53 protein-coding genes (2 of these 53 running past the window's edge) are annotated in these 55,476 nt (G+C 70.1%); 29 read left to right on the top strand and 24 right to left on the bottom strand.

Annotated elements, in window-relative coordinates:
- Together ACQHIV_RS02920 and ACQHIV_RS02925 are read right to left on the bottom strand one after the other, a co-directional pair.
- On the bottom strand, positions 1-610 hold the 5' portion of the coding sequence (locus ACQHIV_RS02920) for a nucleoside hydrolase (protein ID WP_427891371.1). Its footprint begins 344 nt before the window's first position; only the first 610 of its 954 coding nucleotides appear in the window; the start codon lies at positions 608-610; its stop codon lies off the left edge, out of view.
- Complete coding sequence (locus ACQHIV_RS02925) at positions 607-921, bottom strand: metal-sensitive transcriptional regulator (RefSeq protein WP_427891373.1); 315 nt, start codon at positions 919-921, stop codon at positions 607-609. Before ACQHIV_RS02925 ends, ACQHIV_RS02920 begins: the two co-directional genes overlap by 4 nt.
- A 111-nt stretch (positions 922-1,032) precedes the next feature.
- On the opposite strand from ACQHIV_RS02925, the gene ACQHIV_RS02930 reads away from it, so the two are divergent.
- The 4 genes from ACQHIV_RS02930 (at position 1,033) to ACQHIV_RS02945 (ending at position 6,186) form a co-directional block, all read left to right on the top strand.
- Positions 1,033-1,437 carry an MFS transporter gene (locus tag ACQHIV_RS02930; RefSeq protein WP_427891375.1) on the top strand — a complete coding sequence of 135 codons (405 nt, stop codon included), beginning with the start codon at positions 1,033-1,035 and terminating at the stop codon, positions 1,435-1,437.
- On the top strand, positions 1,434-2,447 hold the full coding sequence (locus ACQHIV_RS02935) for an MFS transporter (RefSeq protein ID WP_427891377.1): 1,014 nt from the start codon (positions 1,434-1,436) through the stop codon (positions 2,445-2,447). Before ACQHIV_RS02930 ends, ACQHIV_RS02935 begins: the two co-directional genes overlap by 4 nt.
- Before the next feature lie 250 nt (positions 2,448-2,697).
- The gene (gene nrdR / locus ACQHIV_RS02940) at positions 2,698-3,186 is read left to right on the top strand and encodes a transcriptional regulator NrdR (protein ID WP_209694268.1); all 489 of its coding nucleotides are present in this window, start codon (positions 2,698-2,700) and stop codon (positions 3,184-3,186) included.
- 93 nt (positions 3,187-3,279) lie between these two features.
- Positions 3,280-6,186 carry a vitamin B12-dependent ribonucleotide reductase gene (locus ACQHIV_RS02945; RefSeq protein ID WP_427891379.1) on the top strand — a complete coding sequence of 969 codons (2,907 nt, stop codon included), beginning with the start codon at positions 3,280-3,282 and terminating at the stop codon, positions 6,184-6,186.
- A gap of 61 nt (positions 6,187-6,247) precedes the next feature.
- Here the strand turns inward: ACQHIV_RS02945 and ACQHIV_RS02950 are convergent, their stop codons facing one another.
- Complete coding sequence (locus ACQHIV_RS02950; RefSeq protein ID WP_427891381.1) at positions 6,248-7,072, bottom strand: aldo/keto reductase; 825 nt, start codon at positions 7,070-7,072, stop codon at positions 6,248-6,250.
- Between the two features lie 190 nt (positions 7,073-7,262).
- On the opposite strand from ACQHIV_RS02950, the gene ACQHIV_RS02955 reads away from it, so the two are divergent.
- Complete coding sequence (locus tag ACQHIV_RS02955; protein ID WP_427891383.1) at positions 7,263-7,892, top strand: hypothetical protein; 630 nt, start codon at positions 7,263-7,265, stop codon at positions 7,890-7,892.
- Positions 7,893-7,973: 81 nt separating this feature from the next.
- Positions 7,974-9,038 carry a hypothetical protein gene (locus tag ACQHIV_RS02960; protein ID WP_427891385.1) on the top strand — a complete coding sequence of 355 codons (1,065 nt, stop codon included), beginning with the start codon at positions 7,974-7,976 and terminating at the stop codon, positions 9,036-9,038.
- Between the two features lie 56 nt (positions 9,039-9,094).
- Here the strand turns inward: ACQHIV_RS02960 and ACQHIV_RS02965 are convergent, their stop codons facing one another.
- Positions 9,095-9,388: a hypothetical protein gene (locus ACQHIV_RS02965; protein ID WP_427891387.1), complete on the bottom strand. Its 294-nt coding sequence runs from the start codon at positions 9,386-9,388 to the stop codon at positions 9,095-9,097.
- A 139-nt stretch (positions 9,389-9,527) separates the two neighbouring features.
- Here ACQHIV_RS02965 and ACQHIV_RS02970 point away from each other — a divergent pair, with 139 nt between their 5' ends.
- Complete coding sequence (locus ACQHIV_RS02970) at positions 9,528-9,866, top strand: helix-turn-helix domain-containing protein (RefSeq protein WP_427891389.1); 339 nt, start codon at positions 9,528-9,530, stop codon at positions 9,864-9,866.
- On the opposite strand, the gene ACQHIV_RS02975 is transcribed toward ACQHIV_RS02970, so the two are convergent.
- From ACQHIV_RS02975 to ACQHIV_RS02995, 5 genes are all read right to left on the bottom strand, one after another.
- On the bottom strand, positions 9,867-10,517 hold the full coding sequence (locus ACQHIV_RS02975) for a hypothetical protein (protein WP_427891391.1): 651 nt from the start codon (positions 10,515-10,517) through the stop codon (positions 9,867-9,869).
- 217 nt (positions 10,518-10,734) lie between these two features.
- Positions 10,735-13,845, bottom strand: a complete 3,111-nt coding sequence (locus ACQHIV_RS02980; RefSeq protein WP_427891393.1) for a chromosome segregation ATPase — start codon at positions 13,843-13,845, stop codon at positions 10,735-10,737.
- Entirely contained in the window at positions 13,842-14,498 is a 657-nt protein-coding gene (locus tag ACQHIV_RS02985) for a hypothetical protein (protein WP_325037819.1), read from the bottom strand. The genes ACQHIV_RS02980 and ACQHIV_RS02985 overlap by 4 nt, the downstream gene beginning before the upstream one ends.
- Entirely contained in the window at positions 14,491-15,045 is a 555-nt protein-coding gene (locus ACQHIV_RS02990) for a hypothetical protein (RefSeq protein WP_427891395.1), read from the bottom strand. The genes ACQHIV_RS02985 and ACQHIV_RS02990 overlap by 8 nt, the downstream gene beginning before the upstream one ends.
- The gene (locus ACQHIV_RS02995; protein ID WP_427891397.1) at positions 15,042-16,232 is read right to left on the bottom strand and encodes a hypothetical protein; all 1,191 of its coding nucleotides are present in this window, start codon (positions 16,230-16,232) and stop codon (positions 15,042-15,044) included. The genes ACQHIV_RS02990 and ACQHIV_RS02995 overlap by 4 nt, the downstream gene beginning before the upstream one ends.
- Before the next feature lie 244 nt (positions 16,233-16,476).
- On the opposite strand from ACQHIV_RS02995, the gene ACQHIV_RS03000 reads away from it, so the two are divergent.
- The 5 genes from ACQHIV_RS03000 to ACQHIV_RS03020 all read left to right on the top strand — a co-directional run bounded on the left by ACQHIV_RS03000 (position 16,477) and on the right by ACQHIV_RS03020 (position 19,749).
- Positions 16,477-16,626 carry a hypothetical protein gene (locus ACQHIV_RS03000; RefSeq protein WP_427891399.1) on the top strand — a complete coding sequence of 50 codons (150 nt, stop codon included), beginning with the start codon at positions 16,477-16,479 and terminating at the stop codon, positions 16,624-16,626.
- Positions 16,627-16,865: 239 nt separating this feature from the next.
- On the top strand, positions 16,866-17,660 hold the full coding sequence (locus ACQHIV_RS03005; protein WP_427891400.1) for a TrmH family RNA methyltransferase: 795 nt from the start codon (positions 16,866-16,868) through the stop codon (positions 17,658-17,660).
- Positions 17,661-17,705: 45 nt separating this feature from the next.
- Positions 17,706-18,692: a GDSL-type esterase/lipase family protein gene (locus ACQHIV_RS03010; RefSeq protein ID WP_427891402.1), complete on the top strand. Its 987-nt coding sequence runs from the start codon at positions 17,706-17,708 to the stop codon at positions 18,690-18,692.
- A gap of 81 nt (positions 18,693-18,773) precedes the next feature.
- Positions 18,774-19,406 carry a maleylpyruvate isomerase N-terminal domain-containing protein gene (locus ACQHIV_RS03015; RefSeq protein WP_427891404.1) on the top strand — a complete coding sequence of 211 codons (633 nt, stop codon included), beginning with the start codon at positions 18,774-18,776 and terminating at the stop codon, positions 19,404-19,406.
- A gap of 4 nt (positions 19,407-19,410) precedes the next feature.
- Positions 19,411-19,749 (top strand): iron chaperone, encoded by a 339-nt coding sequence (locus ACQHIV_RS03020; RefSeq protein WP_427891406.1) that lies wholly within the window; start codon positions 19,411-19,413, stop codon positions 19,747-19,749.
- Here ACQHIV_RS03020 and ACQHIV_RS03025 read toward each other — a convergent pair.
- From ACQHIV_RS03025 to ACQHIV_RS03035, 3 genes are read right to left on the bottom strand one after another with little or no spacing between them, the layout of a single operon-like run.
- On the bottom strand, positions 19,740-20,630 hold the full coding sequence (locus ACQHIV_RS03025; RefSeq protein ID WP_427891407.1) for a hypothetical protein: 891 nt from the start codon (positions 20,628-20,630) through the stop codon (positions 19,740-19,742). The genes ACQHIV_RS03020 and ACQHIV_RS03025 overlap by 10 nt on opposite strands.
- A 10-nt stretch (positions 20,631-20,640) precedes the next feature.
- Positions 20,641-22,095, bottom strand: a complete 1,455-nt coding sequence (locus ACQHIV_RS03030; protein WP_427891409.1) for an SWIM zinc finger family protein — start codon at positions 22,093-22,095, stop codon at positions 20,641-20,643.
- Entirely contained in the window at positions 22,088-24,880 is a 2,793-nt protein-coding gene (locus ACQHIV_RS03035; RefSeq protein ID WP_427891411.1) for a DEAD/DEAH box helicase, read from the bottom strand. The genes ACQHIV_RS03030 and ACQHIV_RS03035 overlap by 8 nt, the downstream gene beginning before the upstream one ends.
- 91 nt (positions 24,881-24,971) lie before the next feature.
- Between ACQHIV_RS03035 and ACQHIV_RS03040 the strand changes: the two genes are divergently transcribed.
- The gene (locus ACQHIV_RS03040; protein ID WP_427891412.1) at positions 24,972-25,940 is read left to right on the top strand and encodes a zinc-binding dehydrogenase; all 969 of its coding nucleotides are present in this window, start codon (positions 24,972-24,974) and stop codon (positions 25,938-25,940) included.
- On the opposite strand, the gene ACQHIV_RS03045 is transcribed toward ACQHIV_RS03040, so the two are convergent.
- A complete protein-coding gene (locus tag ACQHIV_RS03045; RefSeq protein WP_427891414.1) occupies positions 25,941-28,346 on the bottom strand; it encodes a helix-turn-helix domain-containing protein in 2,406 nt (801 codons plus the stop codon).
- Positions 28,321-29,637, bottom strand: a complete 1,317-nt coding sequence (locus ACQHIV_RS03050) for a diguanylate cyclase (RefSeq protein ID WP_427891416.1) — start codon at positions 29,635-29,637, stop codon at positions 28,321-28,323. The genes ACQHIV_RS03045 and ACQHIV_RS03050 overlap by 26 nt, the downstream gene beginning before the upstream one ends.
- 121 nt (positions 29,638-29,758) lie before the next feature.
- Between ACQHIV_RS03050 and ACQHIV_RS03055 the strand changes: the two genes are divergently transcribed.
- Positions 29,759-29,902 carry a hypothetical protein gene (locus tag ACQHIV_RS03055; protein WP_427891418.1) on the top strand — a complete coding sequence of 48 codons (144 nt, stop codon included), beginning with the start codon at positions 29,759-29,761 and terminating at the stop codon, positions 29,900-29,902.
- Between the two features lie 65 nt (positions 29,903-29,967).
- Here the strand turns inward: ACQHIV_RS03055 and ACQHIV_RS03060 are convergent, their stop codons facing one another.
- Positions 29,968-31,218, bottom strand: a complete 1,251-nt coding sequence (locus tag ACQHIV_RS03060; protein WP_427891420.1) for an MFS transporter — start codon at positions 31,216-31,218, stop codon at positions 29,968-29,970.
- A gap of 361 nt (positions 31,219-31,579) precedes the next feature.
- Here ACQHIV_RS03060 and ACQHIV_RS03065 point away from each other — a divergent pair, with 361 nt between their 5' ends.
- Together ACQHIV_RS03065 and ACQHIV_RS03070 are read left to right on the top strand one after the other, a co-directional pair.
- Positions 31,580-34,138, top strand: coding sequence for an MXAN_6230/SCO0854 family RING domain-containing protein (locus tag ACQHIV_RS03065; protein WP_427891421.1), 2,559 nt, complete (start codon positions 31,580-31,582; stop codon positions 34,136-34,138).
- Between the two features lie 136 nt (positions 34,139-34,274).
- Entirely contained in the window at positions 34,275-34,820 is a 546-nt protein-coding gene (locus ACQHIV_RS03070; protein WP_427891423.1) for a hypothetical protein, read from the top strand.
- A 111-nt stretch (positions 34,821-34,931) separates the two neighbouring features.
- Here the strand turns inward: ACQHIV_RS03070 and ACQHIV_RS03075 are convergent, their stop codons facing one another.
- Positions 34,932-35,690, bottom strand: a complete 759-nt coding sequence (locus ACQHIV_RS03075; RefSeq protein ID WP_427891425.1) for a FadR/GntR family transcriptional regulator — start codon at positions 35,688-35,690, stop codon at positions 34,932-34,934.
- 109 nt (positions 35,691-35,799) lie between these two features.
- Between ACQHIV_RS03075 and ACQHIV_RS03080 the strand changes: the two genes are divergently transcribed.
- The 10 genes from ACQHIV_RS03080 to ACQHIV_RS03125 all read left to right on the top strand — a co-directional run bounded on the left by ACQHIV_RS03080 (position 35,800) and on the right by ACQHIV_RS03125 (position 46,435).
- Entirely contained in the window at positions 35,800-37,311 is a 1,512-nt protein-coding gene (locus ACQHIV_RS03080) for an ABC transporter substrate-binding protein (RefSeq protein WP_427891427.1), read from the top strand.
- On the top strand, positions 37,308-38,252 hold the full coding sequence (locus ACQHIV_RS03085) for an ABC transporter permease (RefSeq protein WP_427891429.1): 945 nt from the start codon (positions 37,308-37,310) through the stop codon (positions 38,250-38,252). Before ACQHIV_RS03080 ends, ACQHIV_RS03085 begins: the two co-directional genes overlap by 4 nt.
- Positions 38,249-39,067, top strand: coding sequence for an ABC transporter permease (locus ACQHIV_RS03090; protein WP_427891431.1), 819 nt, complete (start codon positions 38,249-38,251; stop codon positions 39,065-39,067). Before ACQHIV_RS03085 ends, ACQHIV_RS03090 begins: the two co-directional genes overlap by 4 nt.
- Positions 39,064-40,017, top strand: coding sequence for an ABC transporter ATP-binding protein (locus ACQHIV_RS03095; protein ID WP_427891433.1), 954 nt, complete (start codon positions 39,064-39,066; stop codon positions 40,015-40,017). The genes ACQHIV_RS03090 and ACQHIV_RS03095 overlap by 4 nt, the downstream gene beginning before the upstream one ends.
- Positions 40,010-40,876, top strand: coding sequence for an ATP-binding cassette domain-containing protein (locus tag ACQHIV_RS03100; RefSeq protein ID WP_427891435.1), 867 nt, complete (start codon positions 40,010-40,012; stop codon positions 40,874-40,876). Before ACQHIV_RS03095 ends, ACQHIV_RS03100 begins: the two co-directional genes overlap by 8 nt.
- On the top strand, positions 40,873-42,306 hold the full coding sequence (locus ACQHIV_RS03105; RefSeq protein ID WP_427891437.1) for an aldehyde dehydrogenase family protein: 1,434 nt from the start codon (positions 40,873-40,875) through the stop codon (positions 42,304-42,306). Before ACQHIV_RS03100 ends, ACQHIV_RS03105 begins: the two co-directional genes overlap by 4 nt.
- A gap of 11 nt (positions 42,307-42,317) precedes the next feature.
- Complete coding sequence (locus ACQHIV_RS03110) at positions 42,318-43,079, top strand: SDR family NAD(P)-dependent oxidoreductase (protein ID WP_427891438.1); 762 nt, start codon at positions 42,318-42,320, stop codon at positions 43,077-43,079.
- Between the two features lie 8 nt (positions 43,080-43,087).
- A complete protein-coding gene (locus ACQHIV_RS03115; protein ID WP_427891440.1) occupies positions 43,088-44,449 on the top strand; it encodes an amidase in 1,362 nt (453 codons plus the stop codon).
- A gap of 66 nt (positions 44,450-44,515) precedes the next feature.
- The gene (gene nuoH / locus ACQHIV_RS03120; protein WP_427891442.1) at positions 44,516-45,715 is read left to right on the top strand and encodes an NADH-quinone oxidoreductase subunit NuoH; all 1,200 of its coding nucleotides are present in this window, start codon (positions 44,516-44,518) and stop codon (positions 45,713-45,715) included.
- An 18-nt stretch (positions 45,716-45,733) separates the two neighbouring features.
- On the top strand, positions 45,734-46,435 hold the full coding sequence (locus ACQHIV_RS03125; protein WP_427891444.1) for a TetR/AcrR family transcriptional regulator: 702 nt from the start codon (positions 45,734-45,736) through the stop codon (positions 46,433-46,435).
- Here ACQHIV_RS03125 and ACQHIV_RS03130 read toward each other — a convergent pair.
- The 4 genes from ACQHIV_RS03130 to ACQHIV_RS03145 form a co-directional block, all read right to left on the bottom strand.
- Positions 46,426-47,145, bottom strand: a complete 720-nt coding sequence (locus ACQHIV_RS03130) for a polysaccharide deacetylase family protein (protein WP_427891446.1) — start codon at positions 47,143-47,145, stop codon at positions 46,426-46,428. The genes ACQHIV_RS03125 and ACQHIV_RS03130 overlap by 10 nt on opposite strands.
- Complete coding sequence (locus ACQHIV_RS03135; protein WP_427891448.1) at positions 47,142-48,014, bottom strand: glycosyltransferase family 2 protein; 873 nt, start codon at positions 48,012-48,014, stop codon at positions 47,142-47,144. The genes ACQHIV_RS03130 and ACQHIV_RS03135 overlap by 4 nt, the downstream gene beginning before the upstream one ends.
- 65 nt (positions 48,015-48,079) lie before the next feature.
- Positions 48,080-48,625, bottom strand: a complete 546-nt coding sequence (locus ACQHIV_RS03140; RefSeq protein WP_427891449.1) for a DUF2461 family protein — start codon at positions 48,623-48,625, stop codon at positions 48,080-48,082.
- 110 nt (positions 48,626-48,735) lie between these two features.
- On the bottom strand, positions 48,736-49,410 hold the full coding sequence (locus ACQHIV_RS03145) for a hypothetical protein (protein ID WP_427891451.1): 675 nt from the start codon (positions 49,408-49,410) through the stop codon (positions 48,736-48,738).
- 229 nt (positions 49,411-49,639) lie between these two features.
- Here ACQHIV_RS03145 and ACQHIV_RS03150 point away from each other — a divergent pair, with 229 nt between their 5' ends.
- Entirely contained in the window at positions 49,640-50,536 is an 897-nt protein-coding gene (locus tag ACQHIV_RS03150) for a hypothetical protein (protein ID WP_427891453.1), read from the top strand.
- 9 nt (positions 50,537-50,545) lie between these two features.
- Here the strand turns inward: ACQHIV_RS03150 and ACQHIV_RS03155 are convergent, their stop codons facing one another.
- From ACQHIV_RS03155 to ACQHIV_RS03170, 4 genes are all read right to left on the bottom strand, one after another.
- Positions 50,546-51,061 (bottom strand): hypothetical protein, encoded by a 516-nt coding sequence (locus ACQHIV_RS03155; protein WP_427891455.1) that lies wholly within the window; start codon positions 51,059-51,061, stop codon positions 50,546-50,548.
- Positions 51,062-51,138: 77 nt separating this feature from the next.
- The gene (locus tag ACQHIV_RS03160; protein WP_427891457.1) at positions 51,139-51,954 is read right to left on the bottom strand and encodes an SAM-dependent methyltransferase; all 816 of its coding nucleotides are present in this window, start codon (positions 51,952-51,954) and stop codon (positions 51,139-51,141) included.
- A gap of 89 nt (positions 51,955-52,043) precedes the next feature.
- On the bottom strand, positions 52,044-53,372 hold the full coding sequence (locus ACQHIV_RS03165) for a 6-phospho-beta-glucosidase (protein ID WP_427891459.1): 1,329 nt from the start codon (positions 53,370-53,372) through the stop codon (positions 52,044-52,046).
- A complete protein-coding gene (locus tag ACQHIV_RS03170; protein WP_427891461.1) occupies positions 53,369-54,136 on the bottom strand; it encodes a DeoR/GlpR family DNA-binding transcription regulator in 768 nt (255 codons plus the stop codon). The genes ACQHIV_RS03165 and ACQHIV_RS03170 overlap by 4 nt, the downstream gene beginning before the upstream one ends.
- A gap of 104 nt (positions 54,137-54,240) precedes the next feature.
- On the opposite strand from ACQHIV_RS03170, the gene ACQHIV_RS03175 reads away from it, so the two are divergent.
- On the top strand, positions 54,241-55,359 hold the full coding sequence (locus ACQHIV_RS03175) for a carbohydrate kinase family protein (RefSeq protein ID WP_427891463.1): 1,119 nt from the start codon (positions 54,241-54,243) through the stop codon (positions 55,357-55,359).
- A gap of 15 nt (positions 55,360-55,374) precedes the next feature.
- A protein-coding gene (locus ACQHIV_RS03180; protein WP_427891464.1) for an extracellular solute-binding protein crosses the window boundary here: on the top strand, positions 55,375-55,476 show its 5' end (the start). 1,260 nt of this gene lie beyond the right edge of the window; the window shows 102 of its 1,362 coding nt (coding positions 1-102); its start codon is at positions 55,375-55,377; its stop codon lies beyond the right edge, outside the window.

The following is a 55,476-nucleotide window of genomic DNA, read 5'->3' on the forward strand; positions in this document are numbered from 1 at the left end:
CGTCGTAGAACACGTCCAGCCCGTACATGGTGACCGCGATCCCGAGGTCGTTCGCCGCCGTCAGCACGATCGCGGCGGCCTCCGGATCGCTCCAGACGTTGAACTCCGCGGACGCCGTCGCGTTCCCGATGCCGGCCGAGCCGCCCATGAAGACGATCTCCCGCAGCCCGGCCGCGGCCTCCGGGTACGTGCGCAGCAGCAGCGCGATGTTGGTCATCGGCGCGAGCGGGATCAGCGTGACGAGCTCACCCGTCGCCGCCGCGTCCCGCAGTACGTCGCGCAGCAGCTCGACCGCGTGCCGCGGATCGGTCGGCCGGGTCGACCGCGGCCAGTCGAGGTCCCCGAGCCCGTCCTCGCCGTGCACGTGCCGGGCCGGGCGCACCGGCTGGATCAGCGGTACGGCGGCACCGCGGGCGACCGGTACGTCCGGACGGCCCGCGGCGTCGAGCACCGTGAGCGTGTTGCGGACGACGTCGTCGATCCCGACGTTCCCGCCGGCGCAGGTGACCGCCTTCAGGTCGAGCTCGGGATGCCGGGCCGCGAGCAGCAGCGCGCACGCGTCGTCCAGGCCGGTGTCGACGTCCAGCACCACCGGCTTCCGGGTGGTCACGAACGCACCAGCCGGGCGATCGCGGCGGACGCCTCCTTGATCTTCGCGTCGGCCTCGGCGCCGCCGGCTGCCGCGGCGTCCACGACGCAGTGCGCCAGGTGGTCCTCGAGCAGGCCGAGCGCGACCGATTCGAGGGCCTTCGTCATCGCCGAGACCTGCGTGAGGATGTCGATGCAGTACTTCTCGTCCTCGACCATCCGCTGCAGTCCGCGGGCCTGCCCCTCGATCCGCTTCAGCCGCCGCAGGTACGCGTCCTTGTCGCCGATGTAACCGTGCTGCGCATGCTCAGCGGCCGGTTCTGCCACGCTCACCACATCCTCCCGGGTTCCCGCTGAACCCTACCGCCCACGGACCGGTCTTGTGTTTCCGTGGATACCCCCCTATGGTATCCGCCGATACCCCATACCGGTAAGGAGTTCGAAATGAGTGAGACCAAGGCGTCGCGGCGGTGGTGGGCGCTGGCCGTCATCGCCGCGGCGCAGTTCATGGTGATCATGGACACGTCGATCGTCGGCGTCGCGCTGCCGAAGATGCAGGGCGAGCTCGGCTTCGCGCCGGGCAACCTGTCGTGGGTGTTCAACGCGTATGTCGTCGCGTTCGGGGGACTGCTGTTGCTCGGCGGCCGGCTGTCCGACCTGCTCGGAGCGCGGCGCGTGTTCGCGGCGGGGTGGGGCGTACTGCTCGTCGGCTCGCTGGTCGCGGGCCTCGCCACCGGTGTCGGTTCCGAGCTCGCCGGCCGGGCGGTCCAGGGCGTCGGCGCCGCGCTGATCGCGCCGTCCGCGCTGACCCTGCTGATGATGCTCTTCGGGTCGAACCCGGGGAGTTGACGAAGGCGATCGCCCTGTACGGCGCGGCCGCGCCGGCCGGAGGCACCGCGGGCGTGTTCCTCGGCGGCGTGATCACCGAGTACCTGTCGTGGCCGTGGGTGTTCTACCTGAACATCCCGATCGCGCTCGTCGCGCTGGCCGCCACGCCGGCGCTGATGCCGCGGGCCGAGGCGCGGTCCGGATCGGTCGACCTGTTCGGTGCGCTGACCGTGACGATCGGGCTCGCCGCGGGCGTGTACGCGATCGTGCGTGCCCCCGAGGCGGGCGCGGCGTCGACGGTGCTGGTCGGCGCGCTGGCCGTCGTACTGCTGGTGGCGTTCGTGGCGGTGCAGGCCAAGCGGCGGGAGCCGTTGATGCGGCTTGGGATCCTCCGTACGCCGAACCTCGCGGCGGCCAACCTGGCGCAGTTCCTGCTCGGCGCCGCGTGGATCCCGATGTGGTTCTTCCTGAACCTGTACCTGCAGCAGGTCCTCGGCCTCGGCGCGTTCCCGAGCGGCTCGGCGCTGCTGCCGATGACCACGCTGACGATGCTGGGCATGATCGTCGTCGTGCCGCGGGTGATCGCCAAGGCCGGCCCGAAGCGGACGCTGGCAGGCGGTATGGCGGTCCTCACGGCAGGCCTCGCCGTACTGTCCCTGATCCGGCCGACCGGCTCGTTCTGGGTCGACGTACTGCCGGGATCGCTGCTCGCGGCGGGCGGGATGTCGCTGGCGTTCATCCCGAGCCTCGGAATCGCGCTGTCGTCGGCGCGGCCGGAGGAGGGCGGGCTCGCGTCGGGTCTGGTGAACACGAGCTACCAGATCGGCTCGGCGTTGGGGCTGGCCGCGATGACGGCGGTCGCGGCCGCGAACGGGGCCGACCTGCTGACCGACGTGGCCGCGTTGACGGACGGTTACTCGGCCGCCGTGGTCGGTGCCGCGGTGATCGCGGCGGCAGCCGCCGTACTGGCCGCGGTGACCTTGCGGACACCGGCTGTGAAGGTCCGCGAGGAGGTTCTGGAGAGGCCGTAGTTTGCGCCTCGGAAGGGTCAGTGTGGTGGCGCCACGCGGGAGTACACGGGGTCGCGCGAGTGTTGGAACAGAGGACACGCGCGGGCAATCGGGGCGTGCTTGCAAACTGTCGGAGCAGGGATCTAGGATCCCTAGATGTAGTGGTTACACGGGTGTAATTTTCCACAGGTAGTGGTTAGTTGCACACAGGTTCTACACAGGTTGTCCACATGCCATCCCCAGGATGGCCCACGGGAGGAAGTGATTCGTCGTGCACTGTCCGTATTGCCGGCACGCCGACTCCCGGGTGGTCGACAGCAGGGTGGCCGAGGACGGCGGAGCGATCCGCCGCCGGCGGCAGTGCCCGGTCTGCGAGAAGCGCTTCACCACCGTCGAGCAGATGCAGCTGACGGTCGTGAAGCGCTCCGGCGCGACCGAGCCGTTCAGTCGCGAGAAGGTCATCAACGGGGTCGGCAAGGCGTGCAAGGGCCGGCCGGTGAACGCCGACCAGCTCGCACGGCTCGGCCAGAAGGTCGAGGACGCGCTCAAGGGCGGCGGCTCGCCGGAGGTTCCCGCGCACGAGGTCGGACTCGCGATCCTCGGGCCGCTGCGGGAGCTGGACGAGGTCGCGTACCTGCGGTTCGCGAGCGTCTACCGGCAGTTCGAGTCGGCCGACGACTTCGAGACCGAGATCGCGCTGCTGCGGGCCGAGAAGGAGCCGCAAGGCACCGAGCCGCCACAGCCGGCTCAACAGACATAAACCGGGGGAACGGAAGTTCCAGGTAGTAACCCAGCAACACCAACGGGGCGGTCCCGACAGACCGCGGTAGCAGACACAGGGCGAGGAGCAACCATGACAGAGACGGTGACCGGCCACTCGGGGCCGACCAAGCGGTCGGCGGCCGGGTTCCGCGGGCGGAAGAACGCGCCCACGGGACTCACCATCGAGCGCGTCTTCAGCACCGAGGGCATCCACCCGTACGACGAGGTGACGTGGGAGCGTCGCGACGTCGTGCAGCAGAACTGGAAGACCGGTGAGACGGTCTTCGAGCAGCGCGGGGTGGAGTTCCCCGACTTCTGGAGCGTGAACGCCTCCACGATCGTCACCACGAAGTACTTCCGCGGCGCGGTCAGCCACGACAACCGCGAGTGGAGCCTCAAGCAGCTCCTCGACCGGGTCGTGAAGACCTACCGCAAGGCCGGCGAGGACCACGGCTACTTCACCTCGCCGCAGGACGCGGAGGTGTTCGAGCAGGAGATCACCTGGCTGCTGCTGCACCAGTACTTCAGCTTCAACTCGCCGGTCTGGTTCAACGTCGGCACGTCCTCGCCGCAGCAGGTGTCGGCCTGCTTCATCCTCGCCGTGGACGACTCGATGGAGTCGATCCTGAACTGGTACAAGGAAGAGGGCCTGATCTTCAAGGGCGGCTCCGGCGCCGGCCTGAACCTGTCCCGGATCCGCTCCTCGAAGGAACTGCTCCAGTCCTCCGGCGGCACCGCGTCCGGCCCGGTCAGCTTCATGCGCGGCGCGGACGCGTCGGCCGGCACGATCAAGTCCGGCGGCGCCACCCGGCGGGCCGCGAAGATGGTCGTGCTGGACGTCGACCACCCCGACATCGAGGAGTTCGTCGACACCAAGATGCGCGAGGAGGAGAAGATCCGGGTCCTGCGGGACGCGGGCTTCGACATGGACCTCGGCGGTCGCGACATCACCTCGGTGCAGTACCAGAACGCGAACAACTCGGTGCGGGTCTCCGACGAGTTCATGCGCGCGGTCGAGGAGAAGGGCGAGTTCGGGCTGCGGGCGCGGATGGACAACTCGATCATCGAGACCGTCGACGCCCGTGAGCTGTTCGACAAGATCTCCCACGCGGCGTGGGCCTGCGCCGACCCGGGCCTGCAGTACGACGACACGATCAACGACTGGCACACCACCCCGGAGACGGGCCGGATCACCGCGTCCAACCCGTGCTCGGAGTACATGCACCTGGACAACTCGTCCTGCAACCTGGCCTCGCTGAACCTGATGAAGTTCCTCCGCGACGACGACCTCTTCGACTCGCAGAAGTTCGTCCAGGCGGTCGAGCTGATCATCACCGCGATGGACATCTCGATCTGCTTCGCGGACTTCCCGACCGAGGCGATCGGCGTCACCACCCGCGCGTACCGGCAGCTCGGCATCGGGTACGCGAACCTCGGCGCGCTGCTGATGGCGACCGGGCACGCGTACGACTCCGACGGTGGTCGCGCACTGGCGGGCGCTATCACCTCGCTGATGACCGGTACGTCGTACAAGCGGTCCGCGGAGCTGGCCGGCATCGTCGGCGCGTACGACGGCTTCGAGCGGAACAAGGACGCGCACACCCGGGTGATGCGCAAGCACGCCGCGGCGAACGACGCGATCCGCACCATCCACGAGATCGACAAGGACGTCCAGCAGCACGCCACCGCGGCGTGGGACGGCGTACTGAAGATCGGCGCCAAGAACGGCTGGCGGAACGCGCAGGCCTCGGTGCTCGCGCCGACCGGCACCATCGGCTTCATGATGGACTGCGACACCACCGGCATCGAGCCGGACTTCTCGCTGGTCAAGTTCAAGAAGCTGGTCGGCGGCGGCTCGATGCAGATCGTCAACACCACGGTCCCGCGGGCGCTGCGCCAGTACGGCTACACCGAGGAGACGATCGAGGCGATCGTCGAGTACATCTCGGAGAACGGCCACGTCGTCGACGCCCCCGGCCTGAAGCCGGAGCACTACGAGATCTTCGACACCGCGATGGGTGAGCGGGCCATCAAGCCGATGGGCCACGTCCGGATGATGGCGGCCGCGCAGCCGTTCCTGTCCGGCGCGATCTCGAAGACCGTGAACCTGCCGGAGACCGCGACGGTCGAGGAGATCGCCGACGTCTACTTCCAGGGCTGGAAGCTCGGCCTGAAGGCGCTCGCGGTGTACCGCGACAACTGCAAGGTCGGCCAGCCGCTGGCCGACGCGAAGGCGAAGAAAGAGTCGTCGTCGGAGGCAGTCGCGGCCGAGGCGGCCGTGGCCGAGAAGATCGTCGAGAAGATCATCGAGTACCGGCCGACCCGCAAGCGCCTGCCGAAGTCGCGGCCGTCGCGGACCACGTCGTTCACCGTCGGTGGCGCCGAGGGCTACATGACCGCCGGCTCCTACCCGGACGACGGTCTGGGCGAGGTCTTCCTGAAGATGGGCAAGCAGGGTTCGACGCTCGCCGGTGTGATGGACGCGTTCTCGATCGCGATCTCGATCGCCCTGCAGCACGGCGTACCGCTGGAGACCTACGTCCAGAAGTTCACCAACCTGAAGTTCGAGCCGGCCGGTCTGACCGACGACCCGGACGTCCGGATGGCGCAGTCGATCATGGACTACATCTTCCGCCGGCTGGCGCTGGACTACCTGCCGTTCGACGACCGGGCCGCGCTGGGCATCTACTCGGCCGACGAGCGGTCCCGGCAGCTCGACACCGGTTCGTACGAGCCGGTCCCGGTCGAGGTGTCCGAGGCCGAGTCGCTGAAGACGGTCGAGCCGGTGGCGGACGCCGCCGACCCGGTCGAGAAGCCGGCCGACGCGGTCGCCGCCAAGCCGGTCAGGGGCGAGGCCCACACGACCGCGGAGATGCTGGAGCTGATCACCGGCACCTCGGTCGACGCCCCGCTCTGCTTCACCTGCGGCACCAAGATGCGCCCCAGTGGCTCCTGCTACGTCTGCGAAGGCTGCGGCAGCACCTCCGGCTGCAGCTGACCCCAACTGAAAGCACTACGGCCCCCGGGACTTCCCACTTCCCCCGGGGGCCGCGGTGCGTTTAGTGGCCTGATCTATCCGAGTCAGCGGCAGGCTTTGCCGTGCCGTCCAGTGCTGCCAGGGCGTCCAGTTCCGGCTTGCTCAGGTCGAAGTCGAACGCTGCGAGGTTCTCGGCGAGTCTGTCGGCGTTAGCGGACTTCGGGATCGGCACCACGTCCTGCTGCGTCTCCCACCGCAACACGACCTGCCCCGCCGTCCGCCCGTGCGCCTGCGCGATCTCCTGCACAACCGGGTGCTGGAGCAGCTCCGTCCCCTTTCCGAGCGGGCTCCAGGCCTCCGTGACGATCCCGTGCTCGCGGTGGAACTCGCGTTCGGCCGCCTTCGCCCACACCGGGCTGAGCTGCACCTGGTTCACCTCCGGCGCCACCCCGGTCTCGTCGATCAGCCGCTGCAGATGCGCAGGCTTGAAGTTCGACGTACCGATCGCCCGCACCAGCCCCGCCGCACGCAACGCGATCAGCCCCTGCCACGCCTCGACGTACCGATCCTGCGCCGGATTCGGCCAATGGATCAGCAGCAGATCCAGATACTCGACACCGAGCCTCTCCGCACTGGCCTCGAACGCCTGCCGCGCGCCGTCCACGCTGTGCCCCCGCTTGTTGAACTTCGACGTCACGAACAGCTCACCCCGCGGTACGTCGTTCAGCGCCAGTCCGACACCCACCTCGTTGCGGTAGTTCTCGGCCGTGTCGACGAGCCGGTACCCGAGCTCGAGCGCCGTCCGTACCGCCCGTTCGGCGTCCGCGTCGTTCATCGGCGACGTCCCGAGACCGATCCGCGGCATCGTGGTTCCGTGACTCAGTGTGACTGTCGGCACCTGGCTCATCCGTGTCCTCCTTCGGCGTACGCTGCCCCGCCACCCTAGGCCGATCACGGTCCGCACCCACGGTTTCCGGCCGTACGGCGTACGGCCGTCTCACCCCCGTGCCACCCCCGCGCGAACTGTCGGAGGTGTGGTTCATGATGGGTTCTGCGGGTCGTGAGGATTTGCTGAAAAGCGTTGGAGGGGTGGGCTTATGAAGAACCGGCTGATCACTCTGGTGGACCTTGGTCTGGACAGTTCGTTCGACGCGTCGATGAGCTTCGTGCAGGGCATCACCGGCAACATCAACGCCGGCTGGGACCGCCCGTACCTCGACGTGAACTTTGTCCGGACCCGGGACCACGAGACCGCCTTCTCAGCCCTCACCACCCCCTCGACGGTCCTCCACGTGATGGCGCACGGTGATCACAGCGAGGAGCCGTCCTTCCTCTCCACCGACGGCGAGACCCAGGTCTCGCTGAAGTCCCTGGCCGACTGGTTCCTCGACCACCAGTGGGGCATCGCGAGCGGCGTCGTCATCGCCGACGGCTGCAAGACCGGCATCGGCAAGTGGCAACGCGCCATCCGCGACTGCATCCAGGACGACATCACCTACATCGGCACCAGCAACGTCATCGGCTGGTACGAAGCCACCGTCTTCTGCTCAGCCTTCTACGGCGCCCTGGTCCGCAACCGAGGCCTCGGCCGCACCCCCGCCGAACAGGGCTGGGACGCCGCCACCCGAGCCATCAAGGCCTACGAAACCCTCACCGACCAACGCTGCCCCTACAAACCAGTCCTCCTAACCCCCTCCCGCCAAGCCCTCCGCTCCCTCACCGGCTAACCCGACACGCGCGTGGCGGCTACGCGGCGTTAGGCGTGTGAAACTTTTGGTGGACTCGCCTGCGGTGAAGGAACGGCTCGTATGAAGCTTCATCGGAACTCGCTCCTGGTCGCGGCTGGGATTGTGGTCGTGTTGTACGTCGTTTCGCTCGTCGTGGGGTTGCCGGCGTGGGCTGCTGTGGTGTTGATCGTCGTGATGTTGGTGTTGCTGGCCGTGGTGTGGAAGCAGCCGGAGGAACCGAAGCCGGTGGTGGCCAAGCCGGCGGCGCCGTCGGTGGTGTTGCCGGATCCGGATCCGGTGTTCTCCGGGCCGCCGTCGCGGACGGTGGCGGATGTTCGGTTGCCGTCGGCGTCGCCGGACTTCCAGTTCAGTTTCTCGGCTGTGGTGCAGTGGTCGACGGTGTTGTCGGGGTCGCGGCATGCCGATCTGGGGGCGGTGGCGGTGGATGCGTTGCTGGAACGGGCGCGGTCGTTGGCGGCGCGGCAGCAGGTGACCGAGGAGTCGCTGAACCAGCATCGGCTGGCGGCGCTACTCGGTGAGCCGGCGTTGGACGAGAAGGGGCAGGTCCGGAGCTGGGCGACCGAAGTACGGTTGCGGTTGCCCGATTCGGATCAGAAGCACCTGCAGCACCTTGCGGCGCTGCATCGTCGGGAGCAGACCACGCTCATCGAGCGGCGGATGGAACAGGACAAGCGCGCCTATCTGAAGGACGACGTCTTCGCCACGCCCGGGTCGGCTGCCGTGTGGTGGTTGGTGAACCATCCGGGCGAGGTCGAGACCGCGCTCGGGCTGCTCGACACGTTGGCGGAACTGTCGGCCGCGGCGAACGACCTCCCCGGGCGGCGTGCCACCGCCGAGGAGATCGAACGCCCGCGGCCGACCCGTGCCGAACTCGCCTTCAGCACGGCGGTCGAAGAACTGACCGGGGCGGCTCGGACCGAGGCAGAGCCGAACGGCGCCACGGAGAGCCGGACAATCCCGGCGGCGGAGTCGCACCAGCGCCCGGTCGTGCGCCGCTCCGGCACCGACGACCAGGACGACCGGCACGAGACCGGACCGGCCAAGGCCGAGGTGATCGGAGCCGAGCGGACCGGCTCCGAAGCGGAACACCACAAGTCCTACCGGGAGCAGTTCTTCACCGAGTAGGCCGGCCGGGCGGGTTAGCAGGGTGTGCCCGCCGGGCCGGCGATCGATACGCATGGCTACTCGTCCAGCCAGCGGATCGTGGTCCGGCCGTTGTGGCCGTGGACGGTGAGCAGCGCGTCGATCCCGTCCTGCCAGACCGTCGTGGTCGGGTAGCTGCCGCCCCAGCGCAACGCGACGGTCCCGTCGCTCCACAGCACGCCCTCCGCGACCACGCCCGTACCGCTCACTCCGGACACGTCCTCGTGCCGGAACAGCTGAAAGCAGCGCGGGCCGGAGCGGTTCGTGATGCGTAGATGACGCCGCGGGGCGGTGCGCTGCAGCGTCGCGGTTCGTCCGCTGGTCTCGTCCATGGCCCAAGTCAACGCGCGGTCGGCTGCCCGCACCAGGAACTCGACCGGTATCCACAGCGCACAAATTCGGCCCACCGACGGTCACCGAATCGCCATATTCTCATTGCACGGAGTAATCGACCTGCAAGGAGCTGGACGGATGACGATCATCGACGAGTGGACGGGCCGGCACGCCCACGCCCTGCGGACGGCGCTGCGGCTGACGAACGAAGCGTTCGCCGAGCGACTAGGCATCTCGCCCCGGACGCTGACGAAGTGGCGGGAGAGACCCGAGTCGGTGCCCAGTCCGCTCCTCCAGGAGGCCCTCGACACGTATCTCAGCCAGGCGCCGCCGGACGCGCACACCAGGTTCGCCGCCAATCTCGGCCTGGACAACCGTCAGGTGCCGGTCGACAGCGCGGTGCTGACTCAGCTGAACACGACACTCGGCGACCTGACGCGCGCCCTGGCACGCCTGCAGCCGGGCGGTCCGGAGTGACTACTCCTCGGGCACGATACCGACCAACGCCGCGGCGGCGCAGATGTGGACAGGCGTCAGATCCGTGGGGGAGACGGGCGCCTGCAGGAGAGTGCCGCGTTCGTACGGTGTGAGCGAGATGTCGATGCCGGGGGCGCCGGCGACCAGCCCACGGATGTAGGTCAGCCAGCCCATCATCGGGATCCCGCGCCGGAAGACGCCGGCCGCGGCGGCCAGTTCGGTGTCGGCGATGCTCGCCCACTGCGGTTCCCAGATCGTGACGACCGCGCGGAGGATCTGGGCGAACCGCTCCGACTGCAGCAGTGCGTCCTCGTCGCTCCAGTGCAGCGTGAGCTGGTCGGAGATGGTGGTCATCGTGCCGCCCATGGACAGGTCGAACAGCCACGGCAGCTCACCCGTGCTCTGCAGGTGCAGCCGGGTCGTACTCGTGCCGTTCGCCAGCACCTTCGTGGTGGCCTCGACCATCTCCTGGAGCGGGGTCGACCCGTCCGCCTCGAGGACGTGGTACCCCCAGCGCTCGTCCTGGGTCCAGTTGTGGACGTCGGGGAACGCGACGGCGACCGCCGTCAGCGTGCGGCCGACGCGGAGTGCGCGGTGCTCGACGGACTCGTCACGATGCGACCACTGGGCGCGGAGCAGCCACGAAGCCATTCACGCCCTCCGATCATGAGGCGGCCGTTTCGGCGGGGATGCTGGCGACGGTACGCCGTCATACGACCGCTTGACCAGAGCTCCGTGCACTCGCTGCACGCGGGTACGGCGGCTCTCCGGAAAAGTCACCGGACCATACTGCTGCACCCGGAGGTCGGAGGTCTGCACCGGGGTCCGCTTTTGGTAACCACGTGTCGAAATCTGGACAAGTGTCAAGCTACGTCAGTGTCGGCGACGCCAGCTCCAGGGTCGGGGTGGAGCCGCGGTACGACGTCATCCACTCGCGGAGCAGCTCCACCCGGGCCGAGTTGTCCTCGTTGCCCTTGACCACCGGCGCCTGGTTGTACGGCATGGTGTCCGAGCTGCGCCGGAGCTTCACGTAGAGCCGGGACGAGGCCAGCGCGTACCGTTCCATGTCGTCCTGCAGCGCGCCGATCACCGTGATGTTCCGGTCGCGGCCGATCTGCTCGAACAGCGCCACCGCCTCCCGCCGGTGCTGCGACCCGAGGTTGCGGCCGAGCTCGTCGAGGATCAGCAGCAGCGGACGGTCCGAGCCGCCGGCGAGCGCCGCCGCGCACACCAGCTTCACCGCCTTCTCGTCCATCTGGGCGGTGTTGCCCTTCACGTTGAACGCGGAGAACGGACCGCCCTCCGAACGGCGCCACTTCGGCGTGACCGTCCAGCGCCACGGCTTGTCCGGCTCCGCAGGCGGATCCGGCTCGGGGAACTCGAGCTTCGCGCCGTACCCGCCGTACTGCTGGTCGAGGCGGTCGAACTCCTGCGACACCAGCCGCAGCCGGGCCTTGATGCCGTCGGCCAGCGAGGCGCGGTGTGCGCGGGCCGTGCTCTCCGCCTCGTCGAGACCTTCGCGGGCGCGTTCGAGGGCGGCGTTCCGTTCGGCGCGCTGGCTGGCGATCTGCTGTTGTTGCAGGCTGTCGAACGTCTCGTGCTGCGCGAGGTGGCTGCTCAGCGTCCGGTGCAGTGCGGGGACCAGGCCGACGCGGTCGCCGAGTGTGCCGGCCGTCCAGCCGTCCGGGCCGTTCAGGATCTCCCACAGCTCGGCCGGGATCTCCTCGCGGGAGCGCGCGCTCGGGAAGCAGCGCCGGATCACGTCGTCCAGTTGCGTGCAGGCTTGATGGTTCCAGTCGGCGGTCGTACGGCGCTGGGCGTCGTCTGCCAGTGCGAGCAGGAACTCCTCGGCCTCTTCGGGCGTGCCGCCCCACGTCGTCGTCCGCGAGGTCAGATCGAGCGCGCTCTGCTCCTCGCGGAGGGCGAGCCGGCGAGCGGTCAGCTCGTCCAGGATCCGGTTGTGGTCGCGGCGGGTTGCTTCGAGGTTCTTCAGCCGCTCGTCGCGGACGAGTTGCTGGCCGGCAGCGGTCTCGGCGGACTCCTTCGCCGCCTGCAGTTGCGGCGCGAGCGAGTCGCGGTCGGTCTCGTGCCGGTCGACGGTTTCGCGGAGCGCGAGGATCTGCTCCTGCACCGATTCCGCATCGGCGAGCGCGCGGGCGGCCGCCGTACGGCGCTCTGCCTGCCCCACGCGCGAACGGGCCTGCTCCAGGGCGGCCGAGGCCTGCGTCCGGGTCTCGACCGCGGCCTCCACGCGACGGCGGGCCGCCTCGATCCGCGCGGTCCGGCCGGTGATCGGCTCGTCGAACTGCCCGACCGCGACGACGCCGGCGACGTCGTCGATGTTGTCCTTGGTCGCGCGCTCGCCGATCGCCGCGAAGAACGCGTCCAGCACGAACCGCTTGTCCGCCGACTTCGGCCCGCGCTTCCGGGAAGCCTCGGCACCGGGCCGATTCGCCAGCACCAGCAGGAACCCGGCGTACCCGGCGTCGGCCAGCGCGGTCGCTGCAACGGTCGCGTCGCCGGAGTCGATGACGACGGCCTCCCGGTACGGCGCCAGTCGCGGCTCCCACTCCGCCCGGTCGGAGGCGGGCAGCTCGGTGATGTCGGTGAGCGCGCCGCACTCGATCCCGGCGTTCTCCAGCACCTGCTGCTGCGGCGCGGACACGGTCTGACCGCTCTCCGCCTCGCGCAGTTCCGCCGTCGCGTGGTCGACCGCGGAGCGCGCCGCGTGGTCCCGGCCGATGTGCTCCTCGAGCACGGCGCGGGCCTCGTCCTGCTCCTCGCCGGCCGCCGCCAGATCCCGGCCGTCCGCGGAACGCCCCGCGTCCAGCAGCCGCCGGTGCTCCTGGCCGAGGCGCTCCAACTGCTCCCGCACCGAACGTTGCGCGAGGTCGAGCTCGCGGTCGCGGGCGTCCAGCTTGTCCCGCTCCTGACGGGTCAGCTGTACGTCGCGGAGCAGGTTCTCCTCGTTGCCGAACGCGTCGATCTCGGTCTCGATCGCTTCCTTCCGGGCCTCCTGCTCGGCGGCCCGCTCGTCCAGCGCCGTGATCTCCTGGAGGATCTCGGTGTTCCGCGCCGACCCATCGATCAGGTGCCGGGCGGAACGCGCCTGCCAGGATTCCTTCGCCGCGGCGAGAGCTTCGCGGGCCGCGGCACGTTGCAGAATGCCGGCCTCGACCGTCGCCATCTCCTGCTCCCAGCGCTGCAGGTCGGTGGTCGCCTGCTTGGTCGCCTCGCGCTGCGTGTGCTCGGCGGAGCGGTGCGCCTGCTCCTGCTCGAGCTCGTGGTCGAGGCCGGTGAGCGTCGCGATCGCGTTGAAGATCCGCGCCGGGCCGAGCTCGTTCAGCGGCTCGGCGAGCAGGTTCGCGGTCGGGCTGGACCGGACCGACGTCGACAGGAACGAGACGCACCGGACCTGTCCGCCGTACAGCACCTGGGAGAGCTTGTTCGCGTGGAAGTCGGTGCGCCCGTTCGAATGCGGGAGGGCGGCCCACAGGGCGTCGGCGCCGGCGGCGCGCTCGGCCTCGGTCGCGCCGTACGGGATGTGCAGGCCGTGTTTCCAGCGCAGGTCGATGTACGACGCCTTGCGGTTGATCCGGATCCACACCGTCACCGCGGCGGCCTCGATCTCGTCGAGGTCGGTCAGGTCCGGGTCGGAGAAGACGCCGACGATGTACCCACGGTCGACGTTCGACCAGTTGCCCTCCTGGCCGGCCGCCTCCGCGGTGAACAGCAGCTCCGCCGCGCCCGGCGCGCCGCTGGTCAGCCGCCACTGGTCGTCCGCGTGCAGCAGGCTGAGCGCGGCGATCCAGGACGACTTGCCGGCGCCGTTGGAGTCGGTGGGGCCCTGCCCGGCGACCGTGATCAGGCCGCGGCCGATCATCGGGATCGGGTGCGTGGACAGCCGGGACAGGTCGACGACCTGCACCCCGAGCAGCACCTTCGAGCCCAGGATGTCGAACGGCCCGTCGTCACTCATGCTTCTTCTCCCACTTCGACAGGGACCCCGTGGCGGGCGCGGATGGCTTCGGCGATCGGGCTGGCCGGGGCGGCGGCGAGGATCAGCTGGTCCTGCAGGCGGCGGCGAGCGGCCGGCGTCAGCCGCTGCAACTGCGGACCGGGAATGTACGACGGACCGCCCGAGTGGTCGCCGGACAGCTGGATCAGCCCGGCGGCGCGCAACCGCTGCAGCGCGAGCCGCCGCTCCTCGCCGCTGATCCGGGTCGTCCGCAGCTCGTCGACCGTGGTCGGCCGGGCGGACTTCCAGCTGTCACCGGTGAGGATGCCTTCGCTGCGCGGGATCGCGACCGAGTGGATCAGCACGAGGACGAGCACCGCGCGGTCGATCACCGACAGCGGCTGCCAGCCTTGCGCGGCGAGGCTGGCCGCGATGTCGTCGTCGTACCCCGCGGTCCAGTGGGTGCCGTCGACGTGGACGAGCGTGCGGCCGATGAGCTTGAGCATCCGTTGCACCTGGCGGCGGAGCGTGACGTCGCGCAGGCCGGCCAGCTGTACTTCGGCGACCGGATGGGCGGCGTACTGCACCGCGCTGAACGCGGCCAGCACCTCGTCGCGCGACCGGTCGCTGAGGTCCTGCAGCAGCGGGTCGAACAGGGCGTGGTGGTCAGTCATCCGACACCACCGGCGCAGGTGGATCGGGAAGATGCCGGCAGAGGTCCCGCAGTGTCGACAGGTCGGCCGCGGTCCAGGTGACGACGCGCGGCCCGAGGCGCACCTCGCCGACGGTCTCGTCCCAGCGCAGCCAGTGCGTGGCGTGCAGGCGGCGCAGGCTGCCGATGATCAACGTCATGTCGCTCGGCTGCTCCGCGCGGCCGCGCATCCCGGCGTACACCGATCTGACCTGCGCGATCGTGCCGGTGCCGCCCGGCCACGGCGACGCGCTGCGGTCCGTCCAGCAGCAGGCGACGCAGATCGCGAGCAGGCGGGCGGTCTCGTTCGGCAGCTCGACCGGGACCGGGGGAGCGCCGAGCTCCTCCAGCACGCTGTGGCCCGCGCCGGACGGCAGCGTCGGCACCAGCCAGACGCCCTCGGCCGACGACGCCCGGGTCAGGCCGGCGACCGCGGGCGTGTCCGGGTCGACCTCGATCGGTCCGGCGGACTGGACCTTCGCCCACCAGAGCGCGTTGTACAGCCGCCGCTCCACGGCCTCCGTACTCACGAGACCACCCGGCGGAACACGCCTTCAGTGGCCCACGGCGTACCGGCGTTCGGGTCGATGCGCATGCCGTCGGACCACACCAGCTCGTAGTCGAGCTCGTCGTGCAGGTGCGCCGCCGTCAGCTCGGCGAGCACCCGGCGCGCGGTGATCCAGTCGCCCGCCTCGTCGACGACCTCGACGATGTCGACCGACAGGCGTCCCGCGAGCACCCGCTCCGCCTCCCGGCGCAGGTCCTCCCGGTCGGTCGCGGCGGCCGACTCCGGTGCGTCCTGGTCTGCGGTCGGCCGCGGCGGCGCCATTCGCGCCGTACCGCTGCGGCGTCCGGTCTCCACCGCCTCGACCATCGTCTGCGCGGAGAAGTCCGGCGCGGCGGCGTCGAACAGCAGGCCGTCCAGCACGCCGGCCAGCGTCTCGGGCTCGCTGGTCCGGGTGAACGTCAGCCAGGTCTCGATCGGCAGGAGCCCGAGCGCCCGCGTCGTACCAGCGCGCTCGACCAGGCGGCCGGCGGCGAGCTGGACGGCGTCGGCGTACGCGGCGAGGGCCATGCGGAGCGACGTACAGTCCCGATGCAGCTCCGGCCAGCGGCCGAGGACCAGGCGGTGCACCTTCTCCGCCTGCTCGATCAGGCGCTCGTTGCCCCACGCGAGCTGGGCGTTCTCCCGGAGCTGCGCCGTCGTACTGGTCGAGACCAGGATCGCCAGCTCGTTGCCGAGCAGCCGGAACACCTTGGTCAGCCGCTCCACGGACGCCTTGCCGTCGTCGGCCGTCGCCTGCGGGTCGCTGACGCTGTGCGCCTCAAGCGTGAGCAGCTGATGCAGCTCCGCCTGACCGCCCTGGACGGACATCCGGCGCAGGAACATCAGCATCACGTACGGCGCGAACGCGGCGCGGTGGCGCAGCTCGTTCGGCCGGTCGACGAGCTTGGTGATCGCGCCGTACTGCCGGAGGAGGTCGAAGCGGCGGACGATCATGTCGTGCGGATACGCACGGCAGGCGAGGGTGGCCTGCTCGACGGTCAGGCCGTCGCTGCCGGCCTCGGCGAACGCGTCCAGGATCGCCTGGTCGACGTCCAGCAGCTCGGGGTCGACGATCATCGCGCCGGCCTCGCGGGCGAGCACGGCGAACACCTGACGGTAGACGCGCAGCACCGCGGCTTCGGCCTCGGCGTCGAGCAATGTCGCGTCCATCCGCACTCCCTCCCGTGAGAAAAGGACTCTAACCATCCGCACCGACAGACCAAAACCCACCCACCCACCACCTGTGGACAACCGAGCAGGCGGCGAAGCGCGAGGTGGCGAGTGGGTGTCGCGAGGGGTGGTGTGGGTGAAGGGGGGTGACGAGGCGGTGGTGGTGAGGCGGTGGTGGTGAGGGGGTGGTGCTGAGGGGGTGGTGGTGAGGGGGTGGTGGTGAGGGGGCGGTGGTGGAGGGGAGATGGTGGTGACGGGTGGCGGTGGTGAGGAGGCGGTGGTGAAGAAGGCGGTGGCGGAGGTGGTGTGGGGGCAGGTGGTGAGGAGGGACGGGGAGGTGGTGAAGGGGAGGGGAGGAGGTGAAGGAGAGGGGGGTGAAGGAGAGACGTCGTGAGGGGGAGGTGGTGAAGGAGAGGGGGTGAGGGGGAGGTGGTGAAGGAGAGGGGGAGGTGGGGTTGAAAACCGGGTGACGGGGGTGGTGGGGGTGCTTACGATCCGGGTGTGATGAGAATCCTTGGTTGATGCGGTCGGGAAGGCCGCGTCTGTACCACGGCACCTGTGGGTGTCGCCCCGCCGGAGTGGACCGTCGTGTCCCCGGCGCGCTTGCTGATTCTCTCCGTACGGAGCCTGCACATGACTGTGCATCCTTCTGCCCGCCCCATCGGCGCGCAGCACCCCCGTGTCCGAGACCTGCTCGTTCTGCGCAAGGACGGCTCGCCCGGCCGGATCATGGTCGAAGGAACGTGGGAACACGACCGCCTGCTGACCACGACCGCCACCATCGAGGCGTTCTTCTGGTGCCCGGAGGCCGGGATCCCCGACGTCGACCGGTACGCCGCCCGCGCCGAGGAGGTGTATCGCATCTCCGCGAAGCTGCTCGCCCGGCTGTCCCGCAAGAGCCGCTCCGACGGCCTGCTCTCGATCGCCCGGGTCCCCGAATGGCGCCCGCAGACCTTCCACTTCTCGGACCACTCGCTGGTCCTGGTCGCCGACGGCGTCGAGTACGCCGGAAACCTCGGCACCCTGATCCGTACGGCGGACGCCGCCAACGCCGACTGCCTCGTCCTGACCAGCCGCCGCGCCCGCCCGACGCACCCCGCGGTGTACTCGGCGAGCCGCGGCACCGTGCTCTCGACGCCGATCGTGGAGTTCGACGACATCCCGTCCGCGGCCGCCTGGCTGCGGAGCCACCGCTTCCGGGTGCACCTCGCCGACCCGGCGGCGACCGGGACGTACCGGGTTCCGCGGTACGACGGTCCGACCGCGTTCGTGGTCGGTTCCGAGGGCTCGGGGCTGTCCCGGGCCTGGCACGACCAGGGGTTCGACGCGGTGTCGATCCCGATGCTCGGCCAGGCGGACTCGCTGAACGTCGCGCTGTCCGCCGGGATCCTGCTGTTCGAGGCGCGGGCCCGGAAGGAGGGGTGGTGACTTCGTTGGCACAATGACAGCTCCGTCGACGAGAAGGAGCAAACCGTGCCGTTCGAACCTGGCGAGGTCGTCGCCCCGTCCGATCCGCGCATCGTCCTGGAGGGACAGTGGGGACACCAGCCCGGCGTGGCGATCACCGTCAACTCCGGCTCCCGGATCTCCTTCTCGTACGCCGGTGAGCGGCTGCAACTGCTCTTCGACACCGACGGACTCACGGTCGCCCCGCACCTGTGGATAACCGTCGATGACAACGAGCCTTCGCTGTATGTTGTCGACCAGCCGGTCATCGAGCTCGCAGCGCCCGACGGCCGGCACCAGATGTCGGTTGTGGTCAAGGACGTCAACGAACACGCGAACCGGTGGAACCCGCCGTTCGAGTGCGCGGTGGTTTTCGCGGGCCTCGTGCTGGACTCGAGGTCGGTGCTCCGGCTCAGCGGGCGGCCGGGCGGTCCGCGGCTGGAGTTCTACGGCGACTCGATCACGCAGGGCGTGCGCTCGTTGAGCACGCACTCGGAGTCGGAAGGCGCGGACGGTACGACGTCGTACGCGTACCTGACCGCCCGCGCGTTCGGCGCCACGTCGTACCAGGTCGGGTTCGGCAGCCAGGGGATCAGCAAGCCGGGGAACGGCGAGGTGCCGGCCGGCGTCAACTCGTTCGGCTGGAACTTCGCCGGCTCGCGCGCCGAACGCGTCGAGCCGTCCGACGTCGTCGTGATCAACCTCGGCGTCAACGACCCGACGCTGGAGATCGAGGAGTACGCCGACTACGTGCGCCGCGTGCGGGCGGCGTACCCGACGACCACGATCGTGTCGCTGACGCCGTTCAACGGCAAACACGCGGAGACGATCCAGGCCGCTGTGAAGACCCTCGACGACCCGAACCTGATCTGCGTCGTCTCAACCGGCTGGATCACCGAGGACGACTGCACCGACCAGGTTCACCCGTCCGTCGCCGGCCACGCCACCATCGCCGAACACCTGATCGCCGCCCTGGAGGAGCAGACGGCGTTACGCCGCTCTCCTTCTATCTAATACAGGAACGGGCGCCGCGCAACAGACTGGTTTTCGATTTCCCGAGCCTGCAGACTCGAGGGTGTCGAGAGGAGCATTTCTGTGCTGACGGCAGACGATGTCGAGACGGCGACCGACTGTGTGGTCGAGGCGCTCCGGCCGGCGGTGGACGCCGACTGGGGTGTACCCGCCGGGTCGATCGAGTGGAGTTGCCGGAAGACGGCGGAGCACATCGGGCAGGCGAACCTGCACTGGGCGTCGCAGCTCGCGGTCGGTGCGCGCACGCAGTACGTCCGCTGGTCCGCGCAGGCGCAGCCGCTCGCGCCGCCGGCCGGCGTACTGGATTTCGTCGAGGCGGCCGGGCGGATCCTGGCGCTGGTCGTCCGGGCGAGTCCGGCGCGGACGCGGGCCTTTCATCCGTGGGGGATCGGCGATCCGGAGGGTTTCGCCGGGATGGCGTGCGTGGAGTGGCTGGTGCACGGACAGGACCTGGCCGAGGGGTTGGGCTGCGTGCTTGAGCCGCCTGCTGAGCTCTGCGATCGGGTGCTGACGCGGCTGTTCCCGCACGAGCCGCGGGTGGTGGACGAGCCGTGGCCGGAGCTGCTGCGGCTGACCGGTCGTACGGCGGGTGCGCCGGAGTCGTGGAAGTGGCGGCCGACGCCGCTCGGCGAACCGTGGGACGGCGCGCCGGTGCCGGAGCCGATGCCGTTCACGCCCTTGAGCGCGGCAGGATAGCCGGATGGCCGACACCGTTGACGAGTACATCGCATCGTTCCCACCGGACGTGCGGGAGATCCTCGAGCAGGTCCGCCGTACGATCCACGCCGCCGTACCGGGCGCGGGGGAGAAGATCAGATACCAGATCCCCGCCATCACCCTCGACGGCACCGGCCTCCTGCACTTCAGCGCCTGGAAGTCCCACATCGCCCTCTACCCGATCCCGCCGATCGACGAGGACCTCACGCCGTACATCTCCGGCAAAGGCACCCTGAAGTTCCCGCTGAACAAGCCGATCCCGTACGACCTCATCACCCGGATAGCCCAGGCCTTCGTTGCCGCCCGCAACAATCAGGAGTAGGCCGGAGCGATCGCCCGCGCGAACTCGACGATCGGTTTCGGCCGCATCTCGTCCCACGGGAGCGAGACGACTGTCACGTAAGCGTCCCTGCTGGTCCTGAAGATCAGGTAGCCGTCGTCCTGTTGCCAGCCTTCGGCGCCGACGGTCACGCGATGCGCCAGCCCGCCGGTTGCCGCCTGCTTGATCAGACCGAAGTCCGTCGCGCTGTCGGCGCCCATAAAGGCTGCGACGGTACGCGTCGCCGAGCCCCACTCGCAGGTGAGGTGATTGTCGACCAGGGCGTCCCGTCGCAGGACGGCTTTCGTACCGAGGATCCGTTCGGCGGCCACGGTGCCGGGGGTGCACTCCGGCCGGACGACCGTGGGATGTCCTGCGGGGAGTCCGCCGGCGAGGCTGGTGACGGCATGGGCGATCGACAGGAGTTCGTGCATCGTGCCGGCGCCTGAGTTCTCGACGGTGAGTCGGACCTGGCGACCGTCGGCGCGGAAGACGAGCCAGGGGGCAGCCGCTGCCGGGTTGAGCGCCCAGGAACCGTCGCCCATCCCACCGTCGCCGACCTTCGCGGCGTAACCGCCTGCTGCCGTCGAGACTTCGTCGGCCTTGCGGAACCTGGCTGCTTGCGCGGCTGTCACGGGCAGGATCGAGACGAGTACGCGGATGCGGTGTGCTGCCTGTGCTGGATCCACCAGAGTGCAGCCTTCGGACAGGGGTGCTGCTGGACGGTACTCGGCGGCCTCGGTGGTCCAGGTGCCGGGGAGGGTTAGGCGGACGCGTTCGCAGAGGTTGCCGGTTGGGGTGGGTGCGGTCTGGTTGGTGGTGTGGGGGTCGCAGCCGAGTAATGCCAGAAGTAGGACTGCGGTGATTGTTGCTCGGCGGCGCATGGTGGTTCCTTCAGAGGAGGTCATTGGGGTCCGCTGCGGGTGGGCGGGTCAGGGTCCAGTCGTTGAACTGGTTGTCGAAGCGGTACCAGAGGTTGTCCTTGCCGAGGCGGAGTTGGAGTTTGCCGGCGGTGACGTGGTTGGCCTCGATGGTGGCTTCGGGGAGGGCGGTGACGGCTTCGGTGAGGGCTTCGGGGGCGACGTCGTGTGGGGCGTCGACGGTGACGGCGAGGCCGCCGGGGCCGCCGTGGTCCCAGGCGGTGGCCCAGGTGGTGAGGCGGCGGGCGGGGATGCCGGCGCGGTGCGCGAGGTCGGCGAGTTCCGGCGTACCGAGGGCTGCCGCGGCGCGGCGGGCGAGGTCCTGCTCGAAGGTCAGCGGGTCAGGGGAGTCGCCGGACGCGAGCTCCCACGCGCGGCGAGCGGCGTCGGTGGCGAGGGCAACCAGGTCCCGTACGTCGACCCCGGCGGACCGCGGCGGATCCAGCACCTTCACCGCCGCCGGCACCCCCGGCGCCCCCAACGGCCGAGGCGGCACCGGAATCGGCACGACCGGTGCAACCGGCACGACCGGCGCGACCGGCACGACCGGCACGACCGGCGCGACCGGTGCAACCGGCGCGGCGACCCGATCCACGCCTTCGGCCAGGGTCCCGCGATCGGCCGGGGTCCCGCGATCGACCCCGGAAGCGGAGGTGGCGGGGTCGGCGGGGGTGCCGCGATCGGCCCCGGCAGCGGGGGTGGCCGGCGGGTCTGCGGGGTGGGGATCGGTGCCGCGAGGGAGGTGGCGGGCGAAGGCGGCGATGGCCGGGATGCCGGCGGGGGCGGGTGTGGGGGGAGGTGTTGGGAGAGGTCCGCCGCCGCCTCGGCGGGCGCGGAGGTTGGTGAGGAGGTCGGCTCGCGGGCGTCCTCGGAGGAGGAGCAGGGCGAAGGGGTCGTCGTCCAAGGTGTCGGCGACCAGGTAGCAGACGGCGGCGGAGTGCTTGCACGGTACGGCGAAGTCCGGGCAGCTGCAGTTCGTCAGCACCTCGCCCGCGCCGGGCAGGAGGTCCAGCCCGGTCGCCCGTACGTCGTCCACGACCTCCGGCGGAAGCTCTCCGTCGAGGAGTGCCGCCACTCGCCCGATCTGCGCCGACACCACCTCCAGGACGGCATCCCACTCAGCCTTGGAGAACGCCCGGATCCGCACGGTCACCTGGTACGGCGTGACCCGGCTGCCCTGCACCACCGCCTCGACCTGCCCCGGGCTCACCGTCAGCTCCAGAACACTTCCGCGCCGCGCGTACGACCGACCACGCGACAGCCGTCCCGGATCGAGCCGCGCCCGCTGCTCCAGCGCCTCCAGCCACGCCCGCCCCCACCACGTCGCCCCGAACGACCGCCGGCTCCCGGGACCACGAGCAGCCGGCAACCCGGCATCCTCACCCTTACGACGCCAGCCCTGCCACGGCGTGCGATCCTCGTCAGCCATCGAATTTCCCCACGGCAGAAGGGTTGTACGCGCTCGCGGACCCCGACCGTGACGGCCCCGTCGACAGCTCCACCAGCTCGGTCAGCTCCGTGTCGGACAGCTCGCTCAGCCACGCCTCACCCGAGCCGACGACCGCGTCCGCGAGGTCCCGTTTCGCGTTGATCACGGTCGCGATCCGGTCCTCCAGGGTGTTCTCGGTGACGAGCCGATGCACCTGCACCGGCCGGTCCTGCCCGATCCGGTAGGCGCGGTCCGTCGCCTGGTCCTCGACCGCAGGGTTCCACCAGCGGTCGTAGTGCACGACATGGGTCGCCTGCGTCAACGTCAGCCCGACGCCGCCCGCCTTCAACGACAGCAGGAACACCGGCGCCTCGCCGGCCTGGAACTGCTCCACCATCTCCGAGCGCTTCCGCACCCCGATCCCGCCGTGCAGGAACAGCGTCCGCACCTGCCGCGCCGCCAGATGCGCCTCGATGAGCCGGCACATCTCGACGTACTGGCTGAAGATCAGGACCGATTCGCCCTCGGCCAGGATGACGTCGAGCAGCTCGTCCAGCGCGGCGAGCTTCCCCGACCGCCGCTCCAGCGGACCCGGCTCGTGCAGGAACTGCGCCGGATGGTTGCACACCTGCTTCAACTGGGTGAGCAGACTGAGCACCAGCCCGCGCCGCGCGATCCCGGACGCCTCCTCGATCTTCGCGAGCGTCTCCTTCGCGACGGCCTGGTACAGCGTCGCCTGCTCGGTCGTCAGCGGTACGACGACGTCGTGCTCGGTCTTCTGCGGCAGCTCCGGCGCGATCCCCGGGTCGCTCTTGCGCCGGCGTAGCAGGAACGGCCGCGTCACGCGGGCCAGCCGCGCGGTCGCCTCCTCGTCGTGGAACCGCTCGACCGGTACGGCGACGTCCTGGCGGAACCGGTCCAGCGTGCCGAGCAGTCCGGGCGCCGACCAGTCGAGGATCGACCACAGCTCGGAGAGCCGGTTCTCCACCGGCGTACCGGTCAACGCGATCCTGGTTGCCGACGGCAACGTCCGCAGCGCGCGGGCGGTCCGTGACAACGGGTTCTTCGCGTGCTGCGCCTCGTCCGCGACGGCCAGGCCCCACCCGATCTCCCCGAGCAGCCGGTGATCCTGGCGGACCACGCCGTACGTCGTGAGCACCACCTCGTCCGCGGCGAGATCGCTGAGCGTCCGACCCGTCCCGTGGTACCGGCGGGTCGGTACGTCGGGGGCGAACCGCTCGAACTCGCGCTCCCAGTTGCCGAGCAGCGTCGACGGGCAGACGACGACCGTCGGCCCGCGGCCCGTGAGCTGCAGGTGCAGCGCGATCACCTGGATCGTCTTGCCGAGGCCCATGTCGTCGGCGAGGCAGCCGCCGAGGCCGAGGTTCGCGAGCTGCGCCATCCACGCGACGCCGCGGCGCTGGTAGTCGCGGAGGGTCGCGCGCAGGCCGACGGGTTCGACGTACGGCGCGGGCTCGTCGGCCGACCGGAGCTTCGCCAGCAGCTGCGCAAGCGAGCCGTCGGCGTCGAACGGGACCAGCTCGCCGTCGACGTCGATCGTCCCGGTCAGCGCGGCCCCGAGCGCCTCCGCGCCGGTCAGCGTGCGCGTGGACCGGTCGCGCAGGCGCCGTACGACGTCGTGGTCGACGCGGATCCAGCGGCCGCGCATCCGGATCATCGGGCGCTTCGCCTCGGCCAGCGCGGCGACCTCCGCCTCGGTCAGGTCCTGGTCGTCGAGGGTGGGGCGCCAGCGGAACGCGACCAGCTCGTTCAGGTTGAAGCCGGGGCCGGTGATGGCGCCGGGCGTGGGGGTCGCGGCGCTCGCCCGGAGCGCGAGCCGCCCGGCGAAGAGCTCGGTCGGCCAGAGCACCTCGATGCCGGCGCCTTCCAGCTCGGGACTGCCTTCCGCGAGCTCCTCCAGCGCCGCGTCGTCGATCGGGATGTCCTCCGGCGCCGCGTCCCGCAGCGCCGTACCTAGCGGTGGCCAGACGCGGGCACCGCGTCGGAGCGCCAGCAGCAGGTCGGTCTCCGCGCGCTCGCCGAGGGCGGTCAGTACGGCGGCGGGCGCGTTCCACAGGTCCGCGACGTCCACCAGCAGACTCGGATCCAGGCCGCTGCGCAGCTGCAGCACCGCCCGGAAGTCCTCGGCCGTCTCGGGCGGCTCGATCCGCAGCACCAGCCGGGTCCCCGCCTGCTCGGCCAACGCCGTCTCGTCCAGCCACGTCGTCGACCCCTGCAGCGCAACGGGTTCGACGGCAGCGAACGGGGCCGCGCCTGGGCGAACCGCGACGGCCGCTGCCGGAGTACGGACGAGAGAGTCGGCCAGAGCGTCCCAGAAGGCACGGATCAGCTGCTCCGGCTCCACCAGCCGAACCGGCCGGGTGCCGGCGATCGGAAGCGCATGCCCGTACGCCGGCATCGCGGCGCCGAGGTTCCGCAGCCACGCGTGGTCGATCGGGTCCAGCGGAGCCACCCGCCACGCGCCGTACCCCTGTGCGCTCTTGTCCGGCACGAGCCGCCCGCGGCCGATCAGCACCAGCCCGGCGAGTCCGGCCGCCCGCCACGCGGCCCAGCTCCGGGAGGCGTCGCCCTCAGGCTCGGTCAGGCGGCCGATGACCTCGTCCATGGACAGCAGCCGCGCGGGCACGGTCGTCCGGCGGACCGCCGTACCGCGCGGGAGCACCAGCTCGACGCTGCCGTCCGCGGTCTCGCCGGACAGATCGCCGTACAGCGCCAGCCGGCCCGCGCGCGGCGGATCGGCAGGCACGAACACGGCGTCGAACATGCCCCGCAGAGTACTTGGCGTCAGGGACAGAATTTGACCTGAACCAAAGTTGAGGTTGCACGCTCTAGACCTCCGACCAGAAGGAACAGCGATGCGTGCAGCAGTGGTGACCGCGTTCGGCGGTCCGGAAGTGATCGAGATCCGCGAAGTGCCGGATCCGGAGCCCGCGGCGGGGCAGGTGCTCGTGGAGGTGGAGCTCGCGGACCTGATCTTCGTCGAGACCGCGATCCGGCGCGGCGGCCACGGGAAGTTCTTCGACGTCGAGCCGCCGTACGTCCCCGGCAGCAACCTCGGCGGCCGGGTCCGCGCGGTCGGCCCCGGCGTACCGGCGCACTGGATCGGCAAGTCAGTGGTCGGCCGCCCGGAAGGCTTCGGCGGCCACGCCGAACTCGCCGTACTGACCCCCGAGGTCGAGCTGCCGCCGGAGCTCGACCTGCGGACCGCGGTCGCGGTGTACGGCGACGGCTTCACCGCGCTGATGCTCGAGGAGCTGGCGCCCTCGATGACCGGCCGGAACGTCCTGATCACCGCCTCCGCCGGCGGCATGGGCCTGCTCCTGATCCAGCTCGCCCACAAGGCCGGCGCCCACGTGATCGCGGCCGCCCGCGGCGAGGAGAAGCTCGCACTGAGCCGCGCGCAAGGCGCCGACGTACTGATCGACTACAGCAAACCGGGCTGGGAGAAATTGGTGCTGGAGGCAACCAGCAACCAGGGCGCCGACATCGTCTTCGAAGGCGCCGGCGGCGAACTCGGCGCCACCGCCTTCACCGTCACCAAGGACGGCGGCTGGTTCTCCGCCCACGGCGCCCCCAGCGGCGGCTTCGCCCCCATCGACCCAACCACCGCCGAACGCCGCGCCATCACCGTCAAAGGCATCATGGACCTCCGCGCCGACTCCACCACCACCAAGGTCACCGCCCACAACGTCCTCACCCGCGCCGCAGCCGGCGACCTCCGCCCCGTCATCGACCGCATCTACCCCCTCGCCCAACTCCCACAGGCCCACCAAGCCCTGGAAAACCGCACACTGCGCGGCAAGGCGCTGATTCGGATCCGCTGACTAGTCGAGCAGCTTGAGGAGATCGGTGGCCTGCTGCTCCGCGTGCGGGGCATAGACGCGGAGCAGTTCGGCCGCCTCCTGCCAGCGGCCGCGGGCCTCCTGCAGGCGTCCGCGCGCGTACTCGATCCGGCCTGTGACCAGCAGCAGTTCGCCCTCCCGGTGCCGGTCGGCCCCGGCGCGGGCGTGGGCCAGGCCGGCGGTCGCGTACCGGGAAGCCGCGGATTCGTTGTCACGGGCAAGTTCCAGACTCGCGAGCCGCAGCAGCATCTCCGCCTGACCGTTCTCGTCACCGGACGCGGCGAAGCTCTCGAACCCGCGGACCAGCGCGGTCGCGGCGTCATCGACCTGTCCGGCGGCCAGGTACGCGTGGCCGATCATGCCGTACCGCTTGGCCCGCGACCGCTGGTTCAGCCGGGCTTCGGCGATGCCGACGCTGAGCTCGAACGACGACCTGGCCAGGTCGTGCCGGCCCTGTTTGGCCAGCGCCGTACCGCGGATCAGCAGCCCGAGACCTTCGACGTTCGGGTCCCCGATGGTGCGGCTGAGTTCGAGCGTCCTCTCGGTCCACACGAGGCACTCGTCGAGACGGCCCTGGATGCTGTACACGTAGCTGATCGACGAGCAGCACCTGGCCTGACCGACGGCGTCGCCCAGCTCCTCGAACAGCTCCAGCGCCCGGAGCAGATGCCGCTCACCGGAGTCCAGATCGTGGTGTTCGACGTCCGGGATGGCGCGGTCGTGCTGCAGCCAGGCCGCGAGCAGGCGGTGCTGGTCACCGGTCACCTCCTGCGCGGCGCTGATGATCGATCGCATCTGGGGCCAGCGCGACCGGGCTTCGTGGTACCCGAACAGCGCCAGCGCCAGCTCGGGCAGCCGGCCGTGCAGCGCCGGCGTCCGCCGCGCCTGACCGAACGCCTCGATGATGTTCGCCTGCTGACCGTCGAGCCATTCCAGCGCGGCACCCGCGTCGCTGAATCCGACCGGGTCGGACGCGGATCCGGCCAGGGCGAGCCGCCGGCTGTGGTGATGGGTCAGCCGTTGGCATGACCAAGCAATATCGACGTACAGCTGGAGCAGCCGGTCGAGTGCTGCTCGCTGGAGCGGTTCCGGCAGCTTGGTCAGCCCGCGCTCGCGAGCGAAGGTGAGAACCAGGTCGTGCAGGCGGTACCGGCCGGGTGCGACCGCCTCGAGCAGGTTGAGATCGACCAGGCGCTCCAACGATCGCTCGGCCTGGTGCACCGGCTCGTCGAGTAGTGCGGCGGCCGTCAACGTGATGAGCTCGGCGCTGCTGAGCAACCCGAGATAGTCGACCGTTGCCGCCGCCCGGCGGTCCAGTGCGCTGTCGCTCGCGGCCAGGAACTCGAGCGAGCCGGCGATGTTCGCCCGTACGCCGGACTCGCCGGAGCCGAGCTGGTCGAGCCGTCTGCGTTCGTCGCGCAACTGCTCGACGAGGTACGCGACCGGCCAGTTCGGGCGCGCGGCCAGCCGGGCTCCCACCAGCCGGACGGCGAGCGGCAGGTTGCCGGTCAGCCGTGCGATCTCCCGGGCGTCGTCGCTGTCGACCGCGATCCGCGCGGCGCCGGCGACCGTGGACAGCAACTCCACCGTCGCCGAATCGGGCAGCGGCACCAGGCCGATCTGGCTGCACCCGGGAAGGGTGATGAGCGCCCGGCGGCTGGTGATCACGACCGTCGGGCCGGGCGCGCCGGGCAGCAGCGGTGCCACCTGCGCTGCGCTGTTCGCGTTGTCCAGAACCAGCAGCACGCGCCGCCTCGCGAGGCAGCTACGCAGCAGCGCGGTCGCGCCGTCGACGTCGTCGGGTACGGCCGCGGAAGGCAAGCCGAGCGACCGCAACAGCTGTCCCGCGGCCGCGAGCGGTTCGACCGCGTCGCCGGGCCCGTAGCCACGGAGATCGATGTAGAGCTGCCCGTCCGGAAAGCTCGGTGCTGCGAGGTGCGCGGCCCGCGCTGCCAGCGCTGTCTTGCCGACACCGCCCATGCCGCTGATCGCGAACATCGGCACCGTGTCAGGAGTTTCGGGAACGGTGGACAGTACGGACAGCAGCCGTTCCAGCTCCTCCTCGCGGCCCGTGAAGTCAGCCGGCGCGGAGGGGACCTCCTGCGGTACCTGTGGCGGTCCGGTCGCTCGTACCGCGTTCTGTTGCTTGGCAGCACGCATCAACGCTGCCGTGGCCGCGGCATCCAGCTGTAGTGCCTTGCCGATCGCGTCCAGCGTCTGGCGGCGCGGCCGGCGTCGGGTACCGCGTTCGATCAGGCTGATCGCCTGCTCACTGAGGCCCGCCAGTTCGGCGAGCGCGGCCTGCGTCAGGCCCGCGGTACGCCGGTGTTCGCGCAGCAGCTCGGCGACGCTGCCGGCGGTGTCAGTCGGCGACTGATTCGTCTGCACGATCGGCGATACCGGGCCGGGCGGTGACGATCTTGTTCCGCCCGTCCCGCTTCGCGCTCAGCAGTGCGTTGTCGGCGGCCAGGATCAGCTGGTCCATCGTCTCGGCGACCTCGGGGTAGACCGCCGCGCCGATGGACGCCGGTACGCCGGTGATCACGGTGCTGCTGGCGCTCGTGGTCTCCACCGCCACGCTCAGCGTGCTGAGCCGGTCGCGGATCCGGCCGGCCACCTCGAGCACCTCGCCCTCGGACGCGCCGGGCAGCAGGACCGCCAGCTCGTCGCCGCCGACCCGGGCCACCAGATCGCCCTGGCGGACCTCCGCGCGGATGCTCTCCGCCACCGCCCGCAGTGCCTGGTCACCGGCCGGGTGCCCGTACGTGTCGTTGATTTCCTTGAACTTGTCGAGATCCAGCATCAGCAGCCCGACAGTGCTCCGCAGCGACTGCGCCCGGGCCAGTTCCGCCGGCACCGCGCTGGCCCAGTACGCCGGTGTGGCAAGCCCGGTCTTCGCGTCGGTACCCGCCGCGCGCTGGAACTGCGGCAGCAGGAGATCGCGGTGCAACGTCAGCACGGTCACCATCAGGATCGGAACCACCCACGGGTACGAGGCCTGCAGCGCGGCGACCGCTACGCCGAGCCCGAGGCCCGCGACCACGACGAGCTGGTCTGCCAGATCGCCCAGCGCACCACGCGCGGTCGCGTCCGGGGACGACAACAGGATCGCTCCGATGACCAGTGCGAAGTTCAGCAGCCACCAGGTGGTTGCCGCGGCCAGCACGACCAGCAACGGCCACGGGCCGGTCGGTACGCGCGGCTCGTGCAGCAGGCCGCCGGCCCGCAGTACGGCGGCACCTGCCGCGCTGGCCAGGATGAACGTGCTCGCCGAGAACACCTTGCGATGCGCGATCGTCCGGCCGTAGACCCGGATCCAGGAGTAGCTGTACGAGATCACGACCAGCGCGACCACCAGGCTGAGCGGGAGCAGCAACAGCCCGGCGAACACCCAGAGGCTCTTGAGGTTCGTGTACGGCGAGGTGTTGGCCGCCATCTCGCGTCGGCGCTCGATCCCGCGGGCAGACTCCAGGTGCAGGATGGACGCGGCCGTCAGCACGCCGCAGGCCAGCCACTCCTTGTGGCCGACGCCCCGGGACATCGTCGATCCGGCAGACAGGACGGTGATCACGATCGCGACCGCATCGACCCCGAGCACGTACAGCAACGCGGGACGGGGGAGCGACCAGAGCTTCCACTGCCGGGGTGGCACCAAATTGCTCCGACCGATCAGAATCATTGTGGCCTCACCAGGATCGACCTGAACGGTTATTCCTGAATAGTAACTGCCTGTTCACGCGAGGTCAGCACCGGCCCGCGTTTGTTTCATCCCCTGGGATGACGAAGGAAGGATCTGCACCATGGCGAAGATCAGCACCGGCAACGAGTGGTTCCGCGGCGGCAACGAGTGGTTCACCGGCACCGGCAACGAGTGGTTCCAGGGTGGCAACGAGTGGCTCCGCGAGCCCGGCAACGAATGGTTCCGCGGCGGCAACGAATGGTGATGTGAAATTCTTTACCGACATTTTACCGAGCCGATCGGGAGATGTTTGCGCGGATCTCCGGCGGCTCAATTGGCGGGAATTTCGTTCGCTGCCCGGCGGGCACGTGCCCAGGCACTGCCCGCCAGCAGGGCCGCGCAGGTACCGATGGCCCCCATCGTGCCCACCGCCACCGACGGCGACCAACGGTCGGCGAGCAGTCCGGCGAGCAGGATGCCGATCCCCTGACTGCTTTTCAGTGCGGTACTCGCGACCCCGAACGCCTGACCACGCTGCGCGTCCGGCACTGCCTGGACGAACGCAGCGCTGGTCGGCAGGTGGTACGCGGACGCCAGCCCGGACAGCGCCCACAGGGCCACTGAGAGCAGCAGTCCGGGCGCGTCGATGCAGAACACCAGCGGCACGCAGGCAAGGACCGCCAGCGGCCCGAGAAGCCGCAAACGCTGCTCCGGCTGCCACTTGGTGATGAGCCACATGCCAAGTACGGCGCCGGCGGGGCTGGCGGCGAGCAGGAAGCCGGCCGCGGTGGTGCCGCGGCCGATCTCGTGCGCGTACGGGACGGCCAGGCCCTCCACGGTCACGTAGAAGCCCGCGATCGTCGCGAGCAGCACCAGCGTCCGGAGCTGCGGCGTACGCGCGACGAGCGAGAAGCCGGCCGCGAGGTCGCGGAAGTAGTTCGTGGCTGGCGCATTCGTGCCATGGCTCGTCTGGCCACCGTTAGGCGTCGGCCGGCGGTGCACGCCGAAGACGACCAGCAGGGCCGACAGCACGAATGTCGCCGCGTCCAGCAGCAGTCCGCCCGACGTACCGACGGCCACTACGACCGCGCCGCCGAAGCCGAACCCGAGGACCTGGCTGAACTGCACGACCATGTCGTTCGCGGCCTTGCCGAGAACGTAGTGGTCACCGGGCAGTACGGCGGGCAGCGTCGCCGCTCGCGCCGCGTTGAAGGGTGAGCCGCAGGCCTGTAGTGCGATGAGCAGGGCGATGACTGCTATCAGGGGGAGGGCGTGGATCGCCATGGCTGCGACGAGGATGGCGCGGGCGACGTCCGTGACGATCATCACGGTGCGGCGGGGGTAGCGGTCGGCGATGCCGGAGAGGAGGGGGCCGAAGAGGAGGTCGGGGATGTAGGTGAGGGCGTAGGTGAGAGCTGTCAGGCCGGCCGACGAAGTGCGGTCGAAGACCAGGACGGACAGTGCCACGCGGGCGAGCTGGTCGCCTGCGACGGACAGTACGCCGGCCAGGAACAGTGCCCGGAACTCCGCATGCCCGAAGACGTCCCGCCAGCGCGCACGCTCGATCACCCCACCGGTCATACCTTGAACGTTAACCACATTCCGTGGTCTCACACCTCCTGACTGTGAGCAAGGCGACGGAGTCGCGGCGCATCAGTGCCAAATCTTGGTCAGATCGGGGACCCGGTGGAGCAAGATTTGGATGAACGTTCTACTCTGGTGTTCTCCGGTGGCGGGGTCTGGGCGGGGCGGCCCCGACCCTGCCACCGGAGCTCTTCTTTGTCGGGGCATAGGCCATCCAGGAACTGTCGGTGGCGCCCGGTAGCGTTCTCAGTGCCAGGGGCGGCTCCTGGACGTGCTTCCTTCTCCTTCACCAGGCAAGTAGCGCGTCCGCTCTCCGCCCCTGGCGCCTTCATCCTGAACGCCCACGGGGGAGACGCCCATGCCCGATCAACCAGCGGCCGTGCTGCTACGTCGGCGTCGGCTGGTCGATGCGACGGCGTTGACCCCGCCGGTACGGCGGTCCGCCTGGCAGTGGTTGCGGCGGCCGTTGACGATCCAGGCGGGGCTGTCGGCGTTGCAGGCGGATCTGATCCAGCGCGGGCTGCTGCTGTCGGTCGGCCTGTACCGGTACTGCGCCTCGCTGTCGGCGCCTGCGCTGGCCGGGTTCGGCAATGCGCTGCTGGAGCTGCTCGACGCCGAGTCCGGGTTCGACACCGAGCACACACCGTTGTTCCGCGGGTTCCCGGAGAGCGTTCCGGGCAACACCGAGACCTTCTATGTGAACAGGGTCTTCGCACGGCTGCTCCAAGAGCCCGAGCAGCCGTGTGTGTTGTGCGGCGACACCAGTTCCGTGCATGCGGTCTCGCCGTGCGCGCACCTGGTCTGCCGCACCTGCTGGGACGGAGCCGACTTCAGCGCCTGCCCGCTCTGCCTGCGGCGCATCGACCCGAACGACCCGTTCCTCCGCCCGTCGGTCGACGAGGACGCGGAGGTCCATGTCCGCTCGGACCGGCTGCGGCTGCTCTCGCTGGCCACCGCCGACTCCCTGCGCCAGACGATCGAGGGGCTGCTGTCCCGGCGATCCCCGTTGTCCGCGGCCGATCGCGCGGACCTGCGGATCCTGCTCGACGGCGCCAGCGCGGCCTGGCTGCCCGACGACATCCCGGTCCGCGAGACCCGGGCGCTCGTGATCGCGCACTTCCTGGCCGCTGATCCCGCGCTGATCGACCGCACCGACACGGCCACCGACGTACTGCGGCTGAGCTACGCGCTGATGGACGCCGACCCCGGTCTCCGAACGCCACCGGCCCGGCGGAAGTCGTTGCCTCGGGCAACGCGGCGGCTGTTGCTCCAGCGGCTGGACCGGATGCCGGTCGAGCAGTTGGTGGAGGACCTGTTCCGGCACGAGCGCGCGTGGAAGCGGATCGGGGAGAACCTGCACCCGTTCGAGTTCGCGACCCGTTACCCGGTCGCCGCGCTCGCGTTCGCGATTCTGCGCCGTACCGACCTCGACCTCGGCACCGCCGTCGGACGTGCGGTGGCCGGCGAGGCGGCGCGGCATCCGTTGGTGCGGGTCGCGGACGGGCGGCTGGTGCTGACCACGTTCGGCTCGCGGGTCGAGGGCGCCTTCACGTACGGGCGTCCCGATCAGGCGCTCGACCTGCTCCGGCAGCGTCCCGGCGAGCTGGTACGGCGACTTGTGCAGCTGGCCCGGGCGCTGCCGCCGGAGCACCACGCAGCCCTTGTCGACGCGCTGACGACCGCCGTCTCGGACGTGTCGCCGGTCGTCCTCACGGCCGCGCTCGGGCAGGTCCGGACGCCGCCGGGCGACCTGCGGCTGTTCTTCCCGCGCGGTGGGACCACCCGGATCTGGACCGCGGTCGACGAGCGCGAGCCATTGCCGGCCGACCTCGCCGCCGAGCTGTCCGGCGTACTCACCGGTGAGATGTTGCGCAGGGCAACAGGTTTGCCGCGCTGGCGGCGGGCGTTCCTGGACGAGGAGCTGACCCGGCTGGCGGCGCCCGGTTCGGAGCGCGGCGCGTCGGCGAGCCTGCTGCGGATGCCGCGGGGGAGCGCGGCGCCGATCCCGCAGGACGAGCTGCTGCGGCTGTTCCTGCACTGGGTCGAGCCGGCCGGCCGGCGGGTGGATCTCGACCTGTCGGTCGCGGTGTTCGACGACGAGTGGGGTTTCGCCGGGCTGTGCGACTACACCCGGCTGCGGTTCGACGAGGACGCGCTGGTGCACTCCGGCGATCTGACGTCGGCGCCGGGGCCGGGCGGTTCGACGGAGTTCGTGGACGTCGATCTGCGGGCGGTGCGCCGGGTCGGTGGGCGGTACCTGCTGCCGGTCGTGTTCAGCTACAACGACGTACCGTTCGAGGAGCTGGAGCGCGGGTTCGCCGGGATGCTGCGGCAGCCGTCCGGGCTGTTCGATCCGGCCGCCGTCGAGGAGCGGTTCGACCTGGCCGGGCCGGCGAAGATCCTGCTCCCGTTCGGTGTTGACCTGCAGACGAAGGAGCTCCGCTGGTACGACGTGAATCTGAGCGCCGCCGGGTACGGCCACGACATCGCCCGGTACGCCGGCCAGCTCGGGCTGATGGCGGCGACGCTCGAGGAGGTCCACGGTTCCGGTGACCGGGTCAGCCTGTGGGAGATCTGCTGCTGGCACGCGGCGGCCCGGACCGACGAGATCGTGGTCCGCTGCGCGGACGGGTCCGTCGTCGGGTACCGGCGTGGCGCGGGTGAGGAACTGGCGGCGTTCGCGCGCCGGGTGACCGCGCGGCTGGAGCCGGATCGGGCCTGGGACGTGGACGCGGCGGCCGGTGCGGAGTTCGTTGCCGTGCTCACCGGAGATCTGGAGGCCCGGCCGGGGGCGGAAGTGTACGCGCTGCATCCGCGCCTGCTGGACAACGCGAGTGTCGCGCTGATCGACGCGCCGCACCTGCTCGCGGTGCTGGCCCCCGACAGCCGGGCGCGGGCGAGCGTGCGGGCGGTCTGAGGTCGGACAACCCCTTCGCTCGGGCGAGTCTGGCAGGAGCCTGAGAGGTTTTTGACATTTCCGTGACGGACGCGAGTCCGGTGCTTTGGTGCGCTCCGGGCCAGGAGTACAACGGAATTGGCGAAGGGAGCCACGAATGGCGTACGACGTGGTGGTGCTCATCGAGCGGGAGATGAGCGAGGGCGACGCGCGACGCGTTGCCGCCCTGCACGCGAAGCGTGAGGATGTCGTCAACTACCACCTGCTGGTCTCCAGTCATCCGGAGAACGGCCCGAGTGGTCCGATGGCGTTGCTGGGTTCGACGTTCGCGGATGTGGCCGGGCTGACCGGTTCCGCGTCCGTGGTCGGCTCCGCGACCGCGCCGTCGGCGTGGACCGGGCCGCCGCCGGTGGCCCGAACACGGACGGCGACCCTCGCGGATCCCGCGGTCGATCTCGCATCGGTGATCGAGCACAGCGCACGTCAACTCCGGGCCGCGAGCGGGTTCCCGGTGCAGGTCTCGATCACGCACGGCGAGGTGCTGCTGGCACTGATGCAGATGGTGAAGACGACGAGCAGCCAGGAGGTCGTCGTGGTCGCCTGGCCGGAGACCGCGGCCCGGTTCCTGTGCTCCGACTGGACCACGAAGGCGCGCAAGGTGCTGAAGGTCCCGAGGATCCGGATCCTGGAGCACGACAGCTGAGGAGGACCGGTACCGGACGGCAGGATGCAGGTGTACGCCTCGAGCGGGCGGGCTCGGCGTACCAGGCGCTCGGCGCCACTGCCTCCTGTCGTTCGGCCCCGGTCCTCGGGGTCAGTCCTCGATGAGCGCGAGCAGGGTCTCGCGCTCGTCCTCCGGTACGTAGCCGGCGTAGTAGTCGAACATGTTCTGCCGGGCGATCCGGGCGGCGGCGTGGCCGTCGCCGGTGCGGATCGCGTCGACCACCTCGGCGTGGTGGTGCAGCGACTCGAGCATCAGCGCGCGGCTGTTCGGCGCGTGCGCGATCTTGTCCGAGATCAGCCCGAGGACGACGCCGCGGACGACCTCGTTACAGGTCTGGATCAGTGAGTTCCGGCTGATCCGGGCGATCAGCTCGTGGAACGCCAGGTCGGCCTCGCCGAACGCGTCGAAGTCGACGTCGATCGCGTCCCGCATCGCGACCAGGGTGGCCTCGAGCGCGTCCAGCTCCTCCTGGGTGCGCAGCCGGGACGCGACCTGGATCGCGGCGCCGTCCATGATCATCCGGAACCCGATCAGCTCACTCAGCGTGACCTCGTCGACCCGGGCCAGCCGGGCCACCTGCTTGCTCAGCGCGGCCGGTGAGAACGGCAGGATCTCCGGCCCGTTCGGGTCGCCCGGCCGGGAGCGGACCACGCCGTTGCTCTCCAGCACCCGCAGCGCCTCGCGCACCGTCGACCGGCTGACCGCGAACTGCGTGACCAGCTCACGCTCGCTCGGCAGCCGCTGACCGGGCGTCAGTTCGCCGCGGGCGAGCGCCTCCTCGACCTGCTCGACGATCCGCTGGTAGGCGCGCACGGGCTGCACCGGCTGGAACCGTGGAGACTTCGGCATTCGGCACACCCCCAGTCGCTTGACAGGCACCTGACCAGGGGACAAACCTAGTGGCCCATTGAGACCTAGTCCACTGGTCGGACCAGTTGGGTGCACTGGAGGAGTAGACGTGAAGTCGTTCCCTATGCGAGTGGTCGCACTGCTCGCCTCCGCGGCTCTACTCTCCGTGACCGCGTGCTCGGCCGGGTCCGGTTCGTCGTCCGGCGGCAGCTCGCCCGGTGGCGGGCAGAACCTGTCGATCGGCCTGGTCGCGGAGCCGGCCAGCCTGGACTTCACCACCACCGACGGCGCGGCGATCCCGCAGGCGCTGCTCGGCAACGTGTACGAGACGCTGGTCAAGCAGGACGACTCCGGCAAGATCGTGCCGTCGCTGGCGAAGTCGTGGACGGTGTCGCCGGACCGCAAGACGTACACGTTCGACCTGGTCGGCAACGCGAAGTTCACCAACGGCAAGCCGTTCACCGCGAGTGACGCGGTGTTCAGCATCAACCGGGTGAAGACCGCGTGGACGATCTCGCTGAAGAGCGCGATGGACGTGGTCTCCGGGGCGAAGGCGGTGTCGCCGACCCAGCTGCAGGTGACGCTGTCCAGGCCGAGCAACGACTGGCTGTTCCGGATGACGACCCGGGTCGGCGCGATGTTCTCCGAGACCGGAGTCAGCGCCCTGGCCACCGCGCCGGTCGGCACCGGGCCGTTCAAGTTCTCGAAGTGGAACCGCGGCGACTCGATCGTGCTCGCCCGCAACGACGACTACTGGGGTACGAAGCCGTTCTTCCAGCAGATCACGCTCAAGTACTTCAAGGACGCGACCGCGCTGAACAACGCGCTGCTGACCAGCACGATCAACGTGATCGGCACGGTGCAGGCGCCCGAGGCCCTGAGTCAGTTCACCAGCAACGCGAAGTACCAGGTGATCGAGGGGACGACGAACGGCGAGGTGCTGCTGTCGTTCAACAACTCCCGGCCGGTGTTCAAGGACATCCGCACCCGGCAGGCGATCCGGATGGCGATCGACCACAAGGCGCTGCTCGACACCTGCTGGGCCGGGCGCGGCAAGCTGATCGGCAGCATGGTCCCGCCGACCGACCCGTGGTACGAGGACCTGACCGGGATCGCGCCGTACGACCTGGCCAAGGCGAAGTCGTTGCTGCAGGCCTCCGGTGCGGCCGGGCAGACGCTCCGGCTCCGGCTCCCGACGTTGCCGTACGCGACGTCCTGCGGCCAGGTGGTGAAGAGCGACCTGGAGCAGGCCGGCTTGAAGGTGCAGATCGACCAGCTCGAGTTCCCGGCCGCCTGGCTGACCACGGTGTTCAAGAACGCCGACTACGACATGTCGATCATCGCGCACGTCGAGCCGCGCGACCTGGGCGCGGTCTTCAACGCGAAGTACTACACCCGGTACGACGACCCGACGCTGCAGGCCGACCTGGCCGCGGCCGACGCGGGTGACGAGGCCACGCAGGTCGCGGACATGAAGAAGGCAGCGCGGCGGCTGTCCGAGCAGGCCGCGGGCGACTGGCTCTTCCTGCTGCCGAACCTGGTGGTCGCCGAGAAGGACGTCAAGGGACTGCCGACGAACGCGATCACCGAGAACTTCGATCTGTCCAAGCTCAGCCGATGATTCTCCGCCTGATCGAGCGCACCGGCGTGTTCTTGGTCAGTCTCGCGGTGAGCACGGTGCTGGTCTTCGCGTTCATGGCGATTCTGCCCGGTGACCCTGCCCGGGTCGCGCTCGGCGTGAACGCCTCGGACGCGGCGGTGGCCGAGCTGCGGCGGCAGTTCGGCCTCGACCGCCCGCTGCCGACGCAGTACCTCGACTGGGTCGGCGGCCTGCTGCACGGCGACCTCGGTACGTCGTACGTATCGAAGGTCGCGATCGGTCCGCAGGTGTTCGACCGCCTGCAGGTCACGCTCTGGCTGGTCGTCGCCGGAATGGTCGTCGCGCTGGTGGTCGCCGTACCGGCCGGGACCGTGATGGCGGCCCGGCACCGGCAGGTCTCCGGGCTGGTGCTCTCCGCGGTGTCGCAGCTCGGGGTTGCGATTCCGGCATTCCTCGCGGGCATCCTGCTGATCGTGGTGTTCGCGGTCAAACTCGGCTGGTTGCCCGCCAACGGCTGGACGCCGCCGGCGCAGGACCCCGCGATGTTCCTCAAACAACTGATCCTCCCCGCGCTGTCGCTCGGCCTGGTCCAAGGCGCCGTCCTCACCCGCTACGTGCGCAGCGCGGTCCTGGATGTGCTCCGCGAGGACTACCTGAGAACGGCCCGCGCCAAGGGCCTCCGACCGTTTCAGGCGTTGTGGAAACACGGCCTGCGCAACGCCGCCGTTCCGGTCGTCACAGTCCTGGGCCTCCAGCTCGCGACGCTCCTGATCGGAGCAGTCGTCGTCGAGCGCGTCTTCGTCATACCAGGCCTGGGCAGCCTGCTGCTGGACGGCGTCTCCAACCGCGACCTGTTGCTCGTCCAGGACGTGGTGATGGTCCTCGTGCTCGCCGTACTGCTGGTCAACTTCCTGGTCGACCTCCTGTACGTGGCCCTCGACCCCCGGCTGAGGTCGGCATGAGGCGCCGCAACCCGAGCCTGCTGGCCGGGGCCGTCATCGTCGGCGTGATCGTGCTGATGGCCCTCGTCTCGTTCGTCTGGACGCCGTACGACGCGACCCTCGTCACCCCGGCGTCGCGCCTGCTGAAGCCGTCGTGGTCGCACTGGTTCGGCACCGACAAGTTCGGCCGTGACGTGCTCAGCCAGATCATGGTCGGCTCCCGTACGACGTTGTTCGTCGGCGTCGTCGCGGTCGGTGTCGCCGCGGTCATCGGCGTACCGCTCGGGATCCTCGCGGCGATGACCCGGCGGTGGGCGGCGGAGCTGGTGATGCGCGGGAACGACCTGCTGCTCGCGTTCCCGGCGTTGCTGCTGGCGATCATGTTCGGCGCGGTGTTCGGGGCAAGCACGCTGACCGCGATGGTTGCCATCGGCATCGCTTCGGTGCCGAGCTTCGCGCGGGTGATCCGGAGCGGCGCGTTGCAGGTGATGCGGACGGAGTACGTGCTCGCGGCGCGGGCGGCGGGGCGCCGGCCGTGGCCGATCGCCGTCCGGCATGTGCTGCCGAACGTGACCAGTCTGATCACCGTGCAGGCGTCGGTGTCGTTCGCGATCGCGGTGCTGGCCGAGGCGGCGCTGTCGTTCCTCGGCTACGGCACGCCGCCGCCGACGCCGTCGTGGGGGCGGATGCTGCAGGAGAGCCAGGAGTTCCTGTTCAGCGCGCCGCGGCTGGCGGTCTTCCCGGGGGTGGCGATCGCGATCGCCGTACTCGGGTTCAACCTGCTGGGCGACGGTCTGCGCGACCGGTTCGACCCGAAGCTGGAGGACCGCAGATGAGCGACGTGCTGACGGTGCGCGGGTTGTCGGTGTCGGTGCGGGACACGACGCTGGTATCGGAAGTGGACCTGACGGTCGGCGCGGGGGAGCGGGTCGGGCTGATCGGGGAGTCCGGGTCGGGGAAGTCGCTGACCGCGTTGAGCATTCTCGGGTTGCTGCCGGAGGATGTCCGGGCCGGCGGTTCGGTGCGGCTGGACGGTGTCGACCACGAGTTGGTCGGCGCCGACGAGCGGCGGATGTCGCGGGTCCGCGGGCGGAACATCGCGATGGTGTTCCAGGAGCCGATGACCGCGCTGAACCCGACCATGCGGATCGGCGACCAGCTCACCGAGGCGATGCTGATCCACAAGACGCTGGCCAAACCAGCTGCCCGTACGGCGGCGGCCGACCTGCTCGAGCGGGTGCAGTTGCCGCCGGAAACGCTGCGCGCGTACCCGCATCAGCTGTCCGGTGGCCAACGGCAACGAGTCGTGCTGGCGCTTGCCCTGGCCAACGATCCGGCGCTGCTGATCTGCGACGAACCGACGACCGCGCTCGACGTGACGGTCCAGGCGCTGGTCCTCGACCTGATCGTGCGCGGCGTCGTCGATCGGTCGTCCGCACTGCTCTTCATCACCCACGACCTGGCTGTCGTCGCCACGGTGTGCGAACGGGTTCTGGTGATGTACGGCGGCCGCGTCGTGGAGGCAGGTCCGGTCGCGGAGGTGTTCACGCGGCCCCGGCACCGGTACACCGAAGGTCTGCTCGCGGCGTCCGACCTGGACACCAACGACCGGCGACTGACCACGATCCCGGGCAACGTCCCGCCCGCGGGGAAGTTCCCGTCAGGGTGTGTCTTCCGTACCAGATGCGCGCACGCGACCGCCCTCTGCGAGGAGATGCCGCCGTGGTCGGGGTCGGAGACCGACGGTTTCGCCTGCCATCACCCGGCTGGAGGCACCGATGGCTGAGCACCCCCCGGCAGGCCGGTCCACGCCGGAGCCGGTCATCCAGGTGGTCGACGTCGTCCGCGACTACCCCCGCCCACGTACGTCCCTCCTGAAGCCGGCTCCTGTCGTGCACGCGCTTCGCGGCGTCAGCCTGGAGGTCAAGCAGGGCGAGCGGTTCGGCATCGTCGGCGAGTCCGGCTGCGGCAAGTCCACGCTGCTCCGCATCGTCGCCGCCCTCGACCGCGCCACCTCCGGGCATGTGTTCGTCGAAGGCACCGACATCACCCACCTCCCGGAGCGCCGCCTGCGCCCGCTCCGGGAGAACCTGCAGCTCGTCTTCCAGGACCCGATGAGCTCGCTCGATCCGCGGATGCGGGTCCGCGACATCATCGCCGAACCCCTCGTCGTCCAAGGCCATCCGGCCTCCGGCGCCCGGGTCCGCGAGCTGCTCGAGGCGGTCGGCCTGTCCGCCGACGCCGGCGACCGGTACCCGCACCAGTTCTCCGGCGGCCAGCGGCAGCGGATCTCGATCGCCCGGGCCCTCGCTCCGCGCCCGCGGATCCTGATCGCCGACGAGCCGGTCAGCGCGCTCGACGTCTCGGTCCGCGCCCAGGTCCTGAACCTGATCTCGGACCTCGTCGACGAACTCGACCTGACATTGGTGTTCGTCTCGCACGACCTGTCCGTGGTCAAACACGTCTGCGACCGCGTCGCCGTGATGAACGCCGGCCAGATCGTCGAGACCGGCTACACCGCCGACGTGTACGCCGCCCCGCAACATCCGTACACGCAGCGCCTCGTCTCGGCGATCCCGACGCTGCAACGCGCCCTGTCCGGCGCAACCACGTCCGACCTGCTCGCGAAGGGGGATTCCGTATGACGTTCCCGGCCGGCTTGCCGATCGGTGAGTCCTGGATCGAGACAGCGGCCACGGCGCCGGTGATCTTCCCGTACGACGGGTCGACAGTGGCGGAGGCACCGGTCGGGGACGTTGCGCTGGCGCGGGCGGCACTCGACAACGCGCTCGGCGTGCGCGAAGAGGTCGGGCGGTTGCCGTCGTACCTGCGCCGGAAAGTGTTGCAGGGTGTGCATTCGGCGGTGCTGGCGGAGCGGGACGCGTTCGTGGACCTGCTCGTGCTGGAGACCGGGAAGCCGCTGGTCGACTGCCGGGTGGAGATCGATCGGACGCTGCTCACGCTGGAGACGTCGGCGGAGGAAGTCGCGCGGTTGCACGGTGAGACCGTGCCGCTGGATCTGCTGCCCAGTGGTGAAGGGCTGCAGGGGTTCTGGGTGCGGAAGCCGATCGGGGTGGTGGTCGGGATCACCGGGTTCAACTACCCGTTGTTGCTTGCGGCCCATAAAATCGCGCCGGCGTTCGCGGCCGGGTGCCCGATCATCGTGAAGCCTGCGCCGCAGACTCCGCTGGCTACGCTGTGGCTCGCTCACCTGATGCGTTCCGCGTTGGCTGATGCAGGAGCGCCTTCGGCTGCTTTGCAGGTTGTTACCGGTGGGCCGGAGGTCGGCGCGACGCTGACGACCGACTCGCGGATCGGTGCCGTGTCGTTCACTGGATCGGCCGCGGTCGGGCACCGGATCGCGCGCGACGCGGCGCCGACCAAGGTGCTGCTCGAGCTCGGGTCGAACTCGGCGCTGGTCGTCGCCGAGGACGCCGATCTGGACGCGGCCGCGGACGCCATCGTGCGCGGCGGGTACTACGCGTCCGGGCAGGCCTGCATCTCGGTGCAGCGGGTGATCGCGGTCTCGTCGGTACGGGATGCCTTGCTGGCGAAACTCGGTGCGCGGCTGCCGGGTGTGGTCGTCGGCGATCCGCGGGACCCGGAGACGCGGGTGTCCGCGTTGATCAACCCGGCGTCGACGGAGCGGGTTCGGCAGTGGGTCGGCGATGCGGTGGGTGCAGGGGCGTCGATCGCGTACGAGGCGCCGGGGGAGGTGCTCGGGCCGACGGTGCTGACCGACGTACCGGACGGGCTGCCGGCGTGGGACGAGGAGATCTTCGGGCCGGTGATCGCCGTACGCTCGGTTCCGGACGTGGACAGTGCGCTGCGGGCGGTGAACGAGACGCGGTACGGGCTGCATGCGAGTGTTTTTACGTCGTCGCTGGAGACTGCGTTCGCGGCGATCGATCGGCTGGAGGTGGGGGGAGTGGTGGTGAACGACGTACCTGGGTTCCGGTCCGATGTGATGCCGTACGGCGGGGTGAAGGACTCCGGGACCGGGCGGGAAGGGCCGCGGTTCGCGATCGAGGAACTGACCACGACCCGGATGGCGATCATCCGCCCGCGCCCATGACAGGTGAACCGATGGACTACGCGAACCTCTTCCGCCTCGACGGCAAACACGCCGTCGTGATCGGCGCCGGCAGCGGCATCGGCCGAGCCAGCGCCCTGGCCCTGGCCGCCCACGGCGCCCGAGTAACCTGCGCCGACCGCGACCTACCAGCCGCCCAAGAAACGGCGGGCTCCGAGCTGACGGCGTACGAACTGGATGTTCTCGACGATGCCGCGGTCGAGCGGGCTGCGGTCGAGTTGGGGGCGGTGGATGTGTTGGTGTTCACCGCCGCGACGAACGTGCGCAAACGCATCCTCGACTACACCGCCGACGAGTTCGACCGGGTCGTCTCGCTCAACCTGCGGGCGTCCTTCCAGCTGATCCGCGCGTTCGGCCGCGGTATGGCCGAGCGTGGCGGCGGCAGCATCATCGGCTTCAGTTCGATCCGCGGTACGACGGTCGAACCCGGCCAATCGGTGTACGCGGCAACCAAAGCCGGCCTCGTCCAACTCCTCCGCACCGCGGCCGCCGAACTCGGCCCCTCCGGCGTCCGCGCGAACGCGATCGCCCCCGGCGTCGTCGAAACCCCGCTGACCGCCCAGATCAAGGCCGACCCGGCCTGGTACGACGCCTACGCCCAGAAGGGCGCCCTCGGCCGCTGGGCCCAACCGCACGAACTCGCCGGCGCCGTCGTCTACCTCGCCTCCGACGCCGCGAGTTTCGTCACCGGCAGCGTCCTGGCCGTCGACGGCGGCTGGACCGCGGTCGACGGCCGCTTCGAACCACCGAACTAGGAGGTTGTATGAGTCTCGCCGACCTGACCGCGGTTGAACTCCTGGCCAAGTACCGCGACGGCTCGTTGTCGCCGGTCGAGGTGATCTCCGACGTACTGGATCGCGTCGCAGCCGTCGAGCCCAGGATCCGCGCGCTGTACGCGTTGGACGCCGAGGGTGCCCGGGCCGCCGCGCAGGAGTCGGAGCGCCGGTGGCGGGACGGTACGGCGGGGGCGCTGGACGGCGTACCGGTCACCGTGAAGGAGAACATCGCGACGCGCGGAACGCCCGTACCGCAAGGAACGGCGGCGACCGCACTCGTACCGGCGGCCGAGGACGCGCCTGCCGCGGCGCGGCTCCGGGCGGCCGGGGCGGTGATCTTCAGCAAGACGACGATGCCGGAGTACGGGATGTTGTCGTCGGGGGTGTCGACCTTCCACCGGTTGACGCGGAACCCGTGGGACCTGACGAAGACCGCCGGCGGATCGAGCGCGGGCGCGGCCGCCGCGGGTGCCGCCGGGTACGGCCCGATCCACGTCGGCACCGACATCGGCGGGTCGATCCGCCTGCCGGCCGGGTGGTGCGGCCTGGTCGGGCTGAAGCCGACGCACGGGCGGATCGCGGTCGGCAACCCGTACGCCGGGCGCGCGATCGGGCCGCTGACCCGGACCGCGGGCGACGCGGCGCTGGCGTTGTCGGTGATGTCCGGGTACGACCCGCGCGACCACACGTCGATCCCGCCGGCGTCGGACGTGTTCGACGTACAACTCAAGGGCTTGCGGGTCGCCCTGCTCCTGCACGCCGGCGTCGGACTGCCCGTGGACCCCGAGGTCACGGCCGCCGTTTCGTCGACAGCCTCCGCACTGGAGCAGGCCGGCGCGATCGTCGAGCCGATCGCGCCGATCATCACCCGCGACATGCTCGACGGCCTCGACCACTTCTGGCGGATCCGCTCCGCCACCGACATCGCAGCGCTCCCCGAGGAACGCCGCGCCAAGGTCCTGCCGCAGATCCGCGCCTGGGTGTCGACCGCGGCGGACCTCACCGCCGCCGACGTCTTCCACGGCTACAGCCAGATGGCCGCGATGGCGTCCGCCGTCACGCGGGTCTTCACGACGTACGACGTGATCCTGTCGCCGGTGGCCCCGATCACCGCGTTCCCCGCCGAACTCGCCTACCCGACCGACGACCCCGCCAAGCCCTTCGAACACATCGCCTTCACCGTCCCCTACAACATGTCCCACCACCCCGCTACCACCGTCAACGCCGGCTGGTCCACCACCGGCCTCCCGATCGGCGCGCAACTCGCCGTTCCCCACCACCAGGACCTGACCGCGCTGGCCCTCGCCGCCCACCTCGACAACCGCTCCCGCGACTGGCCGACGATCTGACGCCCTTGCACTCCGGCTCCGCTAACTGATACACCGTATCTATTAGTGGAATTGGGGTGATGGCGGATGGCTGGGTTCGGTCATGACGTCTGGTGGTTGGTGCTGGTCAAGGCCGTGCTGATCTTCGTGATCCTGATGCTGCTGACGTTGTTCAGCATCTGGGCGGAGCGGCGGGTGGTGGCCCGGATGCAGCAGCGGATCGGGCCGAGTGTGAACGGGCCGTTCGGGCTGCTGCAGTCGCTGGCCGACGGGATGAAGCTGATCCTGAAGGAGGATCTGATCCCGAAGACCGCCGACAAGGTCGTGTTCGTACTCGCGCCGTTGATCGTGGTGGTGCCCGCGTTCATGACCTGGTCGGTGATGCCGTTCGGGCCGACGGTGAAGCTGCCGTGGGGCGACAGGTCGACGCCGTTGCAGCTGACGGACATGCCGGTCGCGGTGATCTTCGTACTCGCGATGGCCTCGGTCGGGATCTACGGGATCGTGCTGGGCGGCTGGTCGTCCGGGTCGACGTACTCGCTGCTCGGCGGGCTGCGGTCGAGTGCGCAGATGATCTCGTACGAGGTCTCGATGGGGCTCTCGTTCGTCGCGGTGTTCCTGTACGCCGGGTCGATGTCGACGTCGGAGATCGTCGCGGCGCAGTCGCACCTCTGGTACGGGCTGGTGCTCGCGCCGTCGTTCGCGATCTACGTGATCTCGATGGTCGGGGAGACGAACCGAGCGCCGTTCGACCTTCCGGAGGCGGAGGGGGAGCTGGTCGGCGGGTTCCACACGGAGTACTCGGCGGCGAAGTTCATGCTGTTCTTCCTGGCGGAGTACGTGAACATGGGCACGGTGTCGGCGATGGCGACCACGCTGTTCCTGGGCGGTTGGCACGCGCCGTGGCCGATCAGCTTCTGGGACGGCGCGAACAGCGGCTACTGGCCGGTCCTGTGGTTCATGGGGAAGGTCTTGTGCTTCCTGTTCGTCTTCGTCTGGCTGCGCGGGACGTTGCCGCGGCTGCGGTACGACCAGTTCATGCACTTCGGGTGGAAGCGGCTGATGCCGTTGGCGTTGGTGTGGATCCTGGCGGTCGCGACCGTACGGGCGATCAACCTGCGCGGCGGTGTCGACCGGCAGTGGCTGTACGTCGCGATCGCGCTGTGCGTGGTGGTGATCGGCGTACTGTTCTTCGCCGGCGAGAAGAAGCGGTCCGACGCGGCCGAGGTCGCGGAGTTCGACGCGTTCGCCGGCGGGTACCCCGTACCGCCACCGCCCGCGCCGTGAGGTCGTAGCATGCCCGGCATGGCGGACGAGAAGGCGGGACCGGTCTGGGCGCGCGACGACCGCCCGCCGCGCCGGCGTGTCCTCACCCGCGCGTCGATCGTGCGGACCGGCATCGGCATCGCCGACCGCGACGGCCTCGACGCGGTCTCGATCCGCAGCGTCGCGGCGGAGCTCGGCGTCCGGCCGATGAGCCTGTACGGCCACGTGTCCAGCAAGGACGACCTGCTCGACCTGATGTTCGACCAGCTCGCCGGCGAGAGCGTCCTCGGCGACGACCTCCCGTCGGACTGGCGGAGCGCCCTCGAGGCGATCGCCCGCCGTACCAGGGACCAAGGCCTCGCCCACCCGTGGTCGATCGAGCTCCTGGTCGCCCGCATCCAGCTCGGCCCGAACACCCTCCGCGTCCTCGACGAGTGGATCCGCGCCGTCGCGCCCCTGAACGTCAGCCCCGAAACCGCCTGGACCATTGCGACCGCCGTCAACGACTACACCGTCGGCTACGTCACCCGCATCGCCGCCCAACGCCGCGCCGTCCCCACCGACCCGGCCGCCGCCCAGGAGTGGACCACCACCGTCAACACCTACCTCACCCAACGCGCCGAAAGCGGCGACCACCCCCACCTGGCCCCCCTCCTCCACGAAGGCTTCGCCACCCACCCCGACAACTTCACCCCCGCCCTCACCTGGCTCCTCGACTCCATCGAACGCACCTACACCTGAGCGTAGGCAGGTAGATCGAGGAGGCGGTCGACGGTGGTGAAGTTGTAGCCGTGTGCGCGCAATTGAGGAATCAGTAGCTTGACGGCCGCTACGGTTGCGGATCTGTCGGCTGATTTTCCGTCCCAGCCGTCGTGGAAGATGATGATCGAGCCGGGGCGAGTACTGCGGAGCGCCTGGGCGGCGATCCGGTGTGGGCTGGGCTGGGCTACCTCCAGGAGGTGGCAGAACTCGCCGGAGACCACCTGGAGACCGTGCTCGTGGAGGAGGTCCGCGAGCGCCGGGATGCGGAGCAGCCACGGTGGGCGGTACAGCGCCGGGCGGATGCCCAGTTCGCCGAACGCGTCCAGGCCGCGGCGCAGCTCGTCGGCGAGCGTTCGGCGTCTCAGGTACTGGGTGAACTCGTGCGTGTGCCCGTGGAGCCCGATGACGTGACCCGCCGACCTGAGTCGTTCCGTCACCTCGGGATGACGCTGGACGGCCTTGCCCACCTGGAAGAACGTCGCCTGGATGTCCTCCTGGTCGAGGTAGTCCGCGAGCTCCGAGGTGTACGGCTCGTTCGGCCCGTCGTCGAAGGTGAGCGCGACCACGCGCTCGTCACCCGGCCCGCGATAGGGGAACCGCCCGAGCGTCTGCGAGTACGGCGACATCATGAACCAGTACGCCGCCCCGACCGCCGCCGCGCCGGCTCCTACCGCCCCTCGCGGGTTCATCGTTTCGCCAGCCAGGTGTTCTCGACCACACCGGCCGCGATGATCGTGCCCGCGACGATCGCGGCCAGCCAGGCCAGGCCGATCGCCCGCGCCTTGATCCGCTGCCGCCGCCGGGACTTGACGGCCGTGCTCCGGAACGCCGGCGCCGTACCGATCACCGGCCGCCCGGCGGCCCGATTCAGCATCACCGCGAGCGCGTAGTAGAACAGGAACGACACCGCGAGGTTGTAGGCAAGCCCGCGCGCCAACCGCCGCGCGGACGTGAAGGTCGGGTTGCTCCGGTCGAAGGCCACCCGCCCGCGCGTCCGCAGTTGTCGCAACAGCCCCAGCTCGTCCGCGCCCTGGGTCCCGGTCAGGTCGTACCCCGACCACACGTCCTTGCGGAACGCGATGTTCGTCGCGGTCACGTACATGACCCGCCCGGTGGCCCGATGGACGAGATGCACGATGTCGAACAGGATCCCGGCGTACACCCGTCCCCACCACGGGCCGCCGACGTACTGACACGGCCCCGCGACCGCGACCCGCCCCGGATCCTCCCGGAAGGTCCGATCGATCCGGGACAACCACCCCGCGTCGAACACGGTGTCCGCGTCGCTCGAGACCACGATCTCGCCGCGCGCCGCCGTACTGCCCCGATGCCGGGCGGCGCACACGCCGGGTTGTTCCTCGCTCACCACGACCGCGCCGTACCCGCGCGCGATCTCGGCGGTCCGGTCGGTGCAGTTGTTGTCGACAACAACGACTTCGACCCCGCCGGCGAAGTCTTGTCCGTCGAGCGACCGCAGACAGTCTCCGATGAACCGCTCCTCGTTGAACGCGGGAATCACGACAGTGAACCTGGGCGCGCCCGGCTCTTCACTCATCATGCCGACAACGCTAAAGACCGCGCCCCGGCTCAACGATGGTGCTAGCCCCCGTATCCGTCGGTGGGTTAGCCCCCTGTCGGCGCCCCTTCGCGGCCCGCTAACGCGACGTTCTCGGTCAGCCAGCGGGACAGCGGCCGCAGCTGCGTGAAGGCTTCGAGGACCCGGTCCGCCGCGGCCGCGGTGTGGATCCAGTCCTCGGCACCGAGCGACCGGCTCGCGATCAGCGACTTGTGCCGCAGCAGCTCAGCCCGCGGATGGTCCGCCGGATACCCGCGCAACGGCCGCTTCAACCGGTCGCCCGACACCGCGAATCCCTGCCGCTCGAGCTTCCGCAACGCGGTAACCAGCCGCCGCCCGGCCGCAGGCTCCGCCACCGCCGCCCGGTACCGCTCGATCTGCTCCGACGGCGCGTACCACCATGCGAGCGCGACCTCCAGCCCGTCCAGATCGAACCGCACGGTCAGCTCGACGTTCCGCGCCAGCCGCACGATCGCACTCTGACACTGCCACGCCCGCAACAACACCTCGCCGTACCCCCACACCGCGAAGTCTTCGTACGCCGCATCCGCATCGGCCACCTGATTCAGCAACCCGATCATCGGCCGCCGCACAAGCTCCTCCCGCTCCCGCCGAACCCCCCGCCGAACCTCGACCGAAGGCTCCCCCTCCAACCGCAACAAAACCTCGACCGCCCCCCGCGGCCACCCCTCAAAAGGCTCCCTCACCTCCCACCCACCGCCGCATCCAGCCGCGCCGCGGCCGTGCCGACGAGTTGCGCAAAGGCATCATCGGTGAGCTTCTCGCCCCAGCCTTCGATATGGATGACCGTCCCGCCGCGTGCGGCGTACCCGATGTACTGCGCGACCGCCGGGTCGCCGCCAGCCGGGGTCGCGGTGTCGAAGCGGAAGGCGATCGCGTCGGCCGAACCACGGAGCGGCAGACGCGAGCTGACCAATTCGTACCTCACCTGGTCCGAGGTCACCATCGTGTACTTCGAGCATTTCGCGAACCGACCCGCCATCTCCGGCACGAGCGTGTCCAGTTGCGTCGGCCACGACCACACCCACTCGGTGACCGACTGCTGCGGGTCCCTGGTGAAGTACTGACCGCGAACCGCGGTGACCGGGTCACCCAGGATGTCTGTCGGGTGGCGGAACACCAGACACTCCGGTGGGTCGTACTGGGCTCGATAGCCGGGGGTCGGCGTCGGATCGACGGCCACGCCGCCGTCCCAGCCCTTCGGCAGGTCGGCGACCGTCAGCGCGGCCTTCTTCGCCTGGGTGACGGTGAGCGGGACGACCGTCGGCCTTGGCGCCGGACTGGGGGTCGGTGGCGTGGGCTGTGCGGTGCAGGCGGTCAGGGTCAGTGCTGCGAGCAGCGTGAGGGCGTGTCTCACCTGGCGCTCGCCGTAGACCTGGCCAAGACGTCTCCTCAGGCTGGGTAGCGTTGATTGTAAGGGATCCCCAGACCCGACTGCACCGTACGGCGGTCGATCGCCGACCCCCGCGGGTCCCGTGCACGATGTAGTGATCGCCTTCATGATCCCGGGAAGATCCGGGGGTCTTGTCAGACTCTGGGTGCCTGCCGGCCGGTGGGCAGGTTTGAGAGCGGGGATCATGCGTGCGATGAGGAAGCTGTTATCGGTTGCCGGGGCGGTCGGCGTGGCGGCGGGGTTGTTGACTGTGGCAACACCGGCGGATGCTGTGGTGGGGGTTCCGGGGGCGATCTGTACGCTGCGGACGCTGGGGATCAGCCCGGGGAAGCAGATCGTACGGCGCGAGTACTACACGAACGCCGGCAAGGCGACGCTGTCGACGGTCGGCTACAACCCTGGCCGGATGACGTTCGTACCGAGGGCGCTGGTGAACGAGCCGGGCGCGGGCGGTGCGCCGTACGTCAACGACCACTACCTGGCCAACTACACGAACGGGTACCTGTACCGCGTCCTGGCGGTTGGTCAGACGAGCTACAACGACGTCCAGGTCTCGGCGAAGGCGGTGGCTTCGGGGTGGGGGAGCATCCGGTCGCTGAACTTCAGCCCCTCTGGTACGGCGGGCGGGAACTACCTGTACGGGCTCGCCGACAACGGAGGCTTCTACCGCTACGTGTACGGCGACACCACCGCGCCGCACTCCCGGGCGACGATCGGTTCGTCGGGCTGGCTGGGTGTGAAGACCATCGACTACGACCGAACCGTGACCATCCCGGGTACGTCGCGGAAGGCCGACGTGTTCCTCGCGACGAGCTCGGACGGTCGTCTGATGGAGTACACGATCCCGCTGGACACTCCGTCCAAGTGGACGCGCCGTGATCTGAAGACCTCCGGCTGGAATGTCTTCAAGTCGCTGCAGACCGAGGACTGCTACGTCAACGGCGCCGCCTCCGGGCGCGTCCTGATCGGCGTCACGCCGGCCGGGGCCGCATACCTGTACCACGACCGCAACGCACGAGACGGATCGGCCGCGGATCTGGTTGCCTACGGCAATTTCGCCACCGGCTGGACGGAGAAGTTCTCCGGCTGATCGCCCGCGTCAGCGCGGTCCGGCCGGTGGCAGCGGCTGTTCCGCGCGCACGATCTCGAGCGCGTCCCGCAGCGCCTTCGCCTGCGTGCTCAGCAGCAGCGGCAGGGACACCGGACGTGCGCCCGCCCGGTCCAATACGACGTAGTAGTACGTCCCACGGCTCCGGCTCGCCTCGACCCGGATCCCGGTGACTTCGGACCACTCCACCTGGTCGCCGCGGATCCGGACGCCGGTTCGGTCGATCACGACCCGGACCCGTGGGACGAGCAGCCACAGGATCCAGGCGACCACGCCTAGTATCGGCAGCCCCATCACCGGAAGCACCGCCTTCGCCGCGGCCGCACCGCCGACCACGATCCCGTACACCGAGACCGCGACGACCGGCGCGGAGACCGCCACGATTCCGGCGATCGACTTGAGCGAGGTCTTCAGCTCGACGGACCCGGTCCGGTGGAAGTCGTCGACCACCCGGGCCGCGGCGGGAACGACGCGCCCAGGCAGCACGGGTCCGGACGGCGATGTCACGGACGTGAGAGTACGTCATCCACAGCGGCCGACTCGCATCGTGAAGGCTTTGCCTTCATCCCCCTCAGGCCTGCCTGTCAGCGGGTGCGTCCTATCGCGCCGACGAGGCACTGGCGGATCGAGGCGCCGTGTTCGGGGGCGTCCTCGGCCGGATGCCAGGCATCGCAGGGGACGAGGCCTGGATCGAGCAGGTCCTGGTCGGGGAAGAGGGTTGCGATCTGGTCGAGGGGCCGGAACCAGCCGGTGCCGATCGGGCCGTCCGTGAGGGCTGTCTCGGCGATCGTGGCCATCCGTCGCAGGCTGTCCTGCTCCGGCATAGCGAAGTGCGAAACGACGGTGTACGAGCCGGCCGGAAGCGCCTCGACGTATCCACGCATCACGGCGGCAGGCCCGCGGTCGCCGGGGTAGTGCGGGAGCGTCGCGGTGTGGAGGAGCGCGATCGGCGCGGACCAGTCGAAGAAGGTGCGTACGGCGTCGTCGTGGAGGACTGCTTTCGGGTCGAAGATGTCGGCGTCCACGACGCGTACCCGGCTGTCGGCCTCGAGCAGCGCGCGGCAGTGGGCGAGCACCAGCGGATCGTTGTCGGCGTAGAGGACCTTGGCCTGTGGGGCGAACCGATGGAGGATCGTCGACGCGCTGGCCGGGTTCGGGAACCCTGGATCGCAGTCGATGAACTGCGTGACGCGCCGAGGCCCGGCGAGGTGTGCGAGGGCGCGCCTCCGGAAGTCCGCGTTGGCAGCGACCAGCTCACTGAGACAGACCGCTTGCTCCAGCCGTGCCGCCTCGGCGCGGTCGACGACGCGGTTGTCCTTGCCGCCTTGGAGAGCATCCCACACACGGGCCAGGCTCGGTGCCTCCGGCACTGGCCGTCCGTCGTCGTACTCGCTGCCCATCGGCTCACCATCCCATGCTGCGGGGGCCCTGTACCTGGTAGACGGTCGAGTACGGGCAGTATGACGCGAAACCGAGAACAAATCCGCCGCTACCGCAGGAGGCGGTCGAGGTCGGGGTGGCGGGTGCGGTAGTTGGAGAGCAGCGTCCGGGCTGTGGTGACCGAGTCGACCAGGGGATGCAGGGCGAGGGCCTGCAGGGCCAGTTTGGGAGAGTGGTCGCGGGCGGCCTGGATGGTCAGCTGTTCGACCGCCTTCACCTGCTGGACGAGCCCGAGCTGGTGTCCGGCCAGTGGGGTGGTGGCGAGCGGATGGGGGCCGTCGGCGTCGACCGTGCACGGGACCTCGACGACGGCGTCGGCGGGGAGGCCGGGGACGGTGGATCCGTTGCGGACGTTCAGGATCATCGTGCTGCGCTCGTTCCGCGCGATCGCCGCCATGATCGCGACCGCGACCCCTTCGTACCCGCCACCGGCGACGTCGGCCTCGTCCCGGGTCTCCTCCGTGGCGCGTGTCTCCTTCATGTACGTCGAGTCGCGCTCCTCGCGGACCTGGCGCCAGCGGTTCAACGCCGAGCCGGGGTCGGCGGCGACCGCGTCGTAGAAGGCGCGCTGCTGGTCGAGCAGGAACTCGCCGCGCGTCTCGGCACCGCCGCGGATCGAGGCGACCGCGTCGCGGGTGAAGTAGTAGTAGTACAGGTACTCGTTGGGGATGCACCCCAGGGTCTGGATCCATTCGGCGCCGAACAGGCGACCCTCCTCGATCGTCCCCAGGAGCTGGTCGTTCGAGAGCAGATCCGGGAGTACGTCGCGGCCGTCGTACCCGAGCTCGTTCAGCCAGCCGAGGTGGTTCAGGCCGACGTACCCGAGGGTGGCCCGGTCCGGGTCGTGGCCGAGGGCGCGGGCGGCACGGCGGCCGAGGCCGATGGGGGAGTCGCAGATGCCGATCACCCGCCGGCCGAGCACCTGCTGCATGGCTTCGGTGATCATGCCGGCCGGGTTGGTGAAGTTGATGACCCAGGCCCGCGGGCAGATCGCCGCCACCCGTTCCGCGACGTGCAGTGCGGCGGGCACGGTCCGCAGGCCGTACGCGAGTCCGCCCGGCCCGGTCGTCTCCTGGCCGAGCAACCCGAGGTCGAGCGCGACCCGCTCGTCCGCGGTACGGCCCTCGAGACCGCCGACCCGGATCGCCGAGAACACGAAGTCGGCGCCCTCGAGCGCGGTGTCGAGGTCGGTGGTGACCTCGACCTTCGGCGCGTCCGGGGCTTCGGCGGCCAGTTGGCGCAGCACCTGGCCGATCGCCTCCAGCCGGACCGGATCCACGTCGTACAAGCTCACCTGGTCGACACTCCGGCCGTTCAGCACCGCGCCGTACACCAGTGGTACCCGGAAGCCCCCGCCGCCGAGGATCGCCAGCTTCATGTAAGAAGAACCTCCACGTCGTTGTCGTTGCAGATCTGGAGTGTGTCCGGGTCGGCCCCGGTGTTCGTCACGAGTACGTCGAGGTCGGCGACCCCGCAGACCTTGAGCTTGCCGCTGCCCGGGAACTTGTTCCGGTCGGCCAGCAGTACGGTCCTGTCGGCGGCCGCGATCATCGCCCGCTTCACCGGTACCTCGACGGTGGTGGTGTCGAGCACGAAGCCGTCCCGCCGTACGCCGCTCGCGCCGAGGAACGCCACATCCGCGTGGATCTGGCGCAACGCGTCCTCGGTCAGTACGCCGACGAGCGAGTGGTACGCCCGGCGGACCCAGCCGCCGAGCAGGATCAGCTCGACCACCGGGTCGTCCCGCAGTACGTCGAGCACCGCGAGGCTCGTCGTCATGACGGTCACCTGGCGCCCGCGCAGTTCGTCGGCGAGCAGCTGTGTCGTCGTACCGACGTCGAGCAGGACGACGTCGCCGTCCTGGACCAGGGTCGCCGCGCGCCGGGCGATCTGCCGCTTCTCCGGGGTCGCGTCCGCGGCCACCGACGCGAACGGTCGCTCGCGGTCGGCGTCCTCGCCGTCGCCGGACGGGACGATCGCGCCGCCGTGCACCCGGGTGATCTGACCGGCCTCGTCCAGCTGCTGCAGGTCGCGGCGGATCGTCGCCGTACTGACGCCGAGGTCGCGGGCCAGATCCTCCACCGAGGTGGCGCCGCCGACGCGCAGCCGCTGCACGATCTCGAGTTGCCGCTGGTGTCGCACGCCTCGAACCATAGCAGGCAAAACTGATCAAAAGTACGCAGAGATTGCAGATTTCTGCTCATAAATGCTTGTCAGCTGAGTTTGTCAGGAGCAAGATGACCGTCATGCCTGATCCGACCTATGACCCGCTCGCGGGTCTGCGTGGTCCCGGGACACCCGACTTCGACGTCTTCCTGTGGGGCGCGGTCTTCCTGGACATCATCTTCACGGGCCTGCCTGACCGTCCCACCGGTGGCACCGAGGTGTGGGCGGAGGGGATGGGCTCGTCGCCCGGCGGGATCGCGAACCTGGCGATCGCCGCCAGCCGGCTCGGCCTGCGGACGTCGCTCGCGGCCGCGTTCGGCGACGACGACTACGCCGACTTCTGCTGGCGGACCCTGTCCGAGCAGGAGCACGTCGACCTCGGCAAGGCCCGCCGGTTCGAGAAGTGGCACTCCGCGGTGACGATGTCGGTCGCGTACGACGGCGATCGCAGCATGGTGACGCACGGGCATCCGTCCCCGGTGCCGGCCACCGAGATGATCGGGCAGCCGCCGCGCACCCGTGCGGTGATCGTCGACCTGAGCGACATCGAGCCGCTCGGCGATCCGGAGCAGGCGACCTGGGTGGACCTGGCCCGCGACGACGGCGCACAGGTCTTCGCCGACGTCGGCTGGGACGCGACCGGGACCTGGTCACCGCGGGTCCTCGACCAGCTCGAGCACTGCAACGCGTTCATGCCGAACGACGGTGAGGCGATGGCCTACACCCGGACCGAGTCGCCGCAGGACGCGCTGTACGCGCTGGCCGATCGGGTGCCGCTCGTCGTGGTCACCAGCGGCGCGGAAGGTGCCATGGGCATCGATGCACTGACCGGCGAGGAGGCCCGCGTCCCCGCGTTGCGCGTCCCCGCGCTGGACCCGACCGGCGCGGGCGATGTCTTCGGGGCGGGCCTGGTGCTCGGCACGCTGGCCGGCTGGGCACTTGCCGACCGGCTGGCGTTCGCCGCGCTCTGCTCGGCCCTCGCCGTGCAGCAGTTCGGCGGTTCACTCGCCGCGCCCGGCTGGGGCGACATCGCCGACTGGTGGCACGACCTGCGCACCACCGACGACCGCAGCAGCCTCACCCGGTCGGTGCGGCGCCGGTACGAGTTCCTGGACGACATCGTCCCGAGCGTCCCGGTGAGCGCCGTACGCCGGGCCGTGGCGACCATTGCCCGCAACGCCGACGTCACGAACAACTGACAAGGAGTGCTTCCCATGTCACGCATTACCCGGCTCGGGATCGTTGCGGCCACCGGCCTGCTCGGTCTGGTTGCCGCCTGTACCCCGGGTTCGAACACCGCGGCCCCGCCGTCGCAG

This window comes from Kribbella polygonati, assembly GCF_050320105.1.
Classification (GTDB): domain Bacteria; phylum Actinomycetota; class Actinomycetes; order Propionibacteriales; family Kribbellaceae; genus Kribbella.

What these genes read in the sequence shown, in the direction of transcription:
- ACQHIV_RS03150 (WP_427891453.1), top strand. Translation starts at nt 49,640, where the DNA reads ATGAGGAAGCTGTTATCGGTTGCCGGGGCGGTCGGCGTGGCGGCGGGG.
- ACQHIV_RS03125 (WP_427891444.1), top strand. Translation starts at nt 45,734, where the DNA reads ATGGCGGACGAGAAGGCGGGACCGGTCTGGGCGCGCGACGACCGCCCG.
- ACQHIV_RS03040 (WP_427891412.1), top strand. Translation starts at nt 24,972, where the DNA reads ATGCGTGCAGCAGTGGTGACCGCGTTCGGCGGTCCGGAAGTGATCGAG.
- ACQHIV_RS02985 (WP_325037819.1), bottom strand. Translation starts at nt 14,498, where the DNA reads ATGACTGACCACCACGCCCTGTTCGACCCGCTGCTGCAGGACCTCAGC.
- ACQHIV_RS03020 (WP_427891406.1), top strand. Translation starts at nt 19,411, where the DNA reads ATGGCCGACACCGTTGACGAGTACATCGCATCGTTCCCACCGGACGTG.
- nuoH (WP_427891442.1), top strand. Translation starts at nt 44,516, where the DNA reads ATGGCTGGGTTCGGTCATGACGTCTGGTGGTTGGTGCTGGTCAAGGCC.
- ACQHIV_RS03165 (WP_427891459.1), bottom strand. Translation starts at nt 53,372, where the DNA reads ATGAAGCTGGCGATCCTCGGCGGCGGGGGCTTCCGGGTACCACTGGTG.
- ACQHIV_RS02980 (WP_427891393.1), bottom strand. Translation starts at nt 13,845, where the DNA reads ATGAGTGACGACGGGCCGTTCGACATCCTGGGCTCGAAGGTGCTGCTC.
- ACQHIV_RS03100 (WP_427891435.1), top strand. Translation starts at nt 40,010, where the DNA reads ATGGCTGAGCACCCCCCGGCAGGCCGGTCCACGCCGGAGCCGGTCATC.
- ACQHIV_RS03025 (WP_427891407.1), bottom strand. Translation starts at nt 20,630, where the DNA reads ATGCGCCGCCGAGCAACAATCACCGCAGTCCTACTTCTGGCATTACTC.
- ACQHIV_RS02995 (WP_427891397.1), bottom strand. Translation starts at nt 16,232, where the DNA reads ATGGACGCGACATTGCTCGACGCCGAGGCCGAAGCCGCGGTGCTGCGC.
- ACQHIV_RS02960 (WP_427891385.1), top strand. Translation starts at nt 7,974, where the DNA reads ATGAAGCTTCATCGGAACTCGCTCCTGGTCGCGGCTGGGATTGTGGTC.
- ACQHIV_RS03130 (WP_427891446.1), bottom strand. Translation starts at nt 47,145, where the DNA reads ATGAACCCGCGAGGGGCGGTAGGAGCCGGCGCGGCGGCGGTCGGGGCG.
- ACQHIV_RS03050 (WP_427891416.1), bottom strand. Translation starts at nt 29,637, where the DNA reads ATGATTCTGATCGGTCGGAGCAATTTGGTGCCACCCCGGCAGTGGAAG.
- ACQHIV_RS03030 (WP_427891409.1), bottom strand. Translation starts at nt 22,095, where the DNA reads ATGGCTGACGAGGATCGCACGCCGTGGCAGGGCTGGCGTCGTAAGGGT.
- ACQHIV_RS03035 (WP_427891411.1), bottom strand. Translation starts at nt 24,880, where the DNA reads ATGTTCGACGCCGTGTTCGTGCCTGCCGATCCGCCGCGCGCGGGCCGG.
- ACQHIV_RS02955 (WP_427891383.1), top strand. Translation starts at nt 7,263, where the DNA reads ATGAAGAACCGGCTGATCACTCTGGTGGACCTTGGTCTGGACAGTTCG.
- ACQHIV_RS03095 (WP_427891433.1), top strand. Translation starts at nt 39,064, where the DNA reads ATGAGCGACGTGCTGACGGTGCGCGGGTTGTCGGTGTCGGTGCGGGAC.
- ACQHIV_RS02970 (WP_427891389.1), top strand. Translation starts at nt 9,528, where the DNA reads ATGACGATCATCGACGAGTGGACGGGCCGGCACGCCCACGCCCTGCGG.
- ACQHIV_RS03000 (WP_427891399.1), top strand. Translation starts at nt 16,477, where the DNA reads ATGGTGGTGACGGGTGGCGGTGGTGAGGAGGCGGTGGTGAAGAAGGCG.
- ACQHIV_RS02975 (WP_427891391.1), bottom strand. Translation starts at nt 10,517, where the DNA reads ATGGCTTCGTGGCTGCTCCGCGCCCAGTGGTCGCATCGTGACGAGTCC.
- ACQHIV_RS03070 (WP_427891423.1), top strand. Translation starts at nt 34,275, where the DNA reads ATGGCGTACGACGTGGTGGTGCTCATCGAGCGGGAGATGAGCGAGGGC.
- ACQHIV_RS03065 (WP_427891421.1), top strand. Translation starts at nt 31,580, where the DNA reads ATGCCCGATCAACCAGCGGCCGTGCTGCTACGTCGGCGTCGGCTGGTC.
- ACQHIV_RS02950 (WP_427891381.1), bottom strand. Translation starts at nt 7,072, where the DNA reads ATGAGCCAGGTGCCGACAGTCACACTGAGTCACGGAACCACGATGCCG.
- ACQHIV_RS03085 (WP_427891429.1), top strand. Translation starts at nt 37,308, where the DNA reads ATGATTCTCCGCCTGATCGAGCGCACCGGCGTGTTCTTGGTCAGTCTC.
- ACQHIV_RS03075 (WP_427891425.1), bottom strand. Translation starts at nt 35,690, where the DNA reads ATGCCGAAGTCTCCACGGTTCCAGCCGGTGCAGCCCGTGCGCGCCTAC.
- ACQHIV_RS03105 (WP_427891437.1), top strand. Translation starts at nt 40,873, where the DNA reads ATGACGTTCCCGGCCGGCTTGCCGATCGGTGAGTCCTGGATCGAGACA.
- ACQHIV_RS02965 (WP_427891387.1), bottom strand. Translation starts at nt 9,388, where the DNA reads ATGGACGAGACCAGCGGACGAACCGCGACGCTGCAGCGCACCGCCCCG.
- ACQHIV_RS03060 (WP_427891420.1), bottom strand. Translation starts at nt 31,218, where the DNA reads ATGACCGGTGGGGTGATCGAGCGTGCGCGCTGGCGGGACGTCTTCGGG.
- ACQHIV_RS03090 (WP_427891431.1), top strand. Translation starts at nt 38,249, where the DNA reads ATGAGGCGCCGCAACCCGAGCCTGCTGGCCGGGGCCGTCATCGTCGGC.
- ACQHIV_RS02930 (WP_427891375.1), top strand. Translation starts at nt 1,033, where the DNA reads ATGAGTGAGACCAAGGCGTCGCGGCGGTGGTGGGCGCTGGCCGTCATC.
- ACQHIV_RS02945 (WP_427891379.1), top strand. Translation starts at nt 3,280, where the DNA reads ATGACAGAGACGGTGACCGGCCACTCGGGGCCGACCAAGCGGTCGGCG.
- ACQHIV_RS03135 (WP_427891448.1), bottom strand. Translation starts at nt 48,014, where the DNA reads ATGATGAGTGAAGAGCCGGGCGCGCCCAGGTTCACTGTCGTGATTCCC.
- ACQHIV_RS03055 (WP_427891418.1), top strand. Translation starts at nt 29,759, where the DNA reads ATGGCGAAGATCAGCACCGGCAACGAGTGGTTCCGCGGCGGCAACGAG.
- ACQHIV_RS03110 (WP_427891438.1), top strand. Translation starts at nt 42,318, where the DNA reads ATGGACTACGCGAACCTCTTCCGCCTCGACGGCAAACACGCCGTCGTG.
- ACQHIV_RS03115 (WP_427891440.1), top strand. Translation starts at nt 43,088, where the DNA reads ATGAGTCTCGCCGACCTGACCGCGGTTGAACTCCTGGCCAAGTACCGC.
- ACQHIV_RS03005 (WP_427891400.1), top strand. Translation starts at nt 16,866, where the DNA reads ATGACTGTGCATCCTTCTGCCCGCCCCATCGGCGCGCAGCACCCCCGT.
- ACQHIV_RS03160 (WP_427891457.1), bottom strand. Translation starts at nt 51,954, where the DNA reads ATGGGCAGCGAGTACGACGACGGACGGCCAGTGCCGGAGGCACCGAGC.
- ACQHIV_RS03175 (WP_427891463.1), top strand. Translation starts at nt 54,241, where the DNA reads ATGCCTGATCCGACCTATGACCCGCTCGCGGGTCTGCGTGGTCCCGGG.